Source organism: Acinetobacter legionensis (assembly GCF_057165765.1).
In genome coordinates, this window is sequence record NZ_CM169896.1 from 1,614,804 (window position 1) to 1,672,474 (window position 57,671).

Annotated in this window: 53 protein-coding genes (1 of these 53 only partly in view); 18 read left to right on the top strand and 35 right to left on the bottom strand. The window is 37.7% G+C overall.

Annotated features, from left to right (window positions below; translation table 11 throughout):
- The 7 genes from purD to AC2G3J_RS07310 form a co-directional block, all read right to left on the bottom strand.
- Positions 1-259: the 5' end (the start) of a phosphoribosylamine--glycine ligase gene (purD, locus tag AC2G3J_RS07280; RefSeq protein ID WP_483770886.1), read on the bottom strand. Its footprint begins 1,025 nt before the window's first position; only the first 259 of its 1,284 coding nucleotides appear in the window; it begins with the start codon at positions 257-259; its stop codon lies off the left edge, out of view.
- Positions 260-402: 143 nt separating this feature from the next.
- The gene (purH, locus tag AC2G3J_RS07285) at positions 403-1,977 is read right to left on the bottom strand and encodes a bifunctional phosphoribosylaminoimidazolecarboxamide formyltransferase/IMP cyclohydrolase (RefSeq protein WP_483770887.1); all 1,575 of its coding nucleotides are present in this window, start codon (positions 1,975-1,977) and stop codon (positions 403-405) included.
- Between the two features lie 94 nt (positions 1,978-2,071).
- The gene (fis, locus tag AC2G3J_RS07290; RefSeq protein WP_001086304.1) at positions 2,072-2,341 is read right to left on the bottom strand and encodes a DNA-binding transcriptional regulator Fis; all 270 of its coding nucleotides are present in this window, start codon (positions 2,339-2,341) and stop codon (positions 2,072-2,074) included.
- A 375-nt stretch (positions 2,342-2,716) separates the two neighbouring features.
- Positions 2,717-3,577, bottom strand: coding sequence for a zinc-ribbon and DUF3426 domain-containing protein (locus AC2G3J_RS07295; protein WP_336954448.1), 861 nt, complete (start codon positions 3,575-3,577; stop codon positions 2,717-2,719).
- 21 nt (positions 3,578-3,598) lie between these two features.
- Positions 3,599-4,501, bottom strand: coding sequence for a 50S ribosomal protein L11 methyltransferase (prmA, locus tag AC2G3J_RS07300; protein WP_336954450.1), 903 nt, complete (start codon positions 4,499-4,501; stop codon positions 3,599-3,601).
- A 127-nt stretch (positions 4,502-4,628) separates the two neighbouring features.
- Positions 4,629-5,504, bottom strand: coding sequence for a bile acid:sodium symporter family protein (locus tag AC2G3J_RS07305; RefSeq protein WP_483770888.1), 876 nt, complete (start codon positions 5,502-5,504; stop codon positions 4,629-4,631).
- A 305-nt stretch (positions 5,505-5,809) separates the two neighbouring features.
- Positions 5,810-6,232 carry a hypothetical protein gene (locus tag AC2G3J_RS07310; RefSeq protein WP_483771068.1) on the bottom strand — a complete coding sequence of 141 codons (423 nt, stop codon included), beginning with the start codon at positions 6,230-6,232 and terminating at the stop codon, positions 5,810-5,812.
- 259 nt (positions 6,233-6,491) lie between these two features.
- On the opposite strand from AC2G3J_RS07310, the gene mnmG reads away from it, so the two are divergent.
- Entirely contained in the window at positions 6,492-8,372 is a 1,881-nt protein-coding gene (gene mnmG / locus AC2G3J_RS07315; RefSeq protein ID WP_336954452.1) for a tRNA uridine-5-carboxymethylaminomethyl(34) synthesis enzyme MnmG, read from the top strand.
- A gap of 465 nt (positions 8,373-8,837) precedes the next feature.
- On the opposite strand, the gene AC2G3J_RS07320 is transcribed toward mnmG, so the two are convergent.
- A complete protein-coding gene (locus AC2G3J_RS07320; protein ID WP_336954453.1) occupies positions 8,838-9,833 on the bottom strand; it encodes a helix-turn-helix transcriptional regulator in 996 nt (331 codons plus the stop codon).
- Positions 9,834-10,142: 309 nt separating this feature from the next.
- Between AC2G3J_RS07320 and AC2G3J_RS07325 the strand changes: the two genes are divergently transcribed.
- From AC2G3J_RS07325 to AC2G3J_RS07345, 5 genes are all read left to right on the top strand, one after another.
- Positions 10,143-11,744: a circularly permuted type 2 ATP-grasp protein gene (locus AC2G3J_RS07325; RefSeq protein WP_483770889.1), complete on the top strand. Its 1,602-nt coding sequence runs from the start codon at positions 10,143-10,145 to the stop codon at positions 11,742-11,744.
- Positions 11,745-11,783: 39 nt separating this feature from the next.
- Positions 11,784-12,392 carry an alpha-E domain-containing protein gene (locus tag AC2G3J_RS07330; protein ID WP_336954455.1) on the top strand — a complete coding sequence of 203 codons (609 nt, stop codon included), beginning with the start codon at positions 11,784-11,786 and terminating at the stop codon, positions 12,390-12,392.
- On the top strand, positions 12,389-13,168 hold the full coding sequence (locus AC2G3J_RS07335; protein ID WP_483770890.1) for a transglutaminase family protein: 780 nt from the start codon (positions 12,389-12,391) through the stop codon (positions 13,166-13,168). Before AC2G3J_RS07330 ends, AC2G3J_RS07335 begins: the two co-directional genes overlap by 4 nt.
- A 74-nt stretch (positions 13,169-13,242) precedes the next feature.
- On the top strand, positions 13,243-13,977 hold the full coding sequence (locus AC2G3J_RS07340) for a proteasome-type protease (protein ID WP_336954457.1): 735 nt from the start codon (positions 13,243-13,245) through the stop codon (positions 13,975-13,977).
- 320 nt (positions 13,978-14,297) lie between these two features.
- Entirely contained in the window at positions 14,298-14,726 is a 429-nt protein-coding gene (locus tag AC2G3J_RS07345) for a BLUF domain-containing protein (protein WP_419359552.1), read from the top strand.
- A gap of 69 nt (positions 14,727-14,795) precedes the next feature.
- Here AC2G3J_RS07345 and alr read toward each other — a convergent pair whose 3' ends face one another.
- Entirely contained in the window at positions 14,796-15,869 is a 1,074-nt protein-coding gene (alr, locus tag AC2G3J_RS07350) for an alanine racemase (protein ID WP_336954459.1), read from the bottom strand.
- Between the two features lie 283 nt (positions 15,870-16,152).
- Between alr and AC2G3J_RS07355 the strand changes: the two genes are divergently transcribed.
- Positions 16,153-16,575, top strand: coding sequence for a DUF4259 domain-containing protein (locus tag AC2G3J_RS07355; RefSeq protein WP_483770891.1), 423 nt, complete (start codon positions 16,153-16,155; stop codon positions 16,573-16,575).
- Positions 16,576-16,632: 57 nt separating this feature from the next.
- Here AC2G3J_RS07355 and dnaB read toward each other — a convergent pair whose 3' ends face one another.
- From dnaB to rpsF, 4 genes are all read right to left on the bottom strand, one after another.
- Complete coding sequence (gene dnaB, locus AC2G3J_RS07360) at positions 16,633-18,078, bottom strand: replicative DNA helicase (RefSeq protein ID WP_336954462.1); 1,446 nt, start codon at positions 18,076-18,078, stop codon at positions 16,633-16,635.
- Positions 18,079-18,297: 219 nt separating this feature from the next.
- Positions 18,298-18,744, bottom strand: coding sequence for a 50S ribosomal protein L9 (gene rplI / locus AC2G3J_RS07365; RefSeq protein WP_004719333.1), 447 nt, complete (start codon positions 18,742-18,744; stop codon positions 18,298-18,300).
- 9 nt (positions 18,745-18,753) lie between these two features.
- The gene (gene rpsR, locus AC2G3J_RS07370) at positions 18,754-18,981 is read right to left on the bottom strand and encodes a 30S ribosomal protein S18 (protein WP_004719336.1); all 228 of its coding nucleotides are present in this window, start codon (positions 18,979-18,981) and stop codon (positions 18,754-18,756) included.
- A gap of 11 nt (positions 18,982-18,992) precedes the next feature.
- A complete protein-coding gene (rpsF, locus tag AC2G3J_RS07375) occupies positions 18,993-19,379 on the bottom strand; it encodes a 30S ribosomal protein S6 (RefSeq protein WP_336954464.1) in 387 nt (128 codons plus the stop codon).
- 266 nt (positions 19,380-19,645) lie between these two features.
- On the opposite strand from rpsF, the gene AC2G3J_RS07380 reads away from it, so the two are divergent.
- The gene (locus AC2G3J_RS07380) at positions 19,646-20,131 is read left to right on the top strand and encodes a hypothetical protein (protein ID WP_483770892.1); all 486 of its coding nucleotides are present in this window, start codon (positions 19,646-19,648) and stop codon (positions 20,129-20,131) included.
- Positions 20,132-20,231: 100 nt separating this feature from the next.
- Here the strand turns inward: AC2G3J_RS07380 and AC2G3J_RS07385 are convergent, their stop codons facing one another.
- The 9 genes from AC2G3J_RS07385 to ppsA form a co-directional block, all read right to left on the bottom strand.
- Positions 20,232-20,993, bottom strand: a complete 762-nt coding sequence (locus AC2G3J_RS07385) for a DUF3142 domain-containing protein (protein WP_483770893.1) — start codon at positions 20,991-20,993, stop codon at positions 20,232-20,234.
- Positions 20,994-21,000: 7 nt separating this feature from the next.
- Positions 21,001-23,133, bottom strand: coding sequence for a PA5441 family protein (locus tag AC2G3J_RS07390; protein ID WP_483770894.1), 2,133 nt, complete (start codon positions 23,131-23,133; stop codon positions 21,001-21,003).
- An 86-nt stretch (positions 23,134-23,219) separates the two neighbouring features.
- On the bottom strand, positions 23,220-24,098 hold the full coding sequence (cyoE, locus tag AC2G3J_RS07395) for a heme o synthase (protein WP_004719345.1): 879 nt from the start codon (positions 24,096-24,098) through the stop codon (positions 23,220-23,222).
- 6 nt (positions 24,099-24,104) lie between these two features.
- Entirely contained in the window at positions 24,105-24,431 is a 327-nt protein-coding gene (gene cyoD, locus AC2G3J_RS07400; protein WP_171066910.1) for a cytochrome o ubiquinol oxidase subunit IV, read from the bottom strand.
- Positions 24,428-25,048, bottom strand: a complete 621-nt coding sequence (gene cyoC, locus AC2G3J_RS07405; RefSeq protein WP_056512630.1) for a cytochrome o ubiquinol oxidase subunit III — start codon at positions 25,046-25,048, stop codon at positions 24,428-24,430. The genes cyoD and cyoC overlap by 4 nt, the downstream gene beginning before the upstream one ends.
- A 4-nt stretch (positions 25,049-25,052) precedes the next feature.
- Positions 25,053-27,044, bottom strand: coding sequence for a cytochrome o ubiquinol oxidase subunit I (gene cyoB / locus AC2G3J_RS07410; protein WP_004719352.1), 1,992 nt, complete (start codon positions 27,042-27,044; stop codon positions 25,053-25,055).
- Between the two features lie 3 nt (positions 27,045-27,047).
- Positions 27,048-28,112, bottom strand: a complete 1,065-nt coding sequence (gene cyoA, locus AC2G3J_RS07415; RefSeq protein WP_336954469.1) for a ubiquinol oxidase subunit II — start codon at positions 28,110-28,112, stop codon at positions 27,048-27,050.
- 295 nt (positions 28,113-28,407) lie between these two features.
- Positions 28,408-29,187, bottom strand: a complete 780-nt coding sequence (locus AC2G3J_RS07420; protein ID WP_336954470.1) for an RDD family protein — start codon at positions 29,185-29,187, stop codon at positions 28,408-28,410.
- A 374-nt stretch (positions 29,188-29,561) separates the two neighbouring features.
- On the bottom strand, positions 29,562-31,940 hold the full coding sequence (gene ppsA, locus AC2G3J_RS07425) for a phosphoenolpyruvate synthase (protein ID WP_056512635.1): 2,379 nt from the start codon (positions 31,938-31,940) through the stop codon (positions 29,562-29,564).
- A gap of 154 nt (positions 31,941-32,094) precedes the next feature.
- On the opposite strand from ppsA, the gene ppsR reads away from it, so the two are divergent.
- Together ppsR and AC2G3J_RS07435 are read left to right on the top strand one after the other, a co-directional pair.
- A complete protein-coding gene (ppsR, locus tag AC2G3J_RS07430) occupies positions 32,095-32,931 on the top strand; it encodes a posphoenolpyruvate synthetase regulatory kinase/phosphorylase PpsR (RefSeq protein WP_004719361.1) in 837 nt (278 codons plus the stop codon).
- A 144-nt stretch (positions 32,932-33,075) separates the two neighbouring features.
- Positions 33,076-33,795: a hypothetical protein gene (locus tag AC2G3J_RS07435; RefSeq protein ID WP_336954472.1), complete on the top strand. Its 720-nt coding sequence runs from the start codon at positions 33,076-33,078 to the stop codon at positions 33,793-33,795.
- 61 nt (positions 33,796-33,856) lie between these two features.
- On the opposite strand, the gene AC2G3J_RS07440 is transcribed toward AC2G3J_RS07435, so the two are convergent.
- The 5 genes from AC2G3J_RS07440 to AC2G3J_RS07460 form a co-directional block, all read right to left on the bottom strand.
- Entirely contained in the window at positions 33,857-34,414 is a 558-nt protein-coding gene (locus AC2G3J_RS07440; RefSeq protein ID WP_336954474.1) for an NAD(P)/FAD-dependent oxidoreductase, read from the bottom strand.
- Positions 34,415-34,431: 17 nt separating this feature from the next.
- Positions 34,432-35,361 (bottom strand): ferritin-like domain-containing protein, encoded by a 930-nt coding sequence (locus AC2G3J_RS07445; RefSeq protein ID WP_336954475.1) that lies wholly within the window; start codon positions 35,359-35,361, stop codon positions 34,432-34,434.
- Positions 35,362-35,574: 213 nt separating this feature from the next.
- Positions 35,575-36,057 carry an inner membrane protein YiaA gene (gene yiaA / locus AC2G3J_RS07450; RefSeq protein WP_336954477.1) on the bottom strand — a complete coding sequence of 161 codons (483 nt, stop codon included), beginning with the start codon at positions 36,055-36,057 and terminating at the stop codon, positions 35,575-35,577.
- Positions 36,058-36,294: 237 nt separating this feature from the next.
- Complete coding sequence (locus AC2G3J_RS07455; protein WP_336954478.1) at positions 36,295-37,308, bottom strand: LLM class flavin-dependent oxidoreductase; 1,014 nt, start codon at positions 37,306-37,308, stop codon at positions 36,295-36,297.
- Positions 37,309-37,475: 167 nt separating this feature from the next.
- Positions 37,476-38,015, bottom strand: a complete 540-nt coding sequence (locus AC2G3J_RS07460) for a glycine zipper domain-containing protein (protein ID WP_056512651.1) — start codon at positions 38,013-38,015, stop codon at positions 37,476-37,478.
- Between the two features lie 746 nt (positions 38,016-38,761).
- Between AC2G3J_RS07460 and AC2G3J_RS07465 the strand changes: the two genes are divergently transcribed.
- Positions 38,762-38,971: a GNAT family N-acetyltransferase gene (locus AC2G3J_RS07465; RefSeq protein WP_419327772.1), complete on the top strand. Its 210-nt coding sequence runs from the start codon at positions 38,762-38,764 to the stop codon at positions 38,969-38,971.
- A 353-nt stretch (positions 38,972-39,324) separates the two neighbouring features.
- Here AC2G3J_RS07465 and AC2G3J_RS07470 read toward each other — a convergent pair whose 3' ends face one another.
- Positions 39,325-39,756, bottom strand: a complete 432-nt coding sequence (locus AC2G3J_RS07470; protein ID WP_336954287.1) for a YMGG-like glycine zipper-containing protein — start codon at positions 39,754-39,756, stop codon at positions 39,325-39,327.
- 389 nt (positions 39,757-40,145) lie between these two features.
- On the opposite strand from AC2G3J_RS07470, the gene prfA reads away from it, so the two are divergent.
- Together prfA and prmC are read left to right on the top strand one after the other, a co-directional pair.
- Positions 40,146-41,234 (top strand): peptide chain release factor 1, encoded by a 1,089-nt coding sequence (prfA, locus tag AC2G3J_RS07475; protein WP_336954286.1) that lies wholly within the window; start codon positions 40,146-40,148, stop codon positions 41,232-41,234.
- On the top strand, positions 41,234-42,052 hold the full coding sequence (prmC, locus tag AC2G3J_RS07480; RefSeq protein WP_336954285.1) for a peptide chain release factor N(5)-glutamine methyltransferase: 819 nt from the start codon (positions 41,234-41,236) through the stop codon (positions 42,050-42,052). The genes prfA and prmC overlap by 1 nt, the downstream gene beginning before the upstream one ends.
- A 137-nt stretch (positions 42,053-42,189) precedes the next feature.
- On the opposite strand, the gene AC2G3J_RS07485 is transcribed toward prmC, so the two are convergent.
- The 5 genes from AC2G3J_RS07485 to AC2G3J_RS07505 all read right to left on the bottom strand — a co-directional run bounded on the left by AC2G3J_RS07485 (position 42,190) and on the right by AC2G3J_RS07505 (position 46,891).
- Entirely contained in the window at positions 42,190-43,101 is a 912-nt protein-coding gene (locus AC2G3J_RS07485) for a bestrophin family protein (protein WP_336954284.1), read from the bottom strand.
- A gap of 112 nt (positions 43,102-43,213) precedes the next feature.
- The gene (locus AC2G3J_RS07490; RefSeq protein ID WP_419327773.1) at positions 43,214-44,047 is read right to left on the bottom strand and encodes an ABC transporter permease; all 834 of its coding nucleotides are present in this window, start codon (positions 44,045-44,047) and stop codon (positions 43,214-43,216) included.
- On the bottom strand, positions 44,047-45,030 hold the full coding sequence (locus tag AC2G3J_RS07495) for an aliphatic sulfonate ABC transporter substrate-binding protein (protein WP_419327774.1): 984 nt from the start codon (positions 45,028-45,030) through the stop codon (positions 44,047-44,049). Before AC2G3J_RS07495 ends, AC2G3J_RS07490 begins: the two co-directional genes overlap by 1 nt.
- A gap of 277 nt (positions 45,031-45,307) precedes the next feature.
- Entirely contained in the window at positions 45,308-45,655 is a 348-nt protein-coding gene (locus tag AC2G3J_RS07500; protein WP_336954281.1) for a hypothetical protein, read from the bottom strand.
- 219 nt (positions 45,656-45,874) lie between these two features.
- The gene (locus AC2G3J_RS07505; protein WP_483770895.1) at positions 45,875-46,891 is read right to left on the bottom strand and encodes an AraC family transcriptional regulator; all 1,017 of its coding nucleotides are present in this window, start codon (positions 46,889-46,891) and stop codon (positions 45,875-45,877) included.
- A 271-nt stretch (positions 46,892-47,162) separates the two neighbouring features.
- On the opposite strand from AC2G3J_RS07505, the gene AC2G3J_RS07510 reads away from it, so the two are divergent.
- The 5 genes from AC2G3J_RS07510 (at position 47,163) to AC2G3J_RS07530 (ending at position 54,485) form a co-directional block, all read left to right on the top strand.
- Entirely contained in the window at positions 47,163-47,546 is a 384-nt protein-coding gene (locus AC2G3J_RS07510; protein WP_336954279.1) for a hypothetical protein, read from the top strand.
- A 228-nt stretch (positions 47,547-47,774) separates the two neighbouring features.
- Entirely contained in the window at positions 47,775-48,545 is a 771-nt protein-coding gene (locus AC2G3J_RS07515; RefSeq protein ID WP_336954277.1) for a 3-hydroxyacyl-CoA dehydrogenase, read from the top strand.
- Between the two features lie 204 nt (positions 48,546-48,749).
- Complete coding sequence (locus tag AC2G3J_RS07520; protein ID WP_419359571.1) at positions 48,750-49,883, top strand: acyl-CoA dehydrogenase family protein; 1,134 nt, start codon at positions 48,750-48,752, stop codon at positions 49,881-49,883.
- Between the two features lie 271 nt (positions 49,884-50,154).
- Positions 50,155-51,801: an AMP-binding protein gene (locus AC2G3J_RS07525; RefSeq protein ID WP_419359573.1), complete on the top strand. Its 1,647-nt coding sequence runs from the start codon at positions 50,155-50,157 to the stop codon at positions 51,799-51,801.
- Positions 51,802-52,019: 218 nt separating this feature from the next.
- The gene (locus tag AC2G3J_RS07530; protein ID WP_483770896.1) at positions 52,020-54,485 is read left to right on the top strand and encodes an ExeM/NucH family extracellular endonuclease; all 2,466 of its coding nucleotides are present in this window, start codon (positions 52,020-52,022) and stop codon (positions 54,483-54,485) included.
- A 181-nt stretch (positions 54,486-54,666) separates the two neighbouring features.
- On the opposite strand, the gene AC2G3J_RS07535 is transcribed toward AC2G3J_RS07530, so the two are convergent.
- Together AC2G3J_RS07535 and AC2G3J_RS07540 are read right to left on the bottom strand one after the other, a co-directional pair.
- Entirely contained in the window at positions 54,667-56,607 is a 1,941-nt protein-coding gene (locus AC2G3J_RS07535) for a sensor histidine kinase (protein ID WP_483770897.1), read from the bottom strand.
- Entirely contained in the window at positions 56,553-57,245 is a 693-nt protein-coding gene (locus AC2G3J_RS07540) for a LuxR C-terminal-related transcriptional regulator (protein ID WP_419820282.1), read from the bottom strand. Before AC2G3J_RS07540 ends, AC2G3J_RS07535 begins: the two co-directional genes overlap by 55 nt.
- Positions 57,246-57,671 lie beyond the last annotated feature (426 nt).

Here is a 57,671-nt window from a genome sequence, read left to right on the forward strand (position 1 = left end):
CTGCTCGTCCTGCATCAACTACCCCATTTACAAGCGGTGCTTCAGGACCAACAATAATGAGATCAACGGCATTATTTTTTGCAAAGTCGATAATGGCAGGGTTGTTGAGAATATCTAAAGCAACATTTTCACATTTATGTTCAGTTGCTGTACCCGCATTTCCTGGTGCAACAAAAACTTTAGTGACTTGATCGTCTTGCGCAATTTTCCATGCCAATGCATGTTCACGACCACCACTACCCAAAACTAATATGTTCATCTTATGTATCCTTTTTTAATCCCTCCCAACCTCCCTTTATACAGGATGGGGTATCACGAATTTAAAGAGTCCTGTAGTTCGTGACAAGTCCCTCTTATGAAAGAGGGACTTAGGGGGATTTTTAAATAATGATTTATGGTGAATTAGTGACGGAAATGACGCATACCCGTGAAGACCATTGCAATATCAGCTTCATCTGCTGCTGCAATTGTTTCTTCATCACGCATTGAACCACCCGGTTGGATAATACATTTGATACCTGCTTTTGCAGCATTATCAATGCCATCACGGAATGGGAAGAATGCATCAGATGCCATAACAGCACCTTCAACCACTAAACCTGCATGTTCAGCTTTGATCGCTGCGATACGTGCAGAGTTTACACGGCTCATTTGGCCAGCACCGACACCAATGGTTTGACGGCCTTTAGCATAAACAATAGCATTGGATTTAACGTATTTGGCAACTTTCCAAGCAAAGATTAAATCATCAATTTCTGCTTCAGTAGGAGCACGCTTAGTTACTACTTTAAGATCATCTTTGGTGATCATACCGAGGTCTTGGTCTTGAACCAATAAACCGCCATTGACACGTTTATAATCGTATTGTGAAGCACGTTCATCAATTTTAGGAAGTTCGCCACATACCAGTACACGAACGTTTTTCTTTGCGCCAGTCACTTCAAGTACACCATCGGCAATACTTGGTGCAATAATCACTTCAACAAATTGACGGTCAACAATTGCTTGAGCTGTAGCAACATCTAACTCACGGTTAAATGCAATGATGCCACCAAATGCTGATTCTGGATCAGTTGCATAAGCAAGATCGTATGCAGCCTTAAGACCATCTAACGATACTGCAACACCACATGGATTTGCATGTTTAACGATGACACACGCTGGTTTTGCAAATGATTTGACACATTCAAGTGCTGCATCTGTATCCGCGATATTGTTATAAGAAAGTTCTTTACCTTGTAACTGCTTAGCAGTTGAAACCGATGCTTCAGTTGCAGTCGATTCTACATAGAAAGCAGCGGATTGATGTGGATTTTCACCATAACGAAGATCTTGTACTTTATTTAACTGGGTATTGAAAGTACGGGCAAATTTGTCAGCTTGACCTTCTTCTTTACCAACACGTGCACCGAGGTAAGAAGCAATCATGCCGTCATACTGGGCAGTATGTTCAAATGCTTTAACCGCTAAATCGAAACGAGTCGCATAAGATAAAGCACCATCCGCTTTAAGTTCTACAATTACAGTTTCATAATCAGTCGCATTTACGATGATCCCCACAGAAGCATGGTTTTTCGCAGCTGCACGAACCATTGTTGGGCCACCAATGTCAATATTTTCAATTGCATCTGCAAGCGAGCAGTCTGGTTTAGCAACAGTAGCAGCAAAAGGATAAAGGTTTACGACAACAAGATCGATTGCATCGATGTTGTGTTCAGCCATGACAGCTTCGTCTAGACCACGACGAGCCAAAATGCCTCCATGAATTTTAGGATGCAGTGTTTTTACACGACCATCCATCATTTCTGGGAAGCCTGTGTGCTCTGAAACTTCAACTACAGCCACATTGTTGTCTTTAAGCAACTTATATGTACCGCCAGTAGATAAAATTTCCACCCCAAGAGCAACAAGGTTCTGGGCAAATTCAACGATCCCGGTTTTATCAGAAACAGAGATTAAAGCGCGTTTAATAGTCATGATCTTCGTCAACAGTTTTTAAGTCTAGAGATTGAACAGGTAGGCAAAATATAGGTAAAAAAAATGCCCACGCAAGCCGTGAGCATTTTATCATTTATTCACTCATTAAACCGTGAGCTTTTAACTTTTTGCGTAAAGTGCCACGGTTCAGTCCGAGAATCTCAGCAGCGCGAGTCTGATTCCCGCGTGTGTATTCTAAGACAACAGATAAAAGAGGTTTCTCCATTTCTGCTAGCACCATGTCGTACACTTGTGATGGTTGCTCACCTTGCAATTGTGCAAAATAGTGACGAACTGCGCGATCTACGTGAATACGAAGAGCGACGTCAGATTGTGCAGTAAAAATAGGAGATTTGCTATTCATGCGAGTTAATCCGAAAATCAAAATATTACTTGGGTAAAGTAATATATAAATGTGGTCTAAAAAAATCTGAGCTCCGTTTTAGATCCTAAAACGGTTGGCTCTAAAACAAGAACAATTAGCTTGCCACAAATCGTCGAGTTGAGTGAAAAATAAGCGTAACAATAGATTAATATTTGTTACAACACTCTTTTAAACAAAAAAATGTTCTACTTGCGCGATATTGGATATAAAGCACATAACAAAACAGTATTTTTTTTGAAAAAATGCGAGGAGTTTGCAGGACAAAGCTTTCGTGGCGCGTATGATACCATTGTCTAAGAAAAAATGAGCAAGAAAACTACATTTTTTTTCATTTTTTTATAATTTTTTTTAATTTTAAGGGTGAATAATGTCTAATTGGTACTGATCAAAACTTTTTCTTGGCTCTGTAACAACAAATTTAAAAGGATATGGGCTATTTTGAGGAATACGCTTAATTCCAACTAAACTTTCAATCAGATATTGCTCAGGTGTAATCACATGCGTAGCTATGACCTTATTTTGAGTTTTTAAAGTTACTCTTATTAGGGGTAATTCTAAGCTTTTAGAATATTGGTTATTGAGTTGACCTGAAAATTGAGTCTCCTGTCTATCAAGTGCTTTAACTTTAAGGTGACTAATCACAATTTGTTTATAGCGTTGATCAACAGTATCACACTGTAAGATGGCACAGGTTTGAGTAAAGACAGTATTCAAAAACGGATAACGATCAGTTAAGTTTGGATTAAACCAAAGGATTTGAAATAATAAAATGCTGAGTAGGGCAAGATTAATCATGCTCCACGCCAGATAGTAAAACTTACTTTTTGTTTTGATCAAATGTTGCCCGTGGTTATTTAAACCTTGTGATAGATTTAAGCTGGGAATGTTGTTGACTGGTTCATTGTTAAAATAATTCAAATTATTTAAATAAGTTCTTAAATCAATATTGGAGTTTTCAATTTTACGATTAAAAATATCTAAGACATTGGTTTCTATTTGACGTTTCGTCGTCATGAGGTTTTGTACCTCATTCTGCACTGGCGTATCAGGATTGCCCCTTGGTTGAGTAGGCTGGCTGTTTTGTAGATGAATTAATGCATTAAAATTATGTGAACATTTTGGACAACAAACCATACCCTGCGCAACGGTGAGTTGCGTAACTGATACTTTATAAATTGAAGCACAATTTGGGCATCGGGTTTGTTTTTCAGTCATAAATACTTATATTTTCATAGATTAAACAGCCTTACGTGACCCAGAAATTCTGCACCAGGTTTCTTCACGTTTCTCGACTTCTACTATATCAAAAAATTCAGAATAAATACTAGAAACATCAGTAACTTGCTCTTCAATTACGCCGGCAAGTGCGAACTCTCCCTCAGATTTAATCAAAGTTGAGAATTCTTCAGCAAGTGACATAAGAGGGCCTGCAAGAATATTTGCAACTAAAATATCGGCCTGTTGGTTTTTAAATTCTGCATTGAACTCTTCAGGTAATCCAACATAAAGATTTTCAAGAACACCATTCAGCTCAGCATTTTGCTTGGTCGCCAAGACAGCTTGTGGGTCGATATCTGTTGCATAGACTTTCTTTGCACCTAAAAGCAGTGCTGCAACACCTAGGATGCCTGAACCACAACCATAATCAATCACGACTTTATCTTTAACATCGGTTTTGCCTAACCATTGTAGACAAAGGAAAGTAGATGCATGGTTACCCGTACCAAATGCTAAGCCTGGGTCAAGTTTAATATTGACTGCATCCGCTTCTGGTGGTTCTATCCATTCAGGTACGATCCAATACTTTTCACCAATTTGAATTGGTTCATAGTAATCCATCCAAGAACGTTCCCATACTTGGTCTTCAAGAAATTCACTGCGCATCGGTTCAGTTGGGAGTTGGGTGCGAATAAATGTTTCTAGTGCTGTTACATCAATGTCTTCGCCTTCTTCTTGCGCGTAGATTCCAGTAACAATCACTTTATTCCATAGCGGAGTTTCGCCAGGGAGTGGTTCAAGCAAGTCTTGGTTTTCAGCATCATCTAATGTCACGCTGACTGCGCCTAAAGAACTTAACAAGGTTTCAGTAAAATCAACTTGAGCTTGTTCTACAGTAATATGAATTTGTAACCACTTCACGGCAAAGACCTAAATCGTTTTCTTAAAGGCAGTATTGTAGCCCAAACTTAGAAGTTACGCTTACATTCAGTAGCAAAATAAAAAATGGATGCTTAAGCATCCATTTTAGTTGAAGCACATGATGGCTTTATATCGCAGGTTCAGTTTCAGTTGCTGCATGTCTTGAAATTAACGCACCAAAAATAGCAGCGAAAATATACATAAAGATTGAGTAAACCACGGCAGGCATTGCAACAGTAGAATTTGCGATTACAGTCAAAGCAATAGTCATAGCTAAGGTACTATTATGAATTCCGATCTCAAATGCGCATGCACGTGCTTGGGCGCTATTAATACCCAGTAATCTTGGCACAAAGTAACCAATAACTAGACTACAAATACAGAAAATCACCGTGGCTAGACCAACCTGCGTCAGGTACTCCATGATATGCGTACGTTCTTTGGTGATTGCTCCAATAATAATGAGAATTAAAAAAACCACTGAGAAAATTCGCAAAGGTTTACTTAATTTTTCAGTAAAGTGTGGCGCATAATTTCGAATGAGCATGCCAATACACACAGGAATTAAAATTATTGCAAAAACTTGCAGTATTTTACTGAATTGCATGGTGATTTGTTGACCATCATTCATAAAGTATTGTATAGAAAAGTTTACGATTAAAGGCAAGGTAAAGGCAGCAATGACCGAGTTAATTGCAGTTAAGGTAATATTGAGCGCAATATCACCTTTAAACAAATAACTAAATAGATTGGCAGTACTACCTCCTGGTGAAGCAGCAAGTAACATTAAACCAACGGCAAGCAAAGGTGGGAGTGCAAGTACTTTACAAATAATAAAAGCAATACCGACCAAAAGCACTAGCTGACAGAACAACGCAATCAATACGGCTTTAGGGTGTTTAGAAACTCGCGCAAAATCTTTTGGTGTAAGCTCTAAACCAATTCCAATCATAATGATGGCGAGGGCGAGGGGAAGCATTATGGTAATAATCCCTGAATCCATAGTGTGATCCTTTTTGTTGTTTTACATTAATTAAATATGTGAATATTCCGTACTCAATTTGAGTGTAATCGAAAGGTGTGAAATTGAAAAATAAATTCTATGACTCGGAAATCTTCTTAGAAAAATAAGTTATGAATATCTGTTCATATACCCAATAACAATTCTTTCGTAGCAGATGTAAAGCATATGGTTGTTATATCAAGAAAGTCTGTGTACTCGAAATAAAAAAAGGTGACCCATTTTTAAATGGATCACCTTTTTTACACATGCTATTTATAAAAACATGTATTTATGCTCAAAAGATATCATTGAGCTTGGATCGGATCTACGCTAGGAGCAGCTTGACTAGGTTGCTCCATTGCTGGTTGTTCAGCTTGAGATGCCTCATTTGTTGCTGGTACATCTGCACTCGCTGGAGCAGATTGTTCTACAGCTGGGCGGTTTTCAATGGCCGGTTCAGGCGCTACTGCAGCGGCAGTCGGGTTGCCACCTGCAGGTGCAGGGAAGCTAAATTGTAATTTACCATTTTCATTTGGTTCACAAGTACCATTAAAAGTTACCCCTTTATTGGCATAGGTCACCCAGTCTCCTTGTTTTTTCTTGGCACATACCTGAATTTGCTTTTTCACTTCAGCTTTGCTGGTGTTTTCATCAGCAGCATGGGCAAAACTAAATGCAACACAACTGAGTAAAGATGCTGTAATTACTTTAGACATGGTATTTTTCATCATGATATTCCTTATATATAAAGTCTCGAAAAAAATAATTTGTCCGTGTAATATCTATCGTATCGTGAGTTTTTGATAAGTTAAATTCTATTTGTAGGGCAGTCATGAAACGAAGTGTCAATTTATGTTGCCTATGTATAAGAGATGTTTAATCGTTCATATGCATGATTGAGGGGAATAATATTTGTAAAACTGCCTAAAACTAGAAGTAAAAATTTGCTATAATTTTCTGTCATTCTTTTATCTCTCATTAATCACTATGCATTATCCTAAAGTTTACGATGTCATTGTTATCGGTGGCGGTCACGCAGGTACGGAAGCGGCACTCGCTGCAGCGCGTATGGGTCGACAGACTCTGCTTTTGACTCATAACATTGAGACTTTAGGGCAGATGAGCTGTAACCCAGCCATTGGTGGTATTGGTAAATCTCACCTTGTCCGTGAAATTGATGCTTTAGGCGGTGCAATGGCATTGGCGGCGGATAAGGGCGGTATTCAATTTCGTATTTTGAACTCGCGTAAAGGCGCAGCTGTACGTGCAACCCGTGCACAAGCTGACCGTATCCGCTATAAAGCTGCGATTCGTCATACACTGGAAAATCAAGCGAATTTAGATATTTTTCAACAATCTGCAGATGACTTAATTGTTGAAGGCGATACAGTTAAAGGTGTAGTGACCCAGATGGGTATTCGCTTTGATGCGAAAACTGTGGTGTTAACCACAGGCACATTCTTAGGTGGCGTGATTCATGTTGGTCTAAATAATTCGTCAGGTGGTCGAGCTGGCGATCCGCCATCAATTTCCTTAGCGGCTCGTTTACGTGAATTAAATCTACCAGTAGGTCGTTTAAAAACAGGGACTCCACCACGTATTGATGCGCGTTCTGTCGATTTTTCTGTAATGATTCCGCAACCGGGTGATTTCCCATCACCGACCATGTCATTTATGGGGGATGCTTCGATGCATCCAGAGCAAGTAAATTGCTATATCACACATACCAATGCGCGTACTCATGAGATTATTCGGGGTGGTTTAGATCGTTCGCCAATGTATACCGGCGTGATTGAAGGTGTAGGTCCACGTTATTGCCCATCGATTGAAGATAAAATTCATAAATTTGCGGATAAAGATTCGCATCAGGTATTCCTTGAGCCAGAAGGGCTGGATACTCACGAGCTTTATCCAAATGGTATTTCAACATCTTTACCATTTGATGTGCAGTTTGAGTTGGTGCGCTCAATCCGGGGTATGGAGAATGCACACATTCTTCGTCCTGGCTATGCGATCGAATATGATTATTTCAATCCACAGTCTTTGAAATTCTCACTTGAAACCAAATCGATTAATAACTTGTATTTTGCAGGTCAAATTAACGGTACAACAGGTTATGAAGAAGCTGGTGCACAAGGTTTATTGGCGGGCTTAAATGCTGCACGTCGTGCATGGGATCAAGAGCAATGGACGCCTAAACGTGATGAAGCGTATATGGGTGTTCTTGTTGATGACTTGATTACCTTAGGGACCAAAGAACCGTATCGTATGTTTACTTCTCGTGCGGAATATCGTTTGATGCTTCGTGAAGATAATGCTGATCAACGTTTAACAGCAATTGGCCGTGAAATGGGCTTGGTTGATGATGAGCGTTGGGCTTCTTATTGTGAAAAAATGGAAGCAGTTGAAAAAGAAACAGGTCGTTTACAACACCTTTGGGCTGCACCAAACAATCCAATGGGGAAAAGATTCGTTGAGTTGACCGGCGCTGATCTTTCTAAAGAATGTTCTGCGATCGATTTACTTAAACGTCCAAACATCAACTTTTCACAAATTGCTGAATTAACTGCTTCTGAAGTATCTGCATTTGTAGGTGAGCAGATTGAAATTGCTGTGAAATACGAAGGTTATATTAACCGTCAGCAAGAAGATGTTGCACAAATGAAGCGTTTGGAAGATACCAAAATTCCTGCTGATTTTGATTATGATATCGTTTCAGGGCTTTCTCGTGAAATCACGATGAAATTGAAAAATGTATTACCTGAAACATTGGCACAAGCCAGCCGTATTCCAGGTGTAACACCTGCTGCTGTTCAATTGGTGATGATTACAATTCGTAAAAATAACCAAGCGAGAAAATCAGCTTAAGGTGGTGAATTGTAAAAAACCCGCTATATGCGGGTTTTTTATTGTCTCGAGCTTATCTTCGTTAGGGCACAATTTGTGATTTATCTTTAAAGGCATATTTTAAATACACAGATCCAATCTAACTTTATAAAAATAAATCCTAAACAGAATTGATGAAAAACAAAGCTGTTTTAATTATTTTTCAGTTTGCAAAATCATCGCTATAGTCAACTTACATTCAAACAAGAGGTGAACGCCATGACAATGAAATCAATCCGCTACAATAGTGCTGAACTTGCGTGCTGTAACATGTGATGTTTAACATACTCCAATAAATCCCATGTCTTGTGGACATGTAAAAATGTAACATGGGTTTAATATCTGCGCAAAAACAATAAAATTTAAAAATAACAATCAAAACAATAAATCAAAGAGCCGAAAGGCTCTTTTTATTTTAATTATATTGGCTTAGGTGAAGTTGTTAGATTATTCAATTTCATGTACAGCATTGAACACTTCAACAGGCTCAATTCGGACTATCTTTTTACCAAAACTTCTTAACCACCATACCAGTTGTGAGGTAAAAGGAACCACAGCACTGACTTGATACAGTTCTTCGTTCAGTTGTTCCACTTTTTGTTCTTTACTGAGTTGGCTTTCCGTGAAGTACTGTGCATCATCTTCGTGCATGACTAATTTTAATTCAACATTTTTAGTTGGCCGAGAAAAGTCGACTCTAAAGCCTAGCGCACCAGAATCGATATATTCATCGATATCGAATTTGACAGGGTGTAAAGCACGTAAATCTAAAACAGTTGCAGATCTAAAGCGATGTAATGCAAAGGTCTGAACTTCTGTCTTGTCATGACGCGTACAAATCAAATAAATAATTGCACCTTTTTGAACCAAACCTAAAGGATTCAGAATATAAGTTTTCTCTTCACCTTGATAACCACGTGCGCGGTAGACACATTCAATTTGTTTATCTTGTAGCAGTCCTTCATAAATGGCTTGCTGTGCATGTCTTTCCACCAAAGGTGGGATCACTGGTTGGCTTGCAGGCACAATTCGAACTCGGTTAATCCATTGTCGAACATTGTTCTGCGTAGAAAGACTACGCCGTGCCAAATCGAACCAAGGGTTCATTTCATCAATTAAACTTGGAGGTAGCAGGTGTTTTAAATGTTCTTCAACCATCATAAACGTGACTGCTTGCGAGCTGGTCATATGCGGCAGACTTTGGATCGGGGCATCTGAACGCCAACGCCAGCCTTGTGGTACTGTTTTGTTACTCTCGATAGGAAAGCGTTGAGCAATCTGATTTAGATCACGCTGAATCGTACGTAAGCTGATTTCGATCCCTTCACGTTCTAAAACTTCTTGTAATTCACGTGTACCCATCCACTTCCCTGTAGAGAGTCGGGACAGGATTTGCCACTGGCGATAGAGGCTATTGGAAGTTTCTTTTTCTTGTGCAGACATGGTTTGGTATCAATGGAATCGTGAATGTTTAAGGGAAATAAATCAGCTACACAATAGAAAATTAAAACTGATTCTGCAAGTTATATCCTGTGAGTAGTTGCTTAGGTGTTGAAAATATTAGCTAAAAAATTTTGAAACAAGTTCGATCAAAACTCACATTGAGTGCTATGGCAAACAATGAATTAATAAAATTGAGCCAAAAAGATTTAATTGTACAGCGAAGAATACTGAATACGGCGATTTAATAATATTTTGGCATCGATATTGCATTATTAAAGAAGCCATTAGATAAGATAAAAAGAGGTTTGTATGCTAAAAGAAAACATGGATACAAATTCAAGCAATGAGAATTATGCAGATCGCTTCGCTTTGCCAGTTGCTGAGGCAGAAGTAAAAAATGAAATGACGAATCAACAACAGATAGGAAATATTCAACAGGCCATTCATCTAAATATCGATGCACAACAAGCCTCACATCATTTACTTAAACAGATGAATTCGGTTTTTTTTAATGAAATGACAGACGATCACGTTCTTTCTCCTGAAACTGCTGAAAAAATTGAAGATTGGTTATCTCAACACAGTATTTACCAACTTGAAAAACTCAATGAAACAGCTAAAGCGCATTTTTTATATCAAGGAATTACTTTTGCGGTTTATGGTGAAACATCGGGAATTGATCGCACCATACCATTTGACTTAATTCCGCGTGTGATTGCCAAACAACAGTGGAATAAAATTGCAGCAGGCTGTGCGCAGCGTATTCAAGCGTTAAATTTATTTTTAGCTGATATCTATAATCAACAAAATATTTTAAAAGAAGGCTTAATTCCAGCAGTACAAGTACTATCGCATGAAGCTTATCAACCAGTGATGATGAATCATCGTTTGAATGGAAATATTTACAGTCAAATCAGTGGAATCGATATTGTACGGGATTGCAAAGGTGAATTTTTTGTCCTAGAAGATAATCTACGTACGCCTTCAGGTGTGTCATATATGCTTGAAAGCCGTAAGATGAGCGAAAAACTTATGCCTGAGTTATGTAATCAACATGTTGCTGATATTGGGCAATATCCGCAATTGTTGCGTGAGATTTTGGCTGAAAACTCAAAGGTAGATTGCCCAATCATCGTGGTTTTAACCCCCGGGCGTTATAACAGTGCGTATTATGAACATTCATTTTTAGCAAGGGAAATGGGTGTTCCATTGGTGACATCGCGTGACCTTTTTGTTGAAAACGACAAGGTTTATGTGAAAACCATCCGTGGTCGTCAGCAGGTTGATGTAATTTATAGACGTTTGGATGATGGTTTTTTAGACCCATTAAGCTTCAGGCCTGATAGTACTTTAGGTGTGGCAGGGTTAATGTCTGCTTATTTAAGTGGAAATGTGGTGATTGCTAATGCTCCTGGTACAGGTGTTGCAGATGATAAGTCGATTTATCCATATGTGGATCAAATGATTGCCTATTATTTAAATGAAAAGCCAATTTTGTCCAATGTACCTACTTATCAATGTCGTGAAGTTGAAGCTTTGGATTATGTTTTGGCAAATTTGGATCAATTGGTGGTAAAAGAGGCTCAAGGTTCAGGTGGTTATGGGATGCTCATCGGTCCTAAAGCAACTGAACAAGAAATTGATTTATTTAAAATGAAGCTAATGGCTTCACCCTCAGCGTATATCGCTCAACCCACCTTAAATTTATCTGTTGCACCAACACTAACTTCCCAAGGAATTGCAGAACGTCATATTGATTTACGACCATTTATTCTCAGCTCACCAGAACGCATAGAAATTGTTCCAGGTGGCTTGACTCGTGTTGCGATGCAACAAGGCTCACTGGTGGTCAACTCATCACAAGGTGGTGGAATCAAGGATACATGGGTAATTGATGAATATTCAATTTAACCCCACCTTCATACCAATCCCAGCCAAAGGAGAGCAAACATGATTTTACTCAGTACTAATGCACAGAATATATTTTGGTTAGGACGCTATTTAACCCGTATTCAATATTTATGTAGTCAATTCCCATTTAAAACCAATGAATTGGCTTTAGACTATGCGCATGCTTTTTGTTTACCTGCATTTGATGCAAGTTCTTTAAATGAATTGATTTTAGACAATGAGCAACCTGCATCATTTCATCAGTATTTTTTATGTGCCAAAAATAATATTCATGATTTACGTGGAGTGATATCAGCACAGTCTTTTGCTGAATTAAATCAGTTATTACAACAAGCAGAGCAAAATGCAGGTTTCATATGTGATGTTTGTGAAGAATGTAATGATGTTTTAGAGGCAGAAGATGATGAATTGTTATTTCTATTTTTTAGTTTAGGGCAAAAAATGGAACAATTTGATCGTCAATTACGCTTTAATCAAGATAAATCAGTCACCTTGACACAATTAAACCATTTAATTGATCGTTTAGACCAGCATGGTATGTGTAGTTTGCCTGAGGTTTGGCAAGAGCTAAAAAATCAACCTGACCGAATGAATTATTATCATTTTAGTGATCATATTGACTCGTTATTTGAATTGGATCGCTTATGAAGTTAATGATTAATCACCAAACCCATTATCAGTATTCTGAATGGGCAAAAAATAGTATTCAGTATATCAAGATGACGCCACAGTCTAATTTTCATCAACAAGTGACAGGTTGGCATGTCAGCGTCCCCGGTGAAAAACAAATCAAAAAAGACGCCTTTGATAATGTTTGGTTGACCAGTTCACAAATTGAACCTTATCAACAAATGTCCATTATGGCTCAAGGGATTGTTGACATTAATGTAGATAATCAATTTGGCATAGAAGATAAAGTATCACCTGTGGTTTTTTTACAACCAACCTCTGCAACATTGTGCAATACTGAAATGATAGCTTTTGCAGAACACTATATAACGCATAAGCGATGGATAGATTTCCAAAAATTAGCAGAAGCTTTGTTGCAACATATGCCTTATATCAGTGCAAGTACGACAGTAACCCACACTGCAATGGAGTCTTTTTCAGCACAACAAGGAGTATGTCAAGATCATAGTCACGTCTTAATTGCGATGGCGAAAGCCTTGGGGGTACCAGCTCGCTATGTCTCTGGTTATTTATATGTAAATAATCAATCGCATTTGGCGAGTCATGCATGGACTGAAGTGTTTTTAGAGGGCAAATGGCATGTTATTGATGTCAGTAATCAATTGTTTCGACCAGAATCACACGTCTATGTGGCAATTGGAAGGGACTATTGGGATGTTGCACCAGTCCGAGGGGTGAGAGAGCAAGGTGGAACTGAAACCATGTACTCTATTGTTCAAGTACTTGCATGTTAATGGTGGCAGTGGTAAATAGTGTGAATAATTGCAGAATCTGATTACTCTCAAATTTTAGTTGTATAGGTAGTTCCATGACGTATTGCTGTGCTTTAAGACTCAAACAAGGTTTAGTATTTATTAGTGATACGCGAACCAATGCTGGAGTTGATCACATTTCTGTATATCGAAAACTTTATACGTTTGGGGTAAAAGGTGAACGGTTTATATGTATTCAAACTTCAGGCAATCTTGCAACAACACAAGCAGTAATTGGACATTTAGAAAATCATTTGGCACTCAAGCAAGAACCCAACTTGTATAGTGTGAACACAATGTTTGAGGTTGCAGGTTTAGTCGGACAAACTCTGCGTAAAGTTATTGCTGATGTTACTGAGGATACTCAAGAGCAAAGTAACTATTATTGTAGTTTATTGGTTGGTGGTCAGATCCGTGGCGAGGAAATACAGCTTTATAATATTTATCCGCAAGGTAATTTTATTTCTGCAACCAGTGATACGCCTTATTTCCAAATTGGGGAAAGTAAATATGGTAAACCAATTTTAGATCGTGCGTTGAGCTATGATATGCCCTTAGATGAAGCTCTACGTTGTAGTTTAATCTCATTTGATTCGACTTTACGTTCAAATGTATCGGTTGGTATGCCATTAGATGCGATGATTTATCTTAAAGACAGTCTAGAGGTGCCAAAAGGTAAGCGTATTACAGATAGTGATCCTTATTTTCAGCACATCAGTAAACAATGGTCTGAAATGTTAAAGAAAGGTTTGCAAGATTTACCCAAACCGACCCATGATTATTTTGAATAATTTTATGATGTGATTCAAAGCGGGTGTAATCTCGCTTTTTTAACTGTAGAAATAATAAGTAGATCATAAAAAATTAATTTCATAAGTTTCTGTTTTAATATTTTCACTGGATAAATAGAATAAGCTGAAAATATTTTGTGTGTTTTTAATGATGGATGCATATTGAATAAATTTTTAAAATAATAGATGAATTACTGTATAGAGATATTGCAAATATAAATATAGAAAAGTCGATAAGCACTTTAATTATAAAAGTTAAGACTTGTATATTCGTAAATAATTGTTTATAAATAATGAAAGTTAAAAAATAGAAGAATTACATGACTTTTCAATTATGCTATGCAAGTAAAACGACATCACCACCTCATCAAATACTCAATGATTTAAGAGATATTTTAGGTGAAGCGAGAGATTTTAATATACTTCATCAAATTCAAGGCGTCTTATATTTTGCGGATGAACACTTTTTTCAATGCCTAGAAGGCGATGAAATGATTATCTTACACGTGCTTGAAAAATTGTATAAAGATCCAAGACATCATCAAATTAAGTTATTTAGAGCGGGTCACGTTAAGCAGGGGCATTTTTCACAATGGTCTATGAAATACGTTAGACGAAATGGCAAAATTCAACAATACTTTGAGAGTAAGGGTTATAAATACTTTCGCCCATTGAATTTAGATGAGCAGGATATTCCGACATTGCTCAAATTACTCTATGAGATTGAGCAGCCAGAAGAGTTTGTATAAAGTCATAAAATCGATTCAAAAAAATCCAAGCGATGGCTTGGATTTTTATTTTGAATAGAAAATCAGTGCTTAAAGTTTTTTACGGATAGGGCGAGCACTCATACGACAGAGTAACTCATAACCAATCGTACCATTGGCAGCAGCCACATCATCAACCAAACGATCTTTGCCCCACAGTTCAACGACTGTTCCTAGCGGTGCGTCTAAGCCAGTGACATCAATTGCGATCATATCCATTGCTACACGGCCAATGATTGCTGTCATTTGCCCATTGATGCTGACATAATTTTGTCGAGGAAAAGCACGCGGATAACCATCTCCATAGCCTATCGAAACAATGGCAATATCCATATCACTTTTGGCAACAAATGTAGAGCCATAGCCTACAGATTCATCTGCTTTAATATGATTGAGTGCAATGATTTCAGCGGTAAAGCTCATGACAGGTTTGATGTCTAATTCAGCAATGCTTCGATCTGCAAAGGGAGACGCGCCGTAAAGCATGATACCTGGACGTACAAAATCAAAATTCAGTTCAGGCCATTTAAAAATAGCAGCAGAATTGCAGCATGAAGCTAAGATCGGTTCACAAGCAGCTTTTACCTGTAATAATTGATCTTTCTGTTGTTCATTTAACGGGTGATGATCCGCATCTGCATTGGCAAAATGCATAGTCAGCACACAGGTAAAACCTTCTGCTTTGAGTGATTGAATCACTTCAATAATTTCAGCAAACTTAAAACCCAATCGGTTCATACCGCTATTGAGTTTTACCCAAACTTTTAAACCTTTGTCGATATATTGTTTTTTATGTGCACGCAACCAAGCCAATTGTGGCTGATGATGTACAACGACTTCAACATTGTTTTCAACGGCAGTGATCATTTCATCTGCACTGAAAATACCTTCGATGAGAGTAATCGGTTGTTGATAGCCTAATGCTCGAATCTCTAAGGCTTCAGCAAGGCTGGCGACACCAAAGGCATCAGTCGCATTTAAGGCGGCTAAACAGTCCTTGACGCCATGTCCATATGCATTGGCTTTAACCATACTGACAATTTTAGCGCTTGGTGCAAGTTGTTTGACTCGGTTTAAATTATATTGCAGTGCTTCACTGTCAATATAAACTGTTGCTTGACGCACCCTAGTTACTCCTGAGGAATGGCAAAGATTGAATAATGCTAAATCGCATAAATAGAGATAAAAGCCTAATTTTAAAAAAAGTGCAGCTTTAAAACGCTAAATATTGTAGTCCTATCAGCTTTAAATAAACATAAACATTTGTGTTTTGAATGGTTTATTGATTTTGTATCGATAAAATTTTTGCTAAGTGCTTTGCACATAATTTGTAAAGATATAGCTCTTTCTTTTTTAAATAAAATCGTACATTTTATATTTAAATTTAAGGATTTATTTCGGAGGGTGTATGGGAACATGGTCACATGAACCATTTGGAAATGATACTGCAAGTGATTGGGCCTATGAGTTTAAAGAGCATGATGGACATGTTGTCATTGAACAAGCCTTCGATGAAATGATTGATATGGCAACCGAAGAGTTTATCGATGCCGATATTGGTTGTATTGCACATGCTGCGGCAGATGTTTTAGCTAAATCATTTGGTGGAGGAATTGAAGAAAATGAATATTATCCTGAACCTGTAGAAAAATGGCTTGAACAGAATAAAAACAATGTCAATTATGCACTTATTCCAAAAGCATTGACTGCATTATTATTATTGACCAGTGAAAACTCTGAATTGGATGAGCTTTGGCAAGATTCAGATGATTATGATGAATGGACTAAGAATATTGAAACGTTGAGAGAGACTTTAAGTTCTAAGATTTGAAGATTAAAATCTCATCTCTACAGCAGTGTTAAATGATGCTAATTCTATTGATTAATATTACTCTTCATCTTGATATTGCGCATAATACTCAGGCGATAGATTACTAAAGCGCGTGTATTGACCTTCAAAGGCTAAACGCACAGTCCCGATCGGGCCATTACGTTGTTTACCAATGATAATTTCAGCAGTGCCTGCTTCTTTCGACTCTTTGTTATAAACTTCATCACGGTAAATAAACATAATTAAATCGGCATCCTGCTCGATTGCACCTGATTCACGTAAGTCGGACATTACCGGACGTTTATTTGGACGGTTTTCCAAAGAACGGTTAAGCTGTGATAGTGCAATAACAGGGCACATCATTTCCTTGGCAAGGGCTTTTAAGCTTCGTGAAATTTCACCAATCTCACCGACACGGTTATCACCCATGCCTGGCACTTTCATCAATTGTAGATAATCGATCATGATACAACCCAGCTTGCCACCATGTTGTTTGGCAATACGTCGTGCACGTGCTCGAAGTTCCGTTGGTGGCAGTGCAGATGAATCATCAATATAAAGGTGTTTTTCTTGTAGCTGTAAAATGGTTCCTGTGACTTTAGACCATTCATCGCCATCAAGTTTACCTGAACGTAAATGCCCTTGATGGACTTTACCGTATGCTGAAATGAGACGCATGGCGATAGAGTCTGCTGGCATCTCCATAGAGAAAACCAGTGCTGGCAGATCACAGTTAAATAACACACTTTCTACAAGGTTCATGGCAAAGGTTGTTTTACCCATCGACGGACGTGCAGCAACAATGATCATATCACCAGCTTGCATACCAGAGGTTTTATTGTCTAACTCCATAAAACCTGTGGTTAAACCAGTGATATTACCTTCCATTTGAGAAAGTTCATTTAACTTATCAAAAACGTCTGCTACAACTGAGGTAATGGCTTTTGGCCCTTGTGCTTTGGCATTGTTATTATGTTGTTCTGCAATAGAGAAAATATTGGTTTCAGCAAGATCAAGAATTTCACTCACTTCACGACCTTTGGTGTCATAAGCATTTTGCAGGATTTCATTGCCTACTTTAATCATGCTTCTTAAGGTTGAAAATTCTTTGATTTTCCCGGCATAGGTTTCTAAGTTATAGAAACTCGAAGGCGAATCTGACATTAACTGCATTAAATACTCTTCACCGCCAATTGCATCAAGCAAGTTTTGCTTAATCAGCCAATCGTTAACTAAAACTGCATCATACGGAGAATTTTCTTGTGCCAGTTTTTCAATTGCACGGAAGATATATTTGTGACGTGTTGCATAAAAATCAGTTTCATTCAAAGCGTCACTGACTTGTTCAAAAGACTCAGCAACCGTCATCAATGCAGCCAGTACAGCTTGTTCAATTGCCAAGTTATGAGGAGGCGTACGAAACTCTTTTAACTGTGCATTATCTTTATTTTTTGCATCAGTGCTGAAGGGATTCTGTTGAGCTGTGGCAGTTGCCTGAGACATATAAAACCTTGATTTTTAAATCGTGCAAAAACATTATTTACGTAATGTACGTGTGTACTGAAGTACTCACTTATCTTAATGCAAAATACTAAAAGTATCTAACAGTAATACCGATAAGTAGGGGAATGAATCAACTAGAAACAATTTCAACTGATCCGAGGTAAAATTTAAAGATAAAAAAAGAGCATACAAAAGTATGCTCTTTTTTTCTGCAAGAAATTACTCAGATACGATTGTAACGAGAACTTCAGCAGTAACATCATGATGCAATTGGATTGCGATGTTAAATTCGCCAGTGTGACGAAGTGCACCGTTCGGTAAACGAACTTCAGCACGGTCAACAACAAGACCAGCATTTGTTAACGCGTCAGCGATATCACGAGTACCGATTGAACCGAATAATTTACCTTCATCACCAGCTTTCGCGGTGATAACGATGTTTACTTCGTTCAATTGGTCAGCACGTGCTTGAGCAGCAGCTAAAACTTCAGCTTCACCTTTCTCAAGTTCTGCACGACGAGCTTCAAAAGCAGCAGTATTCGCTTCAGTCGCTGCAACTGCTTTACCTTGAGGGATAAGGTAGTTACGGCCGTAACCAGCTTTAACTGAAACTTTATCGCCTAATTTACCAAGGTTTTTAATGCGTTGTAATAAAATAATATCCACGGCTCAACCTCACTTATGATTGTCAGTGTAAGGAATCAACGCTAAGTAGCGAGCTTGTTTAATAGCAAGCGCTAATTGACGTTGGTAACGAGCTTTAGTACCTGTAATACGGCTAGGAACAATCTTGCCGTTTTCAGTGATGTACTGTTTTAAAGTGTCGATATCTTTGTAGTCGATGTACGTAACGTTCTCAGCTGTAAAGCGGCAGAACTTGCGACGACGGTAAAAACGTGCCATTGATGTTCTCCTTATGCTTCAACAGAATCTTGAGCTTGTTGTGCTTCTTCACGTTGAGCTTTACGCGCACGTTTTTCTTCAGCACTCTTAGCGAGTAAAGATTCTTCAGTGATTGCGTTTTCACGACGGATAATCACGTTACGAAGGATTGCATCGTTATAACGGAACAATTCTTCTAATTCATTAAGCGTAGTTTGATTACATTCAAGATTCATTAAAATGTAGTGCGCTTTATGGATTTTGTTAATTGGGTAAGCCAATTGGCGGCGGCCCCAATCTTCAAGACGGTGAATTTGACCTTCAGCATCTTTGATGTGAGAAATGTAGCGTTCTACCATTCCCACAACTTGATCGCTTTGGTCTGGGTGTACCAGAATTACGATTTCGTAGTGACGCATTGTCAGCTCCTTACGGTTTATACAGCCCCAACCTTAAAAAGATTGAAGCAAGGAGTCACAATCAGCATAAGCTTTAAACAACAGTTTAAAAGCCAATAGATTGTGCCGCAAAAATTGCGAGGGCTTATTATAGGAAAGTTTGCGCACAAACACAATTTAATATTCAAATATTTATTGGAATAACCACTAAAATTTTACAGATGCGAGATTGAATTTCATCTTGTACCTATTTAGATTGAAAATGAATAAAAGTATGGATAGCTAAAATGACAAACTACAGCGCTGAAAAACTTGAAACCATTGAATCTTATATTGAAAACCCTACGCAAAATTTCTACTTTGATGTTTTTGATGGTCGTTATGATATTGTCATGGTGGTGGATTGGAGAGAAGAGGATGATGCAATTATTGGCTATTGTGAAAACATTTTAGAAACTGGACAATTGTCTGCTGAACTTGAAGATACTGATAATCAACAAGGTTTTAGTATCACAATTCATTATGGTGAAAAATCATTGTTGATTCCTTATCAAGGAAAAGGTGCTCATCGTGATACCACACTACGGGCACTCAATGAAATTTTACAACCTGAGTATGAAATCCGTTTCTGCAAAGCTTCTGATGGTTCCGACACATTAGAATTTATTCCACTTCCGAAAAAATTATGGCATCAACTTGATATGAAATATGCGGGAAAAATGGATGAGTTATTTGCTCGGTTTGAGCATGATTCAGTTTTTTTTGGAAGTTAATTTGGTTAGTCAATTAGAAGTTAAATTGACTAAAATAAAAGCATGAATTTATTTATTGTGCAAATATTCGATTTTGATTGATGTAGATGCCATCACATATTTATTGGATTAATTCACGATTATTTTGTCGTAATAAAAATACCACAAAGCCCTTAAAATTTGGGTCAGTATCAAATTTAAGTTGGTGATCCCATTTACCATGTTGTACCAAACCAATTTTATAAGGCAGTTTTAATGTTGAAGCCTTAGTCAAATAAGCCTGATAATTTGGAATAGTCGTAGAGCCTTGATAGGTTTGAATCACCATTTCATCAATATTTTCTCTAAATAGCCTAAGTGTATCTGGATCGCGAAGATTGCCCCAATCCATCAAACTGGTGATGCTAAGTTGATAATGTTGTGGTAACTGCTTTCTAAGCTGTTGTAGAAATAAGCCATACGCTTTTAAATTTTTAGTTGGTACATCAAAGTCAATTTGAATACCTTGAATGTGATTGCCTGCGCTTTCCCACTGTAGGACGCGTTGTAAAATATTTTCTATTTCAGTGCTTTGCCAATTTAAATGATGATTTCGAAAAACCAACCATACTTTCTGATGTGGAATTTTAACCACAGAAATGCCTTGTTGGATCAAGATAGAATGGTTGGAACTTTTCTCTAGTCTAACTTCACCTTGTAAAATATAGATTTCCTTTGCATTACTTAAATAAGGCGTAGACTTGATATTTCCCCAAATCCAAAAGGCATCATAGTCATTTGCATTGACCTGATCGGAGGTTACCGCTGATTGACTCGGTTGACATGCCATTAATCCTAAACAACATTGGATTGTCAGTAGAGCCGAGAAAAACTGTTTAAGCATCAATAAGCTACCAATAATATTTTAAAGTTTTTGCCCATGTGGTATTTGGATAGTCACGTTTAATTTGTGTGTACCATTGTTTACGTGTGGATTTTGTGGCGTCTTTTCCACCACAGACATTTATACTACTCGGCGAATAACACATAACAGCGCGATAAAGTGCATAAGCTTGTAATTCACTTTTAGAATTTGATTTAATAATTTCTTTATAGACTTCACCACGACTAAAAGTTTCACCTGTAAAGGCATTTTTCGGCTGGTTAAAACTTGGACCATAGTAATAGTCACCATAAAAAATTTCTAAAGCAGTGCCTTGATTACGCATATATTCGCCTAGGCATAAACGATAAGTTAAATTTTTTGGATTTTTTTCTAAACCAGCTGTTAAGGTGCTTAATTTAGGGCATTTGAGCGTTGGTGTAATTTCATGACCATTCCAAACAAAAACTTCGAAGTGGGGTTCTGACTTATAAGCGTTAATTTTGCTGTTATATGCTTTGTATTCTGAGGCATCTTGAGGTAACCATGTGGTAAAGGCTTTATTGAATACCGCATAGTTTTGAGTCATTAAGCTTTTATCTAGTAATGTATATAAAGCCAGATTCTTTTTATCAACTGAACTGTCTTTGGCAATAATGATACTTTGCAAAGCTTTGACATCGGCAATTTGAGTAATGAATGCTTTCTGTAAGGTTGCTTGTTTGATTTTTGAATGATTTCCTAAAAAGGCATTTTGGTTATTGGTGTTTTTATAGTGAATCGCTAGGGCGACTTCTGCCAAAGTTTTTTGATAAGGATTAGCAGAAATTGCGAGTAAATGGTTCCAATATTGTTCAACCAGATTTTTATCACTAATTTTTTCAAGAATGACCCCTTTAAGCGTATATTGGCTGAGTTCTAAATAATTTTGAATAGAATTGGTTTTTTGTTTCGGTAAATAATTTAACGCATCTTGTGGTTTTTTCTGAATAAAATATAAATGAACAGCTTGTAAATAACGGAACAGCTCAGGTTGTTCCTTAAATACAGTTTTTTGTGCATTTAACTCGGACCAACTAATTGGCTGGTACTGCTTAGAATCACTCTGACGCATATGCATCAGATCATAGATAGCTAAAAAGAAAGGATCGTTGAGTGTTTTTGCGTTGAAGTTTTCTAAACCAAATACCTTGCGATCTATTTCGGCTGCCAATGTGGACATATCGAGATTGTAATAATCTGATTTTGGGTGATCCATCTGCCAAATCATCTCTTTGACTAGAGCATCTTGTTGATTAGCAATCCAGTAGCCTCGGCGTAAAAATCCTCTGGCACTGGCTACGTATTGGCCTTTAGGGTAAAGTTTAAAATAATCAGTAATGCGATTGAAAAAAGTTTTAAGAAGTGCTTGATCAACTTTCAGAGTATCTAAATCACCGTAACTTCCTAATGACTGGCTATACAGCTCATTTAATGATGTGCGGATGAGCATGTATTGAGCTGTTTCTTTTAACCAAGGGTCATCAACTTGGCTTAAGGCTGTAAATATTTTAGTTGCTGAGGAATAGTTAGCTTTGTAAAATAAAATAATCCCATTTAAATAAGAAGCATACTGTTGAGCGGGCTGTGTCCATTGTGAATTGACTTGAATCAGTGGAATACTTTGTTGACAATTTTTGATCTGATTTCGTTGTTCTAACAAGCTGCTTTTTTCGTCTTGAGATAGTTTCTTGTGATTTGAAACCTGTTGAAGAAAAACTTCAGCACCAGATTTTAGTGTTATACAGCGTTCATCATAGACGTGATCATTTGCATCGTAAAAAGCACGTTTATTTGGAATCTTATTTTCAGATGCTTGAGTTAAGTCAGTAGGGTAAAAAGGAACTATGCCACTAGAAGTATCCCATAAACTCATTTTATCAACTTCAAATGCTTTGATACTTGCTAAACCTTTGTCACTTAGCAGTAGCATCATGTTGGTTCTATTGTCATTGGCTGGATAGAGTATGGGGAGGTTTAATATACGATATTGATTGTTGTTTAGGTCAAAAGTTGGTGATGCGACTTCTTCTGCAGCGCCCGCAAAACTAGAAGTTGGATAAACAACCAAAGGTAAACCAACAAGAAAGGCATATTGCAGTGTTTTATTTTTAAAAAGCATAAAGTGCCTATCGTTATAATAAAAATTTTAATATTTTAATTTTATTTATGCAGATAAAAAAAAGATAGAGAGAACTCTATCTTTTTTTAAAACAGTGGCAAATGTGGTGCAGGGGAGACATAACTAAAACTAAAGCTCACACTGAGTGCTGTAATTAGAATGACGGAATACAAAAAATATTTTTTTGCCCAGACCTGATCATTTTCAGCTTTAAATCCAATAATCGATAAATATACCCAATAGGCACATAAAGCATTAAAGGTAATAAGGAAAAAGATGTTGGTATAGCCAAAACAATACAATCCATTTAAAACTGCAGCAAACAGAATAACGTATATTAAACTTTCAACTTTTGTGCGAAAAATTGAACGAGCTACAGGTAAAATTGGAATATTTGCATTTTTATAATCATCAAATCGGTAGATTGCAATTCCCCAAGAATGTGGCATTTGCCAAAGTGCGTAAGCTAAAAAAATCAGCAAAGCAGCAACATCAAATCCGTTGGAAACAGCAGTATATCCAATTACAGGAGGGCTTGCGCCTGAAATACTTCCAATCACAGTTTGGTGAATGGTGGTACGTTTACTCCAAAGACTATAAAAAATCACATACACAACAAAGCCGAGTACAGCAAAGCCAAATGCGTAGGCGTTGACAAAAAACCACAACAAAGCAAAGCCAATTAAACCGAGCACAGCTGAAAAAATTAAAGCAACTGTTGGACTGATGGTTTTTTTGACAAGCGCACGATTCATTGTACGTTGCATTTTTTGGTCAATGTCTTGGTCAATGACATTATTCACCACACAGCCAGAGGCAACGACAAGCGTAGTGCCTAGTAATGTGATGAGAAGTAAAAGGAAATCTACAGAACCTTGAGCGGCTAAGAAAAAGCCGCCCAAAGTGGTAACGAAGTTACCAAAGAGAATTCCTGGCTTAGTCAGGAATAGATATTTTTTCAACATGACACCCTAGAGCATCATGTTTGAATGTAAGTAGTTCATGATCCATACAGAACCAATTAATAGAACTGCAATCGTCAGAATCGTATAGATGAATGCAATCACATTCCAGCGTTGTTCAGAAGATGAATTCATGTGCAAGAAGAAAACTAATTGTACAAGAACCTGAGCAATCGCAGTGATCGCAATCGTTGCAACAACTGCACCACCAGTCATTCCTTTCATCACCATCCCGAATGGGATGATGGTCAAAACGACAGAAAGGATGAAGCCGATAGAGTATTGTTTGATGTTTCCGTGCGAAGCACCAGCAGCATTATGATCATGACTCATTATAAAGCTCCCAGTAAATAAACTACGCTGAATACACAGATCCAAACGATGTCAAGGAAGTGCCAGAACAAACTTAGGCAAGCAAGACGACGTGTATTTGGTACAGTCAAACCATTTTTCTTGATTTGAACCATTAACACAATCATCCATACCAAACCAGATGTTACGTGGATACCGTGCGTACCTACAAGGGTAAAGAACGCAGACAAAAACGCACTGTGGCTAGGACCATGACCAGCGTGAACTAAATGATTAAATTCATAAAGTTCCATACCGATGAATGTTGCACCAAAGAGCCAAGTGATAATTAACCACATAAGCACTTGGTTTACATTTTTCTTGTAAGAAGCAAGTACCGCAAAACCGAAAGTCACAGAAGAAATTAAGAGAGCAAAGGTTTCAACAAGTACGAAACCTAAAGACTCGCCAAATAACTCTTTTGGACTTGGAGTACCAGGCGGAATATGACTGCTTAATACAGCGAACGCGATGAAGAGTGTACCGAATAAAATCAAGTCACTCATCAAGTATGTCCAGAAACCAAAGACGGTGATGTCTGTATCATCGTGATGATGATGTTCATCGTGTCCGTGGTTGTCGTGATGAAGTACTTCAGCCATATCCTTAGTCCTTCTTCAAGTGTTTTTCAAGTAAAGCATAACGCTCGTTTTCGATACGTTCTACTTCAGCAGCAGGTACGTAGTAGTCCACTTTTTTAGTGAATGAACTTACGATGAAGCTGATAACAGCACCAAGGAAAGTTGCAACGACTAACCACCAGATATGCCAGATTAAAGCGAAGCCCATTGCTGTAATGAACAAGGCAATAACAAAACCAGCAGCACGATCAGTTGGCATATGAATATCTTCATATTTCTCAGGACGTGCATACGCTACACCGTTCTCTTTATCATTCCAGAAAGTATCAATACCATTGATTTTTGGAATTTCAGCAAAGTTATAGAACGGAGCAGGGGATGAAGTAGACCATTCAAGTACACGGCCATCCCATGGATCGCCAGTGTTGTCCATGTTGTCGTGACGTTGTAAGAAACCAACAATAACTTGCATTAAGAAACAAGCAATACCGATTGCTACAAGCACAGCACCAAACAAAGCAATTGCTAAGTATGGATCCCATTCAGGGTTGTCATATGTATTCAAACGACGTGTCATACCCATGAAACCAAGGATATAAAGTGGCATGAATGCAAAATAGAAACCAAAGAACCAGAACCAAAACGATGCTTTACCCCAAGTTTCATTTAACTTCCAACCAAACATTTTTGGCCAGTAGAAAGTGATACCCGCGAACATACCAAATACAACACCACCAATAATTACGTTATGGAAGTGAGCGATCAAGAATAACGAATTGTGTACTAAGAAGTCAGCTGGTGGAACAGCCATCAATACACCCGTTAAACCACCGATACCGAAAGTCACAAGGAAGCCAAGTGTCCAGTACATTGGTGATGTAAAGGTAATGCGACCCTTATACATAGTGAATAACCATGAGAAGATTTTCACACCAGTAGGAATCGCAATAATCATGGTCATGATACCGAAGAACGCGTTGACGTTGGCACCAGCACCCATGGTAAAGAAGTGGTGTAACCATACCACGAAAGCAAGTACTGTAATCGCAATCGTTGCATACACCATAGATTTATAACCGAACAACGTTTTACGAGAGAACGTTGAAACGATTTCAGAGTAAAGACCAAAAGCAGGTAATACTAAGATATATACTTCTGGGTGACCCCATGTCCAAATCAAGTTCACATAGAGCATTGGGCTACCGCCAAGCTCATTGGTGAAGAAGTGGAAACCGAAGTAACGGTCAAGTGTTAACATTGCAATTGTTGCAGTCAATACTGGGAACGATGCAATGATCAATACTGCTGTACAAAGTGCAGTCCAAGTAAAGATCGGCATGTCCATAAGTTTCATACCAGGTGCACGCATTTTGATGATGGTAACAAAGAAGTTAACACCGGTTAAAAGCGTACCTAGACCAGAAACCTGGAGTGCCCAGATATAGTAGTCAACACCAACACCAGGAGAATATTGAATGCCAGAAAGAGGTGGATATGCCATCCAACCTGTTGCAGCAAACTCACCTAATACTAGAGAAACCATCATCAAACCAGCAGCACCAGCAAATAACCAGAAGCTCACAGAGTTTAATAATGGGAATGCAACGTCACGTGCACCAATTTGAAGTGGTACAGTAATGTTCATCATACCAACAACAAGACCCATTGCTACGAAGAAGATCATGATTACACCATGTGCGGTGAAGATCTGATCGTAATGGTCGGGATGTAAGTAACCTTCACCACCACCTTTTGCAAGGAACAGTTGAAGACGCATCATGATTGCATCAGCGAAGCCACGAAGTAGCATCACAACAGACACAAGAATATACATAATACCAATTTTTTTATGGTCTACAGATTTAAACCATACATTCCAGAGGTAACCCCATTTTTTGAAATAGGTGATACCACCGAAAACTGCAATTGCACCAAGAGCCATAATGACCATTGTTACAAGTACAATCGGCTCTTTAGGGATTGCATCCCAATTGAGTTTACCTAATAACAAAGACATGTCTTATTCCCCTACAGAAGCAGTTGCATGTTCAGCACCTGCATGTTCAGCGCCTGCATGGTCTGCACCATGGTAGTTGCTCATGTAAGTGTTGATGATGCTTTTGAACAAGTCAGGCGTAACTGAAGAATAATAAGTCACAGGATGAGGCTTAGTAGGGAATGGACCTTTACGTTCAGCTTCGTGTGCAGCTTTAATTTCTTCAGGAGTATGCGCATTGTTCAGCATTGCTTCAATTTGGTGTTTAGAACGATCACCATCTTTGAGCGTAGCAAATTCTGTCGCATCAAGCGTGGTTTTTTGGATCGCTTCAGGATTAATTGAAGTACCTTTACCTGCTTTAATAGCGTCTACCCAAGTGTTGAAGTCAGCATCTGAAACAGCATGAGCTCTAAAACGCATTTGCGTAAAGCCGTAACCGCTATAGTTCGCTGAGAATCCACGGTAGCCGTCTGCTGGACTTGGGTGTTCTGCAAGCATATGTAACTTAGTTTGCATACCCGCCATAGCATAAACCTGACCTGCTAACTTAGGAATGAAGAAAGAGTTCATTGTAAAGTTAGAAGTGATTTGAAATTCAATTGGTTTATTGACTGGGAAACGAACTTCGTTAATTGTAGCTATTTGTTGTTCAGGATAGATAAACACCCATTTAAACTGTTCAGCGACTGCTTGAATTTTTAAATGTTCTTCCATCTGACCTTGAGTATTTGTTAACGGTCTATAAGGGTCATATTTGTGTGAACCCCACCATGTTAAATACGCAAGAATAGCAATAATAATACATGGGATACCCCATACTACAATTTCAATCGCAGTAGAGTGTGCCCATGTAGGTTTATAGTCTGCATCTTTATTTGACGCGCGATATTTCCAACCAAACCACAATGCCATTAAGATCGAAGGAATTACGACCAATAACATTAAGTAAATCGCAGTCATCATCAGGCTACTTTGACCTTCAGCGACTGGACCTTTAGAGTTTAGAAGTACTATATCACCACCACACCCAGTTAAGAGTGCGGTGATCGCAGATAAAGACAATACAGCTAAAGTCGTTTGTCTCATTTTACAACCTCGGTGAAGAGTCCCATTCCCTATATAAATATGGGATAGCGATTAAAGTGCCGCATGATTGAAAATGACTATTATTTCTAAATAGAAAACATTCTCAATGATCTGACACCGCTACGTTGTAGGGCATTATGCCTCATATCGGCAAACTTAGCTATACATAGAGAATGAATATATTGATGTAAAAATACCTGAGACTTTTAGTCGGAATTATAAAGAAAACAAAAACATAAATTATTAATTTCTGAATGTTTAGCTATTAAAAATGGCGGTATAACCGCCATTTGAATTATTCTGAAAGATCAATAACTTTGGTTTTAGAAATACGATCATGCAATGCATAATTCTCTTTAGAGAAAAACATAAACAAATCAACAATGAAAATGATGGCGATAAGCGGCAATATACTCATAATTTGTGACAGAATGAGAAATAAGAATGAACGAACAAAAAAGCCTCTTAAAGAACCTGGTAATTGATTGGTATTTACATCAACAATCTGTAGTTTGAATATTTTTTTGCCAATAGATTGCCCAAATTTAGTAATCATAAAACATTGAGTGATCAAGAGAATGAGTACAAATACCATCAAACCAATATTGAGATAAGCTGGCATACTTTGGCTAATCATTTCTGCAATTTTAACTTGGTTTTCTACTGAGAAACCGTCTGAAGCAACTTTGACCGCATCTTCTGGCATGAAGTAAGCGATAGCCATAATTTGCGGTAAAAATAATAGGGCAAAATCTACAAGTTTAGCTGAAATTCGTTTGCCTACTGGGGCTGCTTTAGTGATTCTTTTTGTACTTTTTTCAATTTTAATATTTTTGATTGCAGGGTTTTGTTGAGGATCAATTTGTTCACTAGTAGATAATGTCGGAGAGACATAACCAATAGGTTCATAAACGAGTTTACCTTGTGTAAGTTCACCAAGCGCTTTCCATTCTGTTAATCCTTGATGCCAAGCTAAATCCGTTAGAAGCACTTGCTGGCTTGCAAGCATTTGATTCAGTTGTTCAATTGAATACGGACCTGCTTGTTGGTTATTTCTCGCCAAGTAAATTTGCATAAAACTCAATTCTCAAAATAAATCTAAAAGTACATAATTGGTAGATGAAAATGAACACAATCGCAACTTTGTTCACCTACTTTTTTAAACCACTATGTATACTAGATTTTTGAATGTATTAACATTAAATTTACACGAAATCTTAAAATATCAAGAAAATTTAACTTATCTAGTAGAAGAGGGTTGATTGTAAAACTGGGTCTAACATTTAACCTAAGTGAAGAAAACTTTAACTTACGATCATGTATCGAGTGATTGATATCTGTGCTGAAAGTAAGAAAATTTGAACTAGATCTTTGATATAGCTTAATTCAAAATTTTAAAAAATGTACATAAAAAAGACCCTGCTTGAGGGTCTTTTTTAACTGATTAGATTAAGACTGTTTAATCTTTTCTTCAGCAAGGAAGAACCAAGTATCTAAAACTGAGTCTGGGTTTAATGAAACAGATTCAATTCCTTGTTCCATTAACCATTTTGCAAGATCAGGGTGATCAGAAGGACCTTGACCACAGATACCTACATATTTACCGGCTTTACGGCAAGCATGAATTGCCATAGAAAGTAATGCTTTAACTGCTGGATCACGTTCATCAAATAAGTGAGAAACAATACCAGAGTCACGGTCTAAACCAAGTGTTAACTGGGTTAAGTCATTTGAACCAATAGAGAATCCATCGAAGTGTTCAAGGAACTGTTCAGCAAGTAATGCGTTTGTTGGTAATTCACACATCATGATTACTTTAAGACCATTCTCACCACGTCTAAGACCATTCTGAGCCAATAATTCAATAACACGTTTCGCTTCAGATACTGTACGTACAAAAGGAATCATGATTTGAATGTTGGTTAAACCCATTTCATCACGTGCTTTTTTCAATGCACGACATTCGAGTTCGAAGCAGTCACGGAAGTTATCAGATACATAACGACTTGCACCACGGAAACCAAGCATTGGGTTTTCTTCTTCAGGCTCGTAAAGCTTACCGCCAATCAAGTTTGCGTATTCATTTGACTTAAAGTCAGACATACGAACAATTACAGGTTTGTCAGCAAATGCGGCTGCAAGTGTAGAAATACCTTCAACCAATTTTTCAACGTAGAATTCAATCGGTGATGCATAACCTGCTGTACGTGCTAGAACTGCTGCACGTGTTTCGCGTGGTAGGCTGTCAATGTTTAACAAAGCTTTTGGATGTACACCAATCATACGGTTGATGATGAATTCTAAACGTGCAAGACCAATCCCTTCGTTTGGAATTTGAGCAAAGTCAAATGCACGGTCAGGGTTACCGACGTTCATCATAATTTTGAACGGTAGTTTAGGCATAGATTCGATAGAATTACGTTGAATTTCGAAATCCAATGCACCTTCATAAATAAAGCCTGTGTCACCTTCGGCACAAGAAACAGTGACTTCCTGACCATCTACAAGCACTTCTGTTGCATTACCACAACCTACGATAGCAGGAACACCAAGTTCACGTGCAATAATTGCAGCATGACAAGTACGACCACCACGGTTAGTTACAATTGCAGCAGCACGTTTCATCACTGGTTCCCAATCTGGGTCAGTCATGTCTGATACAAGAACATCACCTTCTTGTACTTTATCCATTTCTTTAATCGAAGTAACGATACGAACTTTACCAGAACCAATACGTTGACCAATTGAACGACCCTCACAAAGAACCGTGCCTTTCTGTTTAAGGAGGTAACGTTCCATTGTGCCGACATTCTCACGGCTTTTTACCGTTTCAGGGCGTGCTTGAACGATATAGATTTGATCATCATCACCGTCTTTTGCCCATTCGATATCCATAGGTGCTTGATAATGTTCTTCAATGATCAATGCTTGTTTAGCAAGTTCTTGAAGCTCTAAATCATTTAAAGCAAATTGTTGACGATCTGCTTTTTCAACATCTACAACGACAACAGATTTACCCGCAGCACCTTCTTCACCATAAATCATTTTTTGGTGTTTAGAACCAAGATTACGGCGAATGACGGCATGTTTGCCATTTCTTAGAAGTGGCTTAGAAACATAGAATTCGTCAGGGTTTACTGCACCTTGTACAACCATTTCTCCTAAACCGTAAGAAGCAGTAATAAATACTGCTTCACGGAAACCAGATTCTGTATCAAGTGTAAACATTACACCTGCAGCGCCTGTTTCAGAGCGAACCATACGCTGAATACCAGCAGAAAGCGCAACAATATCATGTGCAAAATTTTGGTGTACACGGTAAGCAATGGCACGGTCATTATAAAGTGAAGCAAAAACTTCTTTAATTGCGATGAGAACGTTGTCGATTCCACGAATGTTTAAGAACGTTTCTTGTTGACCCGCAAATGAAGCATCTGGTAAGTCTTCAGCAGTTGCAGAAGAACGTACCGCAACAGCAATGTCAGGATTACCATTAGAAAGGGCAGCAAATGCTTCGCGAACTTCAGTCTCTAGACCTGTAGTAAGTGGAGTTTCTACAATCCATTGACGGATTTTTGCACCAGTTTCTGCAAGTGCGATTACATCATCTACATTTAATGCTGCAAGTTCTGCATTGATTTTAGCATTTAGGCCACTTTGCTCTAGGAATTCGCGATATGCATCAGCAGTCGTTGCAAATCCACCTGGAACAGATACGCCAGCATTTGCTAAATGACTGATCATTTCCCCAAGTGAAGAGTTTTTACCACCCACGATCTCAACGTCGTGTTTACCTAGTTTTTCCAGACCGATTACGCGTGCTTCCAAAGTTGTTACTCCACTTATGCAGTATTAATCACTATCTTGGCATGAAATTATAACAAAAAACTTAGCATTTTGATTCAACTAAGTGATAGTCATGTAAGATGGGCTTACTATAAAGATTATACATCGCTAAGACAAATGTTTGAGGAGATTTTTAATGTCAGAAAGTAACCAAATAAAGCGGAGCGTATTTTTTATTTCTGATGGTACAGCGATTACGGCTGAAACCCTTGGGCATTCATTATTAGCGCAATTTCCTCATGTAAAGTTTGATATCCATATTATTCCCTATATTACCTCTGAAGAAGCTGCAATGAATGTGGTCGAAGAAATCAATAAAAGGGCGGATAAAGATGGTCAACAACCCTTGGTATTCGATACTTTGGTTGATCCTTATGTTCGAGATATTATTAACACTGCAAATGCTGTGAATCTTGATGTTTTTGAAGGGCTTATCAGTAAGTTGTCCGACGTTTTAGGTACTCCGCCTACAACTTTAGTCGGACAAACACATGCAGTGACTGATTCTGAGTCGTATAAAGCACGTATTGATGCTGTTCATTTTGCTTTAGATAATGATGATGGCGCACGTACACGCCATTATGATAAAGCTGATTTAATTTTGATCGGTGTATCGCGTTCTGGTAAAACACCCACTTCAATTTATTTATCTTTACAGTTTGGTATTCGGGTTGCAAACTACCCATTGACCGAAGAAGATTTGGACGATAACCGCTTACCTGCAGTATTGAAGGAGCATAAAAATAAACTATTTGGCCTGATGATTGATGCTGAACGTTTAGTCGCAATTCGTTCTGAACGTAAAGCTAATAGTCGCTATGCGAGCTTTTCACAGTGTCAGATGGAGCTACGTGCAGTCGAGGGAATCTATATTTCTGAAGGGATTAAATATTTAAATGTTTCAGAGATGTCGATTGAAGAGATTTCAACACGTGTTTTACAGATGACTGGGCTTAAACGTCGTATTGGATAATCCATTATTATGTTTTTTGATGTGTATTGTAATGTAAGGACAGTAGTGAGCTGAATCAAATTTGGCTCTTTTTCTTTTATGTTTATTATTTTTTATAGTGTGATTTGTTATATGAATAAGATATTAAAAATAAGTTCATTTTTCATGCTTGTAAGTGTACAAAGTATATTTGCACAACAAACCAATGTTGAATCATTGAGCAACTTTGAAAATGGTTTGGTTGAAAAATACTATCAAAAAACTTGTTCAGGGCGTGGTGAATGTGATCAGTACAATGAAAAAATTTCTAGTGAAATTGAAAATAAAATAAAAAATGATTCATCTAGTTTTGCATATTCGTTTGCAAAACTCACTGAGAAAAATATGCTGGATATCCATTACAGTCCTGATCGAAAAATCAAATTTTATACGATGGACGTTTCTGCTGGGGGAACGATGAGAGAACCATATAGTTTAATTCAAGTGAAACAAAGCAATGCTTTTGCTTCCCAAGAGTTATCTCAAGTTGGATTTATCGATAAAATTGTGCAAGTCAAAATTAAAAATCAAGATGTTTATTTGGTCACCAGTCTATTTATTAATAGTACCTGTTCAAGGGGCTATCGGATTCACTCCTTTGTGTTGAATAACGGCAAATTTGTCGCGCAACCCATTTTTGAAACCAAAACTCAAAAACTTGATTCAATTGGTATTGAAAATGATTGTCAGGGATGGGAACATTCTGCTGATGATTTTATCCGTATCTCAAAAGATTTAAAAAATATAGATATATTAGTGGTGAATGCTTCAGGAAAATTGACCAATAACTATTTACGTTACCAAAAGACTCCACAGGGTTATCGTTATAGTGGTGTTGTCAAATAATAGTTAATCTAAAAAATAAAAGAGGCTAAAAAGCCTCTTAAACTCGAATCTTCTAAACCTATTATTCGTAAGTAGTAATAATCACATCCACTAAATGTTCAATTCCTTCCATACTTTGTACGGCATGCTCAGTAATTTTAACGACTGGCCAAGTGATTAATTTACAGTTTTTACGTTGCACCGCTGTATAGTAGCTATCTGATTTTAAAAATACTTTATTCTTTAGCGCAGAGTTCGGCATCAATTGACGTTTTAACCATTGTTCCTGAACTTGCGATTCTAGATAACGAATCGCCAACATTGATTTAACACGATGATTAAATAATCGACGGTTTTTGATGATCAAAGGGTGTGAGATTAGCTTTTGGACACCTTTTTCAGTTTGCGGTAAGATAAAAGAGGGTATGATTTGAAAAACTTTTACAAATTCAGCACTGTTTAAAACATGGCTAAGATGTGTGACTGTAAGTTGGTTTGCACCGATAATTGCCACGTTTAAACCTGTAAAATCGATGAGTTTAATCTCGGTAGATGCAATAATTTTACCTTTATAATGCTTAAAAAATTCCGGCTGATTTTGAAAAAAACCTTCATTTTGACTCTTTTTCCTGTCGAGCATATTATTTCCTTTTTATATTAATTGGTCGCAGTGGGTTCAGATGTTAATTGATATATCCAACTTGGAACTTTAGGTAAAGACTTTTCAGGAATCTTGTCAGTCACGCTAACCATGGCATCAATCGGAATATGGAACCATTTCTTATTGCGATCTACTACATTTTTGCCATGAAATTGAATGATTTGAAACCACGGGTTACGGCGTCCCTCTACTGTTCTTCCGCCAATTTTCGAAAATTTATTCATTGCTGCATATAATTTTTCTTCGGGAAGCCCGAGCTTAATAACATTGTCACGCATTTTATTGATCAGTGGTAAGTAAGCCAAAATACCGAGCATCAAACGTGGGTCGATTACCCTTACAGCCATTTGGGCAAGCTCAATAACGCTTTTATTGATCCCTTGTGCTTCCATCACACTGAAACCTACCCCTAAATGCCGTGCTTCATCACCATTAATCAGTTCAAAGGCTTGGTGGCAAACTGGATCATCTACAGTATCCAATAAAAAGGTGCATAAAGCGCCATCCAAAGCAACTTCAAGCATGGGAATTACTGCGCCTAAAATATAAAAAGGCATTTCATCGGCATAGGTATCCAGCCATTCAATAATTAAACGTAAATTTTTATTTGGTTTAGGGATATCACCATCTAACATTCCCCAGCGTTTCATAAGCGCCATTTCTGCATTGGCATGGCGTTGTTCTTCAGCATGGAAGATGGCGTACATTTCACGTAAAGTTGCCGTTGGAGCTTTTTTTGACATTGCTGAAAATGCACGAGCACCGACATGTTCAATCCACATCAGATCTGCCATAAAGTCTTTAAGTTTTGGCCATTGTTCGACTGTAACCAGCTCTCGACCTGGTGCATCCCAATCAATATCGGATAAAGTCCATTGTGTATTTTTGACTTTATCTAACATTTTTTCTAAGTCAATTGAAGCCATAGCAAATCTATCAAAAATAAGGATTTCATTGCATTTTATTTAATATCTCTGTGAATCAATTGGCAAAGATATTCATTGTGGAATGATGAAAAATATCAACGCAGTAATGATTTGATTTTGAAAGTGAAAATTTAGCTAAGTGATTGAGATAAAAAGAAAGACTTGTCATAAAAGGACAAGCCTTATCATTTGGAGCAATAGATTGTTTAACAATTAAAATTTATCTTCAGGTGTTTCTAGTTCTTTAACCTCAACTTGCTGAACAGGGTGGGGCTGAGGCAGTTCAGGCTGTGAATGAGTTCTGAGATATTCCAAGTCTCGAATATTCTTTTGTACAGCAACAGCACCGAAGAGGCTAAGTAAAAAAGCCATGATATAAAAGCCTTTCTCACTGAGTGTCATCGTCGCATTCCATAAACCCAATGCGAGCAGAACAATACAGATCACCACGGAAGCCCAGCACAGTCCATAATAAATTGCTGTCACTTGCTGACCTTCAAGTTTATCCCGAACAACTTTTTGCAGTGAAACAGCAGAAAATAGACCATAAAGGATCAGGATTAAATAATAGCCTTTTTCATTTAATAGAATTTGTGCATTGAATAAACCGACACAGTAGGCCGCCGCACCAGCAAGCAAAGCCACCCAACTGACTGCAATAAAAGCAGGGGTGGGTTTATTGATATATTGGTTCATTGTTGTTCCTTATTACTATTTTACTGATTTTTATATGTTCTATTATGCTGATTTGAAATGAGATGGCAAATCTTTTCAATTTATGAGAGCTAATTCAAATAAAGTTTAAGTGTGGAAAATAGTAAATAGTATTTTAAATCAATTGGATATTTAAGCTATAGGGCAGTTTAATCAAAAAAAACCAAAATGAAATTTGTCATTTCATTTTGGTAAAGAGGAAAACATGATTGATTTGTATTATTTTTTTAAATCCATCAATAAACTAAAGTTGTCTAGGCGCTTCTGTGTATCATAAATATCGCAAGTGAAAATAAATTCATCTACCTGATATTTTTCTAAAAGTTGCTTTAGACCATTTTTCACTGTATCTGGTGAGCCAATTTGCGCCATACCTAAGAAGTTTTGTACGGAAATTTTCTCTGATGCAGACCACCGGCCTTCCATTGTTGCTATAGGCGGTTTCAGTTTTAAACTTTGCCCTGTCAGTAATGCAAGAATACGTTGATACACACTTGTGGCTAGATACTCTGCTTCCTCATCGGTTTGGGCAACGACAGTAGGAACCCCCATAGATACAAACGGTTTATTTAAATAGGCGGATGGTTCAAAATTTTCACGATAGAGCTGAATGGCTTGGCCTAACATTCTCGGTGCAAAATGTGAGGCAAATGAATAAGGAAGTCCTAATTTAGCCGCCAGTTGTGCGCTAAAAAGACTCGATCCTAAAAGCCACACAGGCACATGCGTACCTTGCCCTGGTGTTGCTTTAATTCTTTGCTGAGGCACTGCGTCGGCGAAATAGCTTAAAATTTCTAAAACATCTTGTGGAAATTGCTCTTCTGTTTCTTGACGACCACGTCTTAATGCACGCATGGTGGTTGGATCTGTTCCGGGCGCACGACCTAAGCCGAGTTCAATACGATTTGGATAGAGTGTTGCCAAGGTACCAAACTGTTCAGCAACCACTAAAGGTGCATGGTTGGGTAACATAATCCCTCCCGAGCCCACTTTAATATTTTTTGTATTGGCTAAGATGTAACCCAGCAATACAGCAGTTGCGGAGCTGGCGATACCGTCCATATTATGATGTTCAGCTAACCAAAGGCGATCAAAGCCCAACTGTTCTGCATGCTGGGCAAGTTGCAATGCATGCTTAAGTGAAAACTCAACTGTTTGATCTTCTCGAACAGGTGCGAGTTCTAGGATAGAGAACTTCGTATTCTTTAATGCGGTATCTGTTAAAGACGACATTTTTAAACTCGAAAATAATATATATCGAAATAATACGATATAAGTGTGCAAATGTATATCGAAAATTGTCGATATTTAGTGCTTTTAATGTTGATTTTATTATCCAAAAAAATTAAGCACCCGAAGGTGCTTGATTTAAATAATTGGATATTAATTTTGCAATGAAATTAATTTTTCCAGTTATTCCAACGGTTTTTGTTTTTGTAGTGACCATAATGATTGCCATTGTCTTTGCGATATCCACGGTCATTATAGCGATAATCAACATTACGATAACCGCTACGATCATAACGATCATTGTAACGTCCATAACGGCTGTCATAGCGGTCATCATAACGACGGTCGTCACTGACTTTTTGACCTAATGCCGAACCACCTGCAGCACCAAGACCTGCGCCAATATAGCCACCAGTTGAAGTTCCCGTCACATTACGACCTACGGTATAACCACCAGCACTACCTAAAGCGCCACCGATGATCGCACCATTACGGTCACGTTTATTTGATGAAGCGCCTGCGCCAACACCACCACCGATTGCAGAACCAATCATCGCACCTGTTGAACCACCCATTTGTTGCCCAATTGCAGCACCCACCACACCACCAAGTGCAGATGTTAATGCTGTATTGGTTGAGTTGCCTGCATGTGCAGTCGTCATCATTGTTGCTGCAATTACAGTTGCACCAAGGATTGCTTGTAATTTCATTTTAAACTCCTGATCGAAGCTTCTTCGAATTCTTTAACTTGAGGCTAGAATAACGAAACATTTAGCAATAATTATGGATTTGAATGTAAGCAATTTCTCTGTTTTGTGTGTGGATTGTATATTTGGCTGATTAATTTATTCATGATTAGTTTATGTTGATCTTATGAGGGGAATATTGTTGTCGTAATAATCATGATGATATTTTAATATTAAAATATCTTTTGAGATGCAGCTCTACCAATGTATAGCCATAACATACAGTCAACCTATTAAAAAACTTATATACAAGAATATAATTTCTCTTAATTAGCATTTTTAATTAAATCAATTGTATGGAAAATAAATTGTTTGATGATAAAAAGCTTGCAATGCCACACCTTACATTCAAAGTTTAAATACCTTTACGTAGGCGTTGCCTCACTTTTCAGATATGAAAAGATGATAAAAATCTTCCGTTTAACAGGGCTCTTGCGCTGCAAACAAAGCAGTGCTTTATTTTTGCTCATATACCCCCCGCCCAACGGCGACATCCATGTCGCCACACGGTAGGATAACCATCTAGGATTCACAAATACAAAAACTTATTCATAGCCAAAACTTCTCGATTTCATACAAAAAACATTAGCTTCATTGATGATCAATGACTGGATGAAAATCATTTGTATAAATAATTAGGGGGTTTGACTATAACGAAACGTGATAGTGATATGTGAATAAATATGAAGAATCGCTCGGGCTAAAGACAAATGATCGAAACTGAACGTTTAATTTTAAAACCATTTATGGAAAAAGATTTATTGGAAATCTCTGCTTTATTTCAGGATGAAGATTTTATGGCTTTTTCTCCCAATGGGGTTTTAACGACTGAGTCTGCCATAGGGCGATTTTGGGAGATTGAGAAACATTATAAAGAATATGGCTATGCAAAAATGGCGATTTTCTTAAAAGCAACTTAGCAAATTATTGGATATTGTGGTTTTGGAAAATGCGTATTGAATGGTAATCAAACCGTTGAATTAGGATTTCGTTTACTAAAACAAGAAAGGCGAAAGGGCTAGATAAAAGAAGCTGCAATCAAATTATGTGAAGATATTCAAGCTAGAGGCTTTAAAAATATAATTGCATTTTCTGAATAAAATAATGTTTCTGCGCATCAATCTTTACTTAAACTTTTATTTATACAAAGACTTACTTCTCATTTTTAAATATGCAGGTCATTTTTTTTGAAAAAGAAGTTGAAGAAAACGGAGCAGAGTAATATGAAAAATAAAAAAGCACCCGAAGGTGCTTGATATCATTCACGGATCAATTAGTGATGACGACGGTGTTTTTTGTAGTACTTTTTATTGTACTTACGTTGATCTGCATGGCGGTCTTGAGAAACTTTTTTTCCGAGAACCGAACCACCCGCCGCACCAGCAGCAGCACCAATATAACCACCTGTGGTACCACCCATATTTTTACCGACGGTATAGCCACCAACGCCACCTAAACCACCACCGATTGCAGCCGCAGTACGGTCTTTTCTATTGGTTGATGCTGCAGCACCACCTGCACCACCTACTGCTGAACCAATCATTGCGCCAGTGTTACCACCAATTTGTTTACCTACTGCAGTACCAACGACACTACCTAGAGCAGAAGTTGCTGCAATACGTGTTGAGTTGTCAGCATGGGCACTTACTGTCAATACTGAAGTTACTGCTAATATAGTGCTTAATATGATCGTATTAAATTTCATGTGTTGCTCCATGTCCTTATTTGGACAGTTCTATCTATATTCGATGTGGCAAATGTAACAAAAATTTTTCCAAAAAATGTGGAGAGGAATCTGAAAATTGATAGCGTTTGGTATCTGAATGTATATTTTCTATTAAAAGTGAATTTAAAACACCCATATTAGTCAACAAATAGCATGAATAATGGAGAAAACAAACATCTAATCAAAAATCATGTTGATCATCTTGCTATAAATTCTACTGCTTATTTTGATGGTTCTTATATAAATGTGTCATTTAAATGGCAGAATCGGTAAACTAGGCACAATTTTAGAATTTTCTTACCAATTTTAAATGGGCTGTTATAAAGCTCGATGTTTTTGGTGAGGCTTAGATTGAGAATGTATTTAAAATGAAAGAATCGTTACGTTTACGATTAGACCAACTTTGTGATCGACATGAAGAGTTAGAAGCATTATTAGCAGATGTTGAAGTCATTTCAGACAATAAGCGTTTTCGTAATTTGTCCCGTGAGCATAATGATTTATCCGAAATTACTGATGTCTGGAAAAAGTACAAGCAAGCTGAAGAAGATATTGAAACCGCAGAAGCTATGTTAACTGATCCAGATTTTAAGGATATGGCTGTTGAGGAAATCAAAGAGAACAAAGCTTTAATTGAACGACTCGAAAGTGAGTTGAATATTCTCATGATTCCTAAAGATCCCAATGATGCCAACTCAGCATATTTGGAAATCCGTGCGGGTACAGGTGGTGATGAAGCTGCGATTTTCTCGGGTGATTTATTCCGTATGTATAGTAAATATGCTGAAACTCAAAACTGGCGTATTGAAATCTTATCTGAAAATGAAGGCGAACATGGCGGATATAAAGAAATTATCTGTCTAGTGAATGGTGAAGGTGTTTACGGTCGTTTGAAGTTTGAAAGTGGAGCGCATCGTGTTCAACGTGTTCCAGCTACTGAGTCACAAGGCCGCGTCCATACTTCAGCTTGTACTGTGGCAATTCTTCCAGAAGTTGATGTAGACACTACTGTAGAGATTAATGCTGCGGATTTACGTATTGATACTTACCGTGCTTCTGGTGCGGGTGGTCAGCACATTAACAAAACGGATTCTGCTGTACGTATTACCCATCTTCCAACAGGTACTGTTGTGGAATGTCAGGATGAACGTTCACAGCATAAAAACAAAGCAAAAGCGATGGCATTATTGGCTTCACGTTTAGAAAATGCGAAACGCGCTGCTGCCGATGCAGCAACTTCTGAAATGCGCCGTGACTTGGTGGGTTCCGGGGATCGTTCAGAACGTATCCGCACATATAACTATCCACAAGGTCGTATGACAGATCACCGTATTAATTTAACTTTATACAAGTTAGATGCAGTAATGGAAGGTGATTTGACTGAGCTACTTGACAGTTTACATCGCGAATATCAAGCAGATCAGTTGGCGATGCTTGCACAACAAAATGGTGGTTAATGAATATTGCAAAGGCTTTGGCCTTACGTGGAGAAGCTGAAAGTTACGAGCGTCAAGAAAATGCTTGGTTACTTGAGCATATTTTAAAAATTGATGCATTTGATTTGTCACTTAAATCTACGCAAGAATTAACGGTTGAGCAAGAACAGCAATATGTTAACGGTTTAGCGCGGATTGCTGCTGGTGAACCATTGGCTTATGTGACTGGCTCACAACCATTTTGGACTTTGGATTTAACGGTTAGCAAAGATACTTTAGTTCCTCGTCCAGATACTGAGGTCTTGGTTGAAACAGTTTTAAATCTTGATTTGCCTGAAGATACTCGTATGGTTGATTTAGGTACAGGTACAGGTGCAATTGCATTATCACTAGCGAGTGAGCGTCCTAATTGGTCTATTATTGCCACAGATATCTATGAACCAACTCTAGAAGTTGCTCTACATAATGCTGAAAAGCATGACTTAGGGCAGGTCAAATTTTTCTTAGGAAGTTGGTTTAAAGCTTTGAATCGTCAATTTTTTGATGTGATTGTTTCGAATCCACCCTATATCGATGTTGATGATGAACATATGCAGCATCTCGCTTCTGAGCCTGAACGTGCTTTGGTTGCCCAACAGCATGGTTTGGCGGATATTGAGCATATTATTCAGCAAGGTAAAAAATGGTTGGCGACACAAGGCTGGATTGTACTTGAGCATGGTTATGATCAAGCTGAAGCAGTTCAAAACATTTTTAAAGGTGCTGGTTTTAAACAGGTCAGAACTGTTAAAGATTATGGTGGAAATGATCGTGTGACTTTAGGTCAATGGATAAATTAGAATTGGATTGTTGTTTTAAAAAGACTTTGTTGGGTTGCAGTGATTGCTCAATCAACAAAGTCTTTTTTAACGCACAATAAACTTTAAAAGAATTCGATGTATTTTTATATTTTGAAGTTGAGCTTTAGAAAAATAGCTTAAGTCAAATTACTTTTAACCAATTGAATTGGCTCTAACAGTTCTTCACCTAAAGAGCTGAGCATTTCTCTTTCAATTAAACGGGTAATCGAATCTAAAGGTAAATCATTTTCTTGTAGGCCAAATGGTTCTTCAAGCTGGGCACTCAAAGCATCTAGACCTAAAAATAAATAAGCAATTAAACTGACGATAACAGGTGTCCAAATACCTAAGCTAGCTTCTAAGCTAAATGGTAGAATCAAGCAAAAACAATATACTGTACGATGTAATAAGACTGAATAGGAATAAGGCAGGGGGGTACTTAAAATACGATCACATCCGGCCTGAATATTACCAAGTGCAACAATATGTTGGTTTAAACCCTGATAGATAATGTCAGAAATTTCACCTGTTTTAAGTGATTGAACTAAAGATTTTTGAATTTCTTCTAAAACAAATTGTGAGGCATTGAGGTGATTTTTCAGCTGGTTAAAGGTCAATTCATCTAAATCGACTTTATTATTATAAAAATTAATGGATTGGTTTTGATTGCGTAAGCGATTTCTTAATAAACAGGTAAAAAGCATCACACGATACATTAAAACTTTACGCTGGCTTTCTTTTAAAACATGAGTATCACGAGAAAGGTGTCGTGATGTTGCAATCAATGAACCCCAGAGTTTACGACCTTCCCACCAACGATCATAGCAAGCAGTATTCCTGAAACTTAAGAAAATAGAGAGGATAATGCCGAACACGGTAAATCCAATTGCTGGTACAGCAGGAATTGTAAAATAGTGATGTGATGATAGGTAAACCAGAACTGTCGAGATCAGCACAACAAAGGTTAATGCGGGTAAGACTTTGGGAAGAATGGTGCCGTGCCAAGCAAAGAGAAGTGCGAAGCTGTTACTTTTATCTCGAATGATCATACTGTCTACCTAAATATTACTGCGACAGTGTTTCATAGAGAAAAGCAGAAATGCAAGTTGCAAATAAGCAATTTAAAAAAATACGGCTGATCAAAAGCCGTATCTGAATGGTTTAAGTTCTCCAACGTAAAAACCAGTTTTCAATCAATTTCATTAGACTATCTGTGATTTTACCGAGGACAGCCAGCAAGATAATCGCAATAATCACAATATCGGGCCGTGAGGTTTCTCGACCATCACTGAGCAGATAACCGATACCTTGTGTAGCTGCAATCAGTTCTGCTGCAATCATAAACATCCACGCTAGGCTTAAACTATTTCTTAGTCCAACGAGAATTCCAGGAGATGCAGCAGGCAGAACAATTTGGAAGATAGTTTGTAGATAGGTCAGACGGTATACTTTTGCCACTTCTAACAACTTTGTATCAACACCATGTATGGCAGATACGCTATTGGTATAGGTGGGAAAGAATGCACCAATCGCGATTAAAGTAATTTTGGAGGCTTCATCAATGCCTAACCACAAAAGCAATAACGGAATCCAAGCAAGGCTTGGAATAGATTTGATTGCTGAAAATGTAGGTTCTAAAAATTCCTCAATGTGTTTGTTTAAACCCACTGCAAGTGCAAAAATTAGCCCCAATAAGCTACCAATAAAAAATCCTAAAAATACGCGCCAAGTGCTGGTATAAATATGGGTAAATAAATCACCTGCGGCAAGCTCCTTGAATGAGCTAACTAAGCTACTTGGGGCAGGGAGAAGATAAGACTCAATCCATCCAAAACGAACTAAATACTCACATAATAAAATGAACAACAACGGAATCGTAATTCCTTTGACCCATTTTAAAACATTGGCCTTAAAGGCAGGTTTGTATAAACCCGCCTGCGCTATATGTACATTTGATTGTCTGTGCATCGATTGAGTATGTGTAGACCTTGTCATTACTTCTCAGCAACCTTGCCAATGACCTTTTGCGCATATTTGCTGTCAAATAGTTGATCCACAACTTGATTTACATTAGTTCCTTTTCGAACCAGTTCCTCTTCAGTCAAAATAGTGCCTGCTTTCTTTAGCGCATTAAGATGTTTCGCGGTTGGAATATTTTGATCTAGATTAGTTCGACTCAATTGCAACTTCGCCACTTCAAGTGGCAATTTTGCTTCACGTGCTAATAATTCTGCAAGCTTATCTGGATTGGCTTTTGCCCATTTACGTGCTTGTTCATAAGCTTTAATTACAGCCTCAACTGCTTCTGGGCTTTGGGTGCTAAATTGATCTTTTACACTTAACACACTGTAACTATTGAAAGCGATATTGCGATAGAGCAGTTTTGCACCTGTTTGCAATTGTGCAGACGCCATCAGTGGATCAAGACCAGCCCAAGCATCTACCTGACCACGTTCTAAAGCTGTTTTTCCATCTGGATGTTGTAGATGTACCAATTGCACATCGCGTTTATTTAAGCCAACCGTTTCAAGTGCTTGAAGAGTGAATAAGAATGGATCTGTACCTTTTGTTGCAGCAATTTTTTTCCCTTTGAGGTCTTTTAAGGATTTGATTGCTGAGTTTTTAGCTACGACTAATGCAGTCCATTCTGGCTGGCTTTGGATATAAACCGTTTTAATCGGACTGCCATTGGCACGACTCAATACTGCTGCTAAACCCGCAGTCGAGGCGAAATCGATACTGCCACTGTTTAAATATTCAAGTGAACGGTTACTGCCTTGGCTAAATACCCATTTGACCTCGGTTTTGGGTAAGGCTTTTTCTAACAGCTTTTGTTCTTTAACCACTAAACTTGTTGGGGCGTAATAGGCATAGTCTAATTTCAATGTTGTTGGGATGGCTGCAAAAGAATACGTTGCGGTTAAACTTAAGGCTAAGGTGGAAACTAAGCGTGTCATTTTTTTGCTAAAAACTTTCATATATACCCCATAAAACTCAAAGAGAAACACAGAGCTAGATATGTATATTTTTTAGGGTGAAAGCACAAAAAAGAAAAACAGATATTGACTTCTTAAAATATGAAATGTAAAAAATATTGGTTTAACCATTTGAATTAATTTATGTTTCTGGGATATGCATATTTGTTTGTTGAATAGATGATTATTGAAATGAGTTATAAAAAAATATTCTAATTAAATTTTAGTCATTAGACAAAAAAAATGCCTCGGTATCGAGGCATTTTTGGATTGGGGTAAATTAAACTGGATAATCTTCCAGACTATCTGCAATTTCAACTTGGTCTAATGCATTGGTTTCAAGTGCCAGACAGAGCGCAACAATTTTTGCAGTATCAGCAATATTTTCTTTTTTCATTGCTAAGCCTGATTGAATTGCATCTAATCGTTCTTGGTGAATATCAAGCGCTTGTGCGACTTCTGATGCATCATTGGTTTTGAAAAAATCATTCATGGCATGTTCAAAGTCATGATCTGAAGCTTTTAAAATACCTTCGATAAGCTCATCTAAATGTTCAGTTTGAGCAGAAAGGGAATGGATAAAGTTTTGAACTAGATTTTGTTCTAGTACATCAATCATCTTAATCATGTTAGTGACCTAAAAGTGATTAAAGGGGAGGAGGGTACAACAGGGAATAAGCAGAAAATCTGCTTTAAATTGGGTAATAAATATACCATTTTTGATCAAATTGCAACCTGATTCAGATGAGCTGTAAACAGAGAGCCTGACTTTATATTGATATATTTTTTTATTATAGTTTTGATTTAAAAGAAATTTCCTAAAATACCGTTTTTTTATTGAACGATGTTATTTGGGTTCTCTATAAGCACCTGGACTTAGACCAGTCCATTTTTTAAATGCCCGATGAAATGCGCTGGCATCCTGAAAATTCAACAGCTCACTGATGTCTTGTAAGGTATATGTGGTTTTACAAAGTAGTTCAATCGCCATGTCCCGCCGTATATCATTTTTGAGTTGTTGGTAACTGCTACCTTCATTTTTTAAACGGCGTTGTATAGTGGCTTCTGAAATATTGAGCTGCGCAGATAGTTCACCAAGTTCTAACCATTCAGCAGGAGCAATAGAAAGTAATTGCTTGCGAATCATTGAACTTAAAGCCAAAGGATTCTTAAATCTTAATAGTAGATTTTCGGGGGTGTTTTTAATAAAACTATACCAAGATTTTTGGTCGCGTTTGATTTGAATATTTAAGTAGTTTGCATCGAATTGCAGATAATTTTCAACTGCTTGGTAAGTAATATTTTCACAGAATCGAACGCGATAATCGTTGTCATCTTCAGGAGGCATGCATTTTAATTGTAATTGATTGAGTAAAATTCTTTGATCTGCTAACCAACAGATTAAACTGTGAACCAACATGATATAAGTGGCATAGCAGAACATGCGCTTGGTTTGTAATTTGTCTGTAATGACAATGTATGCATAATTTTCATCTACAATCATTTTGCTGGAGAAATCATCCAAGACAAAATTAAAATATTGCAAAATTTGTTCAATCGCAGTCTGTAGGGTATCCGCTTGCATGACCATTTTAGACAATAAATTATAACAACCACGTCGCATCTGATGCGAGTCCATGCCAAAGAACTCATCATTCATATGGTCAGCTATTTTAGTCCAAAGTTTTGCATAAGCAGAAACAGCAATACGTGATTTGGCTGCCTGAAATATTTCCATTGGTATTTCTGCATCATGCAAAATCTGCTTTATATCATAGCCCTTATCTTGGGCACTTTTCAGGGCTTCATGTACCAATGCAATAGAAATTGTGCCTTTGCTTTCACTGAATTGTTGAATATTCACAAGGTATACTTTAATAAAACCAGATAATTTATGAAATTTTAAACAAAATTAAAGTAATTATGCATTTATTTTATTGTGGAAATAAAATGAATACAGAAACATATACTCAAATTTTATTCTAGATTCGTCAATGAATAATATGCTTTTTCTTGGCTTTAGCTCAATCTTTTATTACAAGAATGAAAGGGCTAGCTGTTGCAATTGATTAGCATTGAAAATAAATGATAATTTGTTATTTTAATGCATCTATGGTCAAAAATAATGTATAAAAATGAAATATTCACTTTTATTGCCATTACTGGTATTGCCAATCACAGTATTTGCACTTGAAAATACAAATAAAGAGCGACAGTGCCTGAATGTAAACGAAAGTATTACAGTTAAGTCTTGTCTAATAGTCCATGGGATTGGTACTGATGCTGAATATGTTGAACTTAATTTTAGTAAAAAAGTGTTTTTTATTGAAAAGCCAATAATATGTTATAACACCGAGTGTGATGTAAGACTTGGTGATCAATTTAATCATCTCAAAGTTGCTGAAGTCTATTATTTAAGTGAGAAAAATAAAAAGCAAACAACACGGTTAATTGGTAAATATTGGACGTGCTATAAACAAATCGATGGAAAAATTAATGTGTGTTATAGAGAAAAATAAGTATTTTAAGATTATAAGAGCATTGATCCATTCTCTCCTATTCTTTTATGTTGTGATTTGACGCTGTTGATCTTATGAAATATTGCTATTGTCCAAATACATCATACAAGATGCAACTTTTGGAAATTGTACTCAAGCTTGACTATGTTTACTCTGCATCTTAAGTCGAAAGTGGGTTTAATTCATCATTTAAACTGCTCTATTCAAACAATGAACTAGGAAAATAAAATGAAAATTGAAGGAAAAGTTTTTGTAGTGACTGGTGGTGCATCTGGATTAGGTGCTGCTACAGCCACACATTTGATTGGTCAAGGTGCGAAAGTGATCATGGTGGATATGAATCACCAGCTTGGCGAAGAAATGCAGAAGCGCTTAGGTGAAAAATCAAAATTTGTTCAACTTGATGTGACGGATGAAATTGCTGTTGAACAATTCTTTAAAAATGTGGAACAGGATTATGCGCAATTAAATGGCTTAATTAATTGTGCAGGGATTGGTCCATCCGCCAAAGTTCTGGGTAAAAATGGCATCCATGCTTTAGATGCATTTCAAAAAGTATTGAATATTAATGTCGCAGGAACATTTAACATGCTGCGTTTTGCCGCAGATGTCATTTCTCGTTATGAGTTACAAGTAGGTGAAGAAGATCGTGGTGTGATTATTAACACTGCTTCAGTGGCTGCGTTTGATGGCCAAATTGGTCAATCCGCTTATGCTGCGTCTAAAGGTGCTGTTGTTGCAATGACATTACCTTTGGCTAGAGAACTTGCGCAACATGCCATCCGTGTGATGACCATTGCACCAGGGATTATGGAAACCCCAATGTTGAAATCATTACCACAAAATGTTCAAGATGCGCTGGGTGATATGGTGCCTTTTCCTAAACGCCTTGCGAAGCCTGAAGAGTTTGCACAGCTTGTTGGTCATATTTGTGAAAATAGCTATTTAAATGGTGAAACAATTCGATTAGACGGCGCAATCCGTATGCAGCCAAAGTAATCCGGTCTAATCTATCTGCTTATGTCTAAAGTTGCTTTAACGCAAGCAATAGCAAACTTTTAAAAAATCAATACTGCCTGACATGATCTCAACCATCGTGTTAGGTGGACTTCAGCCTAAATTTATACAAACAACAAGATTTGACTGGTCGCTGATCATGATTGCAGTGATTTAAAATTTAAAAGTGCTGAGAGGGATGCTCATATGATTCTCAATGATGAACAAAAAATGGTTCAGGAAATGATGCGGAATTATTCGCAGAATAAACTTAAATCCACTGCTGCTGAACGTGATAAAACTGCAAAATTTCCTCATCAAGAACTCAAAGAATTAGGTGAACTGGGTGCATTAGGCATGACCGTATCTGATCAATGGGGTGGCGCAGGTTTGGACTATATTTCCTTGGTGACGGCAATTGAAGAAATTGCCGCAGGAGATGGTGCAATTTCAACCATTGTCAGCGTACAAAATTCTTTGCCTTGTGGAATAATCCAAAAATATGGGACAGACCAACAAAAACAAGACTACTTAATACCATTGGCAACAGGTCAATGGCTTGGCTGTTTCTGTTTAACCGAACCACAGGCGGGTTCAGACGCAGGTGCTTTGCTATGTAAAGCAGAACGTGATGGCGATTCATGGGTAATTAATGGAACCAAACAATTCATTACGTCTGGAAAGCACGCACAAGTGGCGATTGTATTTGCAGTTACGGATAAATCCGCAGCGAAGAAAGGGATTTCTTGTTTTATCGTTCCAACCAATACAGAAGGTTATATCGTTTCTCGGATTGAAGACAAAATGGGGCAACATTGCTCAGATACTGCAACAATTGTTTTTGAGAATTGTCGGATTCCTGCTGAGAACATATTAGGAAATGAGGGGGAAGGATATAAAATCGCCTTGTCGAATTTAGAGTCAGGTCGCATTGGTATTGCCGCTCAATGTGTGGGAATGGCACGAGCAGCATTGGAAGCTGCGGTTGAATATGCCAATCAGCGTAAAGCTTTTGGAGTAGAGTTGGTACAACATCAGGCTGTAGCATTTCGCTTAGCCGATATGGCCACTCAAATCGAAGCAGCACGGCAGTTGATTTACCATGCCGCAACTTTAAAAGATACAGGTTTACCTTGTCTAAAAGAAGCATCAATGGCGAAGTTATTTGCATCTGAAATTGCTGAAAAAGTCTGTTCAGATGCGATACAAATTCATGGTGGTTATGGTTATGTCGCTGATTTTCCGGTTGAGCGAATCTATCGAGATGTTCGAGTCAGCCAGATTTATGAAGGCGCTTCCGATATTCAACGTTTAGTTATCGCAAGAGCGGTGATTCATTAAGTTCAATTGTAGATTAGCGCATCAAAATTCTATCTCAAGACCAGCTTCGCACTGGTCTTTTTTTAAAGCCTTCCACCATGACAGGAAAAACAGATGTTCAAAAACCGCAATACAATTGAGGTATTTGGAAATTGTGTGTGAATTCTAATCATGATTATCTATAAGCATAGAAACACATGTTGAATGATTCAACATTTTAAAGAAAAGCTAGAAAGCAAAATATGGAACCGCACATCGAGATGATTTGTGCTGAAAATACAAGGATATTGCCATGAAAACATTGGAACAAGCCTATCAAGAATTCGATTATGAAAAACTAATCAATGAGCAACTGGTTGGCAACCCACAGTCAATCAATGCCTATATCGAGTGCTGCGAGCGTTTTGTTGGTTTAAATAAAGTGGCTTTGATCTGGGAAGGCAAAAACGGTGAGTCTTCACAATGGACCTTTGAACAACTGGCACAAGCAGCAGGAAAATTAGCCAATTATTTACAATCGGTCGGTTTAAAAACAGGCGATTGTATTGCTGGTTTGTTACCACGTACTCCAGAATTATTGATCACCATATTGGCAACATGGCGTATTGGAGCAATTTATCAGCCCTTATTTACCGCTTTTGAATCAAAAGCGATTGAGCATCGTGTAGCAACGGCCAATACCCAACTGATCATCACCAACATCGAACAACGTCCCAAACTAAACGGGATTGAACTTCCGCATATTCTGACCGTTCATCCACAAGATTTTGCCACAACAAAGCATGCAGATTTTTGGCAAGAACTAGAAAGTCAATCAGCTGAATGTGCACCCGTCATGATGAGTTTTGCAGATAATTTTTTAATGATGTTTACCTCTGGAACAACAGGTTTGGCAAAATCTGTTCCAGTGCCATTAAAAGCAATTTTGGCCTTTAAAGAATATATGCGTCACGCTGTTGATTTACGTGAAGATGATTCATTTTGGAACCTCGCGGATCCAGGTTGGGCATATGGTCTATACTATGGTATAGCGGGCCCATTGGGATTGGGACACAGTATCATCATGGATGAACGAGCATTTAGTGTCGACCATGCTTTGGAAATTATTCAAAAATACCAAGTCAGTAATCTTACAGGTTCACCTACAGCATTTCGTATGTTCTTTGGTTTTAAAGAAAAATTTAATACTTCGATCAAAGATCATTTACGTGCCGTTAGTAGTGCTGGTGAACCTTTAACTCCTGAAGTAATTCATTGGTTTAATCATGACTTAAATGTCAATATTTATGACCAATATGGGCAAACAGAATTAGGTATGGTAATAGGTAACCATCATGCTTTAACACATGCAATAAAAGTCGGCTCAGCAGGTTTTGCTAATCCTGGTCATCGTTTTGCAGTGTTAAATCAAGACAACCAAGAAGTTGAACGAGGTGAGATTGGAACGCTAGCAATTGACTTCTCTCAATCGCCACTCACATGGTTTAAAGGTTATGGTGGGAATAATCGTAAATCCTTTGTTGGTCATTATTACTTAACTGGAGATACGGTCCGTTTGAATGAATTAGGTGGGGTGGATTTTATTGGTCGTGCAGACGATGTCATTACAACTTCAGGTTATCGTGTTGGGCCATTTGATGTTGAAAGTACACTTTTGGAATGTGTCGAAGTTTTAGAATCTGCAGTCATTGGCAAACCTGATCCAGAAAGAACAGAGATCGTAAAAGCTTTTATTGTGCTCAAGCCTCAATTCAAGGGTTGTCAGCAATTGAATGCTAAATTACAAGAATATGTACGTTCACGATTATCTAAGCATTCTTATCCACGAGAAATTGAGTTCGTTGAAAGCTTACCTAAAACATCTAGTGGCAAAATTCAACGTAATTTATTGAAGCAGCAAGAAGTAGCTAAATTACAGCAAATACAATTGCTGGCTTAATATATTTTAAAGTTCCATGCTTTGCACCCGAAAGGGTGCTTTTTTTTATGATCAGCATGAGATCTCGTATTTCTAAGGTTCTTATAACAATTTTAGTCCACTTTGCCAGTAGTATATTTTGTCTAAACTATAAATGGATCAAATAGAATGATTTAAATTCACGATATTGTCATTAATAAAAATTAATCTGCTTTAAATTTCAACAAACGTTAAAAATTATGCAAAATTTAAAACTACATACACTTTGTTTAAGCCTTGCACTATTGGGCTGTTCATTTCCAAGCTATGCACAATTGATGTTTAGCCAATACATTGATGGTACAGTAAATAGAAAAGGCTTAGAAATTTATAATCCAGATGGCAGCACTGTAAATCTTGCAGATTATCAAATTGAACAATATACCAATGGGGCAACGAGTAAAACAGCAACTTACACCTTAGAGGGAAATTTAGCCAGTAAAGCAAAATTTATTATAGGTCGTACCGAATTACAGGCTGAACTTGGCACTAAAGTGAATCAGGTTGCTGGTTTGTCATTTAATGGTGATGATGCCTTGGTCCTTGTTTATAAAGGTACACCTGTAGACCGCTTTGGACGGATTGGGGAGAAACCAGCAAGTGGCGGCTGGGGAACAACAATCACCAGCTATCAAAATAGCCTAAGTAGAATAAAAAATAAAAATGATGTCAGCGCTGTAGATCCAAATAGTGCCTTTGATTTGGACAGTGAGTGGAGCAAATGGTCAGATCGTAATGCATTCAGTAGCTATTTAGGTACTGGTACAACGACACCGCCAATCACTGCAATCAGTTGTAGTACTGCTGATACTGCAATTGCAGATTTACAATCTGCGGCACAAAACCAACAATATGTGGTTCGAGGTGTAATTACTGCGGATTATCGCTATCAAAATGGTTTTTCAGGTTTTTATATTCAAACTCCTGACAGTAAAGCTAAAGAAAATTTAAGCAATGCAATTTTTGTCTATCTCCCTGCTGCAAGCACAATCACTGGCGGTAAAGTGGGTGAAGAAGTGATTCTGAAAGGGCGTTTAACCAATTATGAAAATCAATTGCAAATTGATCAACTGAGCAGCAATATTCAAACTTGTAATAATCAAGCCGCAAGTTTGGTGAGTTCTACTCCGATTCAACTGCCATTTTCAAGTTTAACCGATGCTACAGGCAATGCACCTAAGCGCTATCAAGGCATGTTGGTGAAAATTCCTCAAACCCTAACGGTTAGCGAGAATTATGATTATGGTCGATATGGTCAATTGTCTTTAAGTTTGGGACGCTTATATATCCCAACCAATTTATATCCTGCGAAATCCAATGAAGCGGTTGCTTTAGCAAAACAAAATTTACTGTCTAAGATTATCTTGGATGATGGTTATAATAATCAAAACAGAACACCATGGTTGCCACAAACATTTAATGCGGCAAACACTTTACGTACAGGCTATCAGCTTAAAAATGTTGAAGGGATTTTGGAATACCGTTTCAATGCTTGGCGTATTCAACCGATTCAAAACAAAGCTTTGCCTGAGGTTGTCAAAGACAGTAATCTGCGGAATTCAACCGTCTTGGCAAAAGAGACTAAACAGGTTCGTGTTGCCGCATTTAACGTCTTAAATTATGACAATTCTCCGCTGATTGGTGTTAAACCAGATCGTGGTGCAAACACCGAGACAGAATTTAATCGTCAACATGCCAAAATAGTCAGTGCGATTAAAACCATTGATGCAGATGTTTATGGCTTAATGGAAATTGCCAACAATGGTTATGGCGAAAAAAGTGCTGTGAATTACTTAACCAAAGCTTTAGGTGCAGATTGGAAATATGTCATCCCACCGAATATGGATAAGTTAGGTACTGATGTGATTGCAGTTGCGATTATTTATAATAGCAAACGTGTAAAAGCTGTTGGTAATCCTGTGGTATATGATGATTTGACACAGAAAAACCGAGTCACGATGGCACAAAGCTTCCAAGCGGTAACGGGAGGAAAAACCTTTACTGTTGTACCAAATCACTTAAAGTCTAAAGGTAGTTGTCCTGACGATAAAACTTCACCAGAAGCAAACCAAGGTGATGGTCAAGGCTGTTGGAATCCGACTCGTGTTACTGCAGTACAAAAGTTGATTCAGTGGATTGCAACCAACCCGACCAAAGCTGAAAAACCAAATTATTTATTGGTCGGGGATATGAACAGTTATGCCAAAGAAGATCCAATCTTGGCATTTGAAAATGCGAACTACAAAATATTGCTAAATGATGAAAAAGTAGGGCAAGGTAAATCTGCATATAGCTATGTCTTTGGTGTGGCCAGTGATGCAACCGGGAATGGTGGTGCGGGTAATTTAGATCATGCCATTGCAGATGCAAACTTATACCCAATGGTTAAACGTACTTTTGCATGGCATATCAATGCTGATGAACCAACAGCATTAGACTACAATGAAGAATATAAGACTGAAGAACAAATTTCCGCTTTCTATGCGCCAGATGCTTTCCGTTCTTCTGATCACGATCCGGTTATTGTTGATTTAGATTTAAATGAATCAAGTGGTGCTACAGGCGGGCATAAGAGTAGTGGGGGTAGTACGGGACTGTGGTCTTTGTTTGGACTGATGTTACTTACCGCGACATCAGTATTTGCGCGTTCTAGAAAGAAATCCTAATACGCATATATCCTTTTAAGAGAAACTAGTGGTCTAGTTTCTCTTTTTTTATGCTTTTATAAAACTCAAACTGTATAACATAACAGTTTGTATAATATAGTAATTTTCATCAACTGATTTAAGATGGAATCTCTTCATAGATGAAATGATATTGGTAGAAATACTATTTCATTCATCTAAATCATTCAGTTTTATCTTTCAACGGTACCATGGCTCGGATCACGGTAAAACCATGCTGAGAATGGATTTCAAAACTACCTCCAATTCTTTTTACCCGCACTTGCATACTCTGTAAACCCACATGCAAGCCAGCTTGAACTTGATCTACTTCAAAGCCAATACCATTGTCTTGAATCGTTAAAACGAGCTGTTGTCGCTCGTCTTCAACCAACGAAACTTCGACATCAGTTGCATGGCTATGTTTTACAATATTGGTTAAGGCTTCTTCTGCGACACGAGAAAAGGTTAAACAAACCAATGCAAGAGGTTTATGTTTCCATTTTTCTGCAAAAATCCAAGTTGATTCAATTTCCATTTCTTCGAAAATTTGTATAAAACGATGACGCAATGGCGCAACCCACATCACTGGGCTTTCTGGTATTTTTGCTCCAGCACTACTTCCTGAGTCAATCACTTGGCGTAAGTCATTTCTTAACAATTTAAACATAGAGATCACTTGCTGTTTTTCAATATGTTCACTGTGATCCAATATAATCATCGAGCGAACAATTGAACCACCCAGTCCATCATGTAATTCATGGGACAAGTTTAGACGCTCTTGCAACCGCATATTATCAATTTCGAGTTGGTACTTTTTATCTAAAGATTGTTCTAAATCAAACGTGACTTTTTCAATAGTTTCTTCAAGCGTCTGATTAAATTTTTCAATACGTCCAACATTCTGTGAAATACGATAAGCCAAGATAAACGAGATTGCTAAGCTGGTAATTGGTGCGGCCAATGGCGTCCAATAGAGCGTCTGATCCAGATGATGGATCATGCTATAAAAATCATGAACAATAATAAGTAAATAGATGAGGAAAATAAATGCAAGCAGGAGAATGTCCATCTTTCTACGTTTAAAAGCAATCCACTGAAAAAACAAGCAATTAAAAATAAATACCATGCCAGAATAGAAAAAGACAGAGGACAAGCTACGTTCTAAATAATTGATTGGTGTCAACAGCAATGCCACAATCGCGATTGTAGAGGTCAATAAAAGTAAACGTTCTAAATACGGATAATGGCGATTGGCAAAACGCCAAGCAAATAAACAGAGGCAATAGGTATATCCAACTAAAAATACCAGATTTAAACGTGCTGTTAAGATACTGTCGGTAAAAGGAATAGGAATGGTCGAAATAATATTATAGGCAAACAATACCCATAAAAATGAAGTTAAACCAAACCAGCCAAAGGCTTTTTCTTGGCGTCGAAATAGCCAAATGGTAAAACCTGTAGTTCCCACCACAAACGTAATAATAATATTGATAAAAAATAAAGTTCGCCGTTCAAAAACCAACTGATCCTGTTGATTGGCGATATCTTCGGCTTGACCAAATTTAATTTTTCCTATACCTGAATGTTGTGATGCAACCCCCACAACACGGACTAAAATTTCATTTTGATGGTTTTGAATAGATGTCGCAGGGAGTACCCAATACCTTGGCATATTCCAACTTCTAGACAATGGCTCTACTAAGGATTTGTCTTTCCATAACAGTTCATTATTGCTATAGACAGCTCCTGCAATATTGATTCGTTCAATCAATAAAGCGACAGGTTGATTTTCCTGATCACACTGATATTGCCATTTGATTTTATACCAAGCAGAGCCTGTGTAGTTTTTCCAGCGCGTTTCCCAGTCATCGGGTAGTTTGACTACTTCCCATCCCCGCTGGGGAACTTGTTCCAGATTTGGAAGCGCTTTGACAACTTGTATACTTTGGATTTGAAAATAGCAGACTGCATCTGTTGCATTGGGCTGAGCTGTTAAGAGAGCACCAGCAAAAGCAAAATGTTGTGTCAAACTTAGGATAAGACCGAAAAGCCCGATTAACTTTAGAATTAGTCGAGTAATCCTAAGTTGCGTGCTGTATCGATGGCTTTGGCTCTGTTGCATACCGCAAGTTTCCGATAAATATGTTTAATATGAGATTCAACGGTATAACGGGATAAATTGAGTTGATCTGCAATTTCCTTATTGCTTAAGCCTTGAGAAACTAGTTCTAAAATTCCCAATTCTCTTTTGGATAATACACTGTCCTGATCCATTACCTTCTGAATGGGCGATGTTTTATTTGAATTATTTTTCTCATTAAAATGTAGTTGTTTTAAAATTTTTTGGGCAATAAATGGATCAATAGGGGCCCCACCACGTAAAACACTTTTAATCGAAAGAGAAACTTCCAAGTCATCTCTTTCTTTCAAAACATAGCCTGTTGCACCTGCACTTAGTGCATTGAGGATCGCATCTTCAGTGCTCCATGCAGAGATCACTAAAATCATGATGGTTGGATCATAGTTTTTTAAAATCTCAATAAACTCAATTCCATTTCCATCAGGCAAGCCTAAATCAACCAATGCAAAAGAGGCTGAATGTATACTGAGTTGTTCTTTGGCTTGAGCTAAACTTTGGGCAAAACGTAAATCTGCAATTGAGTATCCTAGATTAATTAATATGTCAGTCAGTCTTTTTTGTATAAGCGGCTCATCTTCTACGATGATGACTGGAACAGGTAAACTTAACTCATTGTTCATGATGTAAAAAACTCGCCCATGTCTATTGGACTTAGTTTTTCAGATATTGATGGCTTTATCTATACCTGATAATAGGTATTTTTAGTATTTAATAAGGGTCTGTTGATATTTCATAAATGGCTTGCGTTGTAGGTTAAAATTGAGCATGAGACGTATACGTCGTAAAGCATGAAGAGAATAGCGAGACTATTTTCAAGTTTCATAACGTAGGCTGAGATAATTTTAACCACAACCCTGAGCAAGAACAAAGCACTGCTTTGTTTGCAGCGCAAGGCGCAGCGGGGGACTAGAGTGTTTTTTGCCGCTACGTCGTTACCTTGCGAAACGATGTTTCTCATCATTTAGAATGACTAAATTTCGTATTTCGCGCCTAGTATCGCCTAAAAAACATTCGTAGTCGCAAACATAGACGAGTTGTCAACAGAC

Coding starts and splice junctions, on each gene's coding strand:
- AC2G3J_RS07325 (WP_483770889.1), top strand. CDS start 10,143: ATGCTAAAAGAAAACATGGATACAAATTCAAGCAATGAGAATTATGCA.
- cyoC (WP_056512630.1), bottom strand. CDS start 25,048: ATGGCTGAAGTACTTCATCACGACAACCACGGACACGATGAACATCAT.
- AC2G3J_RS07515 (WP_336954277.1), top strand. CDS start 47,775: ATGAAAATTGAAGGAAAAGTTTTTGTAGTGACTGGTGGTGCATCTGGA.
- cyoA (WP_336954469.1), bottom strand. CDS start 28,112: ATGAGACAAACGACTTTAGCTGTATTGTCTTTATCTGCGATCACCGCA.
- AC2G3J_RS07385 (WP_483770893.1), bottom strand. CDS start 20,993: ATGCTTAAACAGTTTTTCTCGGCTCTACTGACAATCCAATGTTGTTTA.
- yiaA (WP_336954477.1), bottom strand. CDS start 36,057: ATGAACCAATATATCAATAAACCCACCCCTGCTTTTATTGCAGTCAGT.
- AC2G3J_RS07530 (WP_483770896.1), top strand. CDS start 52,020: ATGCAAAATTTAAAACTACATACACTTTGTTTAAGCCTTGCACTATTG.
- AC2G3J_RS07380 (WP_483770892.1), top strand. CDS start 19,646: ATGACAAACTACAGCGCTGAAAAACTTGAAACCATTGAATCTTATATT.
- cyoB (WP_004719352.1), bottom strand. CDS start 27,044: ATGTCTTTGTTATTAGGTAAACTCAATTGGGATGCAATCCCTAAAGAG.
- AC2G3J_RS07305 (WP_483770888.1), bottom strand. CDS start 5,504: ATGGATTCAGGGATTATTACCATAATGCTTCCCCTCGCCCTCGCCATC.
- fis (WP_001086304.1), bottom strand. CDS start 2,341: ATGAATAGCAAATCTCCTATTTTTACTGCACAATCTGACGTCGCTCTT.
- AC2G3J_RS07340 (WP_336954457.1), top strand. CDS start 13,243: ATGACGTATTGCTGTGCTTTAAGACTCAAACAAGGTTTAGTATTTATT.
- AC2G3J_RS07500 (WP_336954281.1), bottom strand. CDS start 45,655: ATGATTAAGATGATTGATGTACTAGAACAAAATCTAGTTCAAAACTTT.
- AC2G3J_RS07295 (WP_336954448.1), bottom strand. CDS start 3,577: ATGACTGAAAAACAAACCCGATGCCCAAATTGTGCTTCAATTTATAAA.
- AC2G3J_RS07445 (WP_336954475.1), bottom strand. CDS start 35,361: ATGGCTTCAATTGACTTAGAAAAAATGTTAGATAAAGTCAAAAATACA.
- AC2G3J_RS07525 (WP_419359573.1), top strand. CDS start 50,155: ATGAAAACATTGGAACAAGCCTATCAAGAATTCGATTATGAAAAACTA.
- AC2G3J_RS07465 (WP_419327772.1), top strand. CDS start 38,762: ATGATCGAAACTGAACGTTTAATTTTAAAACCATTTATGGAAAAAGAT.
- ppsR (WP_004719361.1), top strand. CDS start 32,095: ATGTCAGAAAGTAACCAAATAAAGCGGAGCGTATTTTTTATTTCTGAT.
- AC2G3J_RS07310 (WP_483771068.1), bottom strand. CDS start 6,232: ATGAAAAATACCATGTCTAAAGTAATTACAGCATCTTTACTCAGTTGT.
- cyoE (WP_004719345.1), bottom strand. CDS start 24,098: ATGTTGAAAAAATATCTATTCCTGACTAAGCCAGGAATTCTCTTTGGT.
- AC2G3J_RS07495 (WP_419327774.1), bottom strand. CDS start 45,030: ATGAAAGTTTTTAGCAAAAAAATGACACGCTTAGTTTCCACCTTAGCC.
- AC2G3J_RS07345 (WP_419359552.1), top strand. CDS start 14,298: ATGACTTTTCAATTATGCTATGCAAGTAAAACGACATCACCACCTCAT.
- AC2G3J_RS07540 (WP_419820282.1), bottom strand. CDS start 57,245: ATGAACAATGAGTTAAGTTTACCTGTTCCAGTCATCATCGTAGAAGAT.
- AC2G3J_RS07520 (WP_419359571.1), top strand. CDS start 48,750: ATGATTCTCAATGATGAACAAAAAATGGTTCAGGAAATGATGCGGAAT.
- prmC (WP_336954285.1), top strand. CDS start 41,234: ATGAATATTGCAAAGGCTTTGGCCTTACGTGGAGAAGCTGAAAGTTAC.
- dnaB (WP_336954462.1), bottom strand. CDS start 18,078: ATGTCTCAGGCAACTGCCACAGCTCAACAGAATCCCTTCAGCACTGAT.
- rpsR (WP_004719336.1), bottom strand. CDS start 18,981: ATGGCACGTTTTTACCGTCGTCGCAAGTTCTGCCGCTTTACAGCTGAG.
- AC2G3J_RS07485 (WP_336954284.1), bottom strand. CDS start 43,101: ATGATCATTCGAGATAAAAGTAACAGCTTCGCACTTCTCTTTGCTTGG.
- AC2G3J_RS07320 (WP_336954453.1), bottom strand. CDS start 9,833: ATGTCTGCACAAGAAAAAGAAACTTCCAATAGCCTCTATCGCCAGTGG.
- AC2G3J_RS07535 (WP_483770897.1), bottom strand. CDS start 56,607: ATGCAACAGAGCCAAAGCCATCGATACAGCACGCAACTTAGGATTACT.
- AC2G3J_RS07490 (WP_419327773.1), bottom strand. CDS start 44,047: ATGACAAGGTCTACACATACTCAATCGATGCACAGACAATCAAATGTA.
- rpsF (WP_336954464.1), bottom strand. CDS start 19,379: ATGCGTCACTACGAAATCGTAATTCTGGTACACCCAGACCAAAGCGAT.
- mnmG (WP_336954452.1), top strand. CDS start 6,492: ATGCATTATCCTAAAGTTTACGATGTCATTGTTATCGGTGGCGGTCAC.
- AC2G3J_RS07460 (WP_056512651.1), bottom strand. CDS start 38,015: ATGAAATTACAAGCAATCCTTGGTGCAACTGTAATTGCAGCAACAATG.
- AC2G3J_RS07435 (WP_336954472.1), top strand. CDS start 33,076: ATGCTTGTAAGTGTACAAAGTATATTTGCACAACAAACCAATGTTGAA.
- AC2G3J_RS07420 (WP_336954470.1), bottom strand. CDS start 29,187: ATGCAAATTTACTTGGCGAGAAATAACCAACAAGCAGGTCCGTATTCA.
- AC2G3J_RS07330 (WP_336954455.1), top strand. CDS start 11,784: ATGATTTTACTCAGTACTAATGCACAGAATATATTTTGGTTAGGACGC.
- AC2G3J_RS07455 (WP_336954478.1), bottom strand. CDS start 37,308: ATGTCGTCTTTAACAGATACCGCATTAAAGAATACGAAGTTCTCTATC.
- AC2G3J_RS07440 (WP_336954474.1), bottom strand. CDS start 34,414: ATGCTCGACAGGAAAAAGAGTCAAAATGAAGGTTTTTTTCAAAATCAG.
- AC2G3J_RS07510 (WP_336954279.1), top strand. CDS start 47,163: ATGAAATATTCACTTTTATTGCCATTACTGGTATTGCCAATCACAGTA.
- purH (WP_483770887.1), bottom strand. CDS start 1,977: ATGACTATTAAACGCGCTTTAATCTCTGTTTCTGATAAAACCGGGATC.
- AC2G3J_RS07390 (WP_483770894.1), bottom strand. CDS start 23,133: ATGCTTTTTAAAAATAAAACACTGCAATATGCCTTTCTTGTTGGTTTA.
- prfA (WP_336954286.1), top strand. CDS start 40,146: ATGAAAGAATCGTTACGTTTACGATTAGACCAACTTTGTGATCGACAT.
- AC2G3J_RS07335 (WP_483770890.1), top strand. CDS start 12,389: ATGAAGTTAATGATTAATCACCAAACCCATTATCAGTATTCTGAATGG.
- AC2G3J_RS07470 (WP_336954287.1), bottom strand. CDS start 39,756: ATGAAATTTAATACGATCATATTAAGCACTATATTAGCAGTAACTTCA.
- AC2G3J_RS07355 (WP_483770891.1), top strand. CDS start 16,153: ATGGGAACATGGTCACATGAACCATTTGGAAATGATACTGCAAGTGAT.